This window comes from Gordonia sp. NPDC058843, assembly GCF_042743165.1.
Classification (GTDB): Bacteria; Actinomycetota; Actinomycetes; order Mycobacteriales; family Mycobacteriaceae; genus Gordonia.
This window is the reverse complement of the sequence record NZ_JBHYNC010000026.1, coordinates 1-57,671: the sequence shown is the minus strand read 5'-3', so window position 1 is coordinate 57,671 and position 57,671 is coordinate 1. Positions and strand designations below refer to the sequence as shown.

Here is a 57,671-nt window from a genome sequence, read left to right as displayed (position 1 = left end):
CCCTCACCGATCACGGTCGCGAACGCATCGATGCGGTGCTCGCCTCGGCGGTCAACGATTGGCGCGCACGACTGGCCCAATGGGACCCCGACGACATCCGGGCGCTCACCCACCTGCTGCACCGTCTCACCGAGGCCACCAACGACCCCGAGGCCCGCGAGGGTGCTCGTTGACGGGCGTCACGGCGTCGGCGATTCTTGGCCGGTGAATCAGGACGAAGGACTGCTGCCACTCGAGGGCATCACCGTGGTGGCGCTCGAGCAAGCTGTCGCGGCACCGCTGGCGACCCGGCACCTCGCCGACCTCGGCGCTCGCGTCATCAAGGTGGAACGGGTCGGTGACGGCGACTTCGCGCGGCAGTACGACGCGGCGGTGCGCGGTGGCGTCGCGACACACTTCGTGTGGCTCAACCGTGGCAAGGAATCGGTCGCGCTCGATCTCAAGAGCGAGTCCGGACGCAACGCCATCCGAACCCTCATCGCGGGGGCAGACGTCTTCGTCCAGAATCTCGCTCCCGGCGCGGCGGCCCGGCTCGGTCTGGCCGCCGACGACCTGCGCGCGGACCACCCGGAACTCGTGGTCGTCGACATGTCCGGATACGGCGACGCGGGACCCTATCGCGACCGCAAGGCCTACGACATGCTGGTGCAGGCGGAGGCCGGACTCATCTCGGTGACCGGAACCCCCGACGAGATGTCGAAGACCGGCATCCCGTCCTCGGACATCGCGGCCGGCATGTACGCACTGACCTCCGTGCTGTCGGCACTGCTGCGACGCGCCACCACCGGTGTCGGCGCGCGGGTCTCGGTGGCGATGTTCGACGCGACGGTCGAGTGGATGGGCCATCCGATGTACATGCGCCTCTACGGTGACCGGCAGATCGCCCGCGCGGGGCTCGGACATGCGGCCATCGTGCCCTACGACAGATACCCGACCCAGGACGGCGACATCCTGATCGGCGTCCAGAACGACCGCGGGTGGGACACCCTCACCCGCGTCGCGCTCGATCGCCCCGATCTCGCCGATGACCCCCGCTACCGCACCAACATCGACCGAGTCTCCCGGCGAGCCGAGGTCGACGCCGTGATCAGTGCGGAGACCAAGCGTTTCACCACCGACGAGCTGGATCGGCGCCTGGCGGCTGCGGGCATACCCGCAGCCGAGATCCGCGACCTCGAGGGCGTCGTGGCCCATCCCCAGTTGAGCGAACGGGACCGCTGGCGCGAGGTGGACACCGAGGTCGGGCCGGTCCGAGCACTTCTGCCGCCCCTGACCTTCGACGACGTGGAACTGGCGATGGGGCCTGTGCCGGCACTCGGGCAGCACACCGTGGCGGTGTTGCGGGAATTCGGGATCGACGTCCCGCCGACCCCGTCGGCGTAGGATCGTCGGAGCGGACCTGCAGCCCTCGGGTCCGATTGTTCATGCACGGATACGACGACCTCTCGGAGGCGATATGTCCGACGATTCACTGTTCACCACCCGGGATTCGGGAGCACCCGCGGGGAGTGACGAACACTCCCTGACCGTCGGCGCCGGCGGCCCGATCGTCCTGCACGATCACTACCTGATCGAGCAGATGGCGCAGTTCAACCGCGAGCGCATCCCCGAGCGCCAGCCACATGCCAAGGGCAGCGGCGCCTTCGGCACATTCGAGACCACACAAGACATTTCGGCTTACACCTGTGCGGCACTGTTTCAGCCCGGCGTGAAAACCGAGATGGTGGCCCGATTCTCGACGGTCGCAGGCGAGCGGGGCAGCCCCGACACGTGGCGCGACCCGCGCGGCTTCGCGCTGAAATTCTATACGTCCGAAGGCATCTACGACATGGTCGGCAACAACACGCCGGTCTTCTTCGTCAAGGACCCGATGAAGTTCCAGCACTTCATCCGCTCGCAGAAGCGCAGGCAGGACAACAACCTTCGCGATCACGACATGCAGTGGGACTTCTGGACACTCTCCCCGGAGTCCGCCCACCAGGTCACCTGGCTCATGGGTGATCGGGGCATCCCCAAGACCTGGCGGCACATGAACGGTTACACCTCTCACACCTATCTGTGGGTGAACGCCGAAGGCGTGAAGCATTGGGTGAAGTACCATTTCAAGTCCGACCAGGGCGTCGAGCATCTCACCCAGCACGAAGCCGACCAGTTGGCTGCCGCCGACACCGACTTCCACACTCGGGACCTGTTCGAGAACATCGCCGCCGGCAACCACCCGAGCTGGACGCTCAAGGTGCAGCTCATGCCGTTCGACGACGCGGTGAGCTACCGGTTCAACCCGTTCGACCTGACCAAGGTGTGGCCGCATGGCGACTACCCGCTGATCGAGGTCGGCAAGATGACCCTGCACACCAACCCGGTGGACCATCACACGCAGATCGAGCAGGCGGCTTTCGAGCCCAACAACGTGGTGCCGGGAATCGGCTTCAGCCCCGACCGCATGCTGCTCGCACGCGTGTTCTCCTATGCCGATGCCCACCGCCACCGGATCGGCGGCAACTACAAGCAGATCCCGGTGAACGCGCCCATCAACGAGGTCCACTCGTACAGCAAGGACGGCGCGATGCGGATCCACAACGTCCCCGATCCGGTGTACGCCCCGAACTCGAAGGGCGGACCGTCCGCGCTCTATCCCGGGCAAGGCGAGCCGCAGTGGGCGGCGAACGGGGAGATCCTCCGCAGCGCGTACGTCGATCACCCCGAGGACGACGACTGGGGCCAGGCGGGCACACTGGTCCGTGAGGTCTTCGACGACGAACAACGTGAACGCTTCGTGGACAACGTCGTCGGGCACCTCCTCAACGGCGTCTCCGAACCCATCTTGCAGCGGGCCTTCGAGTACTGGCACCGCGTCGACCCCGACATCGGCGCCCGGATCAAGTCCGGGGTGACCGAGAAAAAGGACGAGTCCGACCCGAAGGCCGACGACCAGGCCAATCCCGCCCGGTCGTCCGCACAGGAGAAGGCCAAGGCCGAGAAGGCCTGATCCTGCCGCACCCGGTGGAACGCGCCCTCTCCGGAGGGCGCGTTCTGCGTCGGAACCACTAGGCTCGATGCCGTGAGTGTGCGCGCAGGCATCGTGGTCACCGGAACCGAGGTCCTGACCGGCCGGATCGCCGACCAGAACGGGCCCTGGCTGTCCGAGGAACTCCTCGAACTCGGGGTGGACGTCGCCCACATCACGATCTGTGGCGACCGGCCCGCGGACCTCACCGCGCAGCTGCGGTTTCTTGCCGACCAGAATGTGGATCTCATCGTCACCAGCGGCGGGCTCGGTCCCACCGCCGACGATCTGACGGTCGCCACCGTCGCCGCCTTCTGCGGCCGCGAGCTGCTCCTCGAGCCCGGACTCGAGGAGCACATCGCCGCGATCATCCAGCGCTGGCGCGGGGTCGGATTCGACGTCGACTCGGGTCCGACGAGGGCCGGGATCCGCAAGCAGGCCCTCGTACCGGTGGGAGCTGCTCCGGTGCCACCCACCGGCACCGCGCCGGGTGTCGTCATTCCCGCGGCCGCCGGCGTGCCGACCATCGTCGTCCTACCCGGTCCCCCCGGTGAGCTACAGGCGATGTGGCCGACCGCGATCGCCACGGCGGCCGTCGCCGACGTCTTGTCGCGCGCCGACGACCTGCGCCAGGCCACCATTCGCGCCTATGGCCTTCTCGAGGCGGAACTCGCCGAGACGCTGCGATCGGCAGAGACCGCGATTCCCGCCTTCGGGAAACTCGAGATCACCACCTGCCTGCGGCGAGGCGAACTCGACATGGTGACCCGATTCGCCGCCTCCGACACCCCGGCCTACGACGCCCTGCTCGATCTACTCGTCGAACATCATGGGCGACAGATCTTCTCGACCGATGGTTCCACCATCGACGACCAGCTGGTCGCTGCGCTGCACGGCAAGCTCATCTCGACCGCCGAGTCGTGCACCGGCGGACTCGTCGCGGCGCGACTGACCGACCGGCCCGGCTCGTCGGCCTACGTGATGGGTGGGATCGTCTCGTACTCCAACGACGCCAAATCCGACCTGCTCGGCGTACCGGCGGAGCTGATCGACACGCATGGTGCCGTCAGCGAGGAGGTCGCCGCCGCGATGGCCGAGGGTGCGCTGGCTCGATTCGGCACCGATGTCGCGGTGTCGACCACCGGCGTCGCCGGCCCGGACGGCGGCACCGAGGCCAAACCGGTCGGGACCGTCTGCTTCGGTGTGGCACTGCGCGGCCGGACCACCCTCACCGTCACGCGCAAGTTCCCCGGTGACCGCGAGCGCGTCCGGTCCCTGACCACCACTGCCGCACTACATCTCGTCGTGCGCGCACTCAACACGGACACCGCCTGACAGAAACCGCGAAGCAGTCGCCGCCACAGAAGCGCTATCTCGAAGTGATCTGCGCTAGTTGGAAATAGCGCAAGCGACTGCAGCTAGCGCCGCTGTGCACCCCCTGAGGTGCGAGCGAGCCCCCTGCTCCCTGACGTGCGAGCGAACCCTCCCCCGCTCCCTAATCCGAAAGAACCGCATAACCCCTGGTCCCTGAGGTGCGAGGAGCGCAAGCGACGAGCCTCGAAGGGCCTGGTGAGACACGTTGCGAGACCCTTCGTGGCTCGCTTCGCTCGCACCTCAGGGAGCATGGATTTCGGACACTCACGAGTGTTCTTTCGTGGTCCACGACGGCCGCCAGGCCGCAGATACTGAGGAGCGAGGAGCGATAGCGACCACCCTTCCGCTCCCTGAGGAGCGCCCGGAGCTTGTGGAGGGCGCGTCACGAAGGGTCCTGGCGACCGAGGTTGCGAAACCTTCGTGACGCTCGCCAGCTCGCTCCTCAGGGAGCGGAGTTCTTCCGTGGTCCACGACGGCCGCCAGGCCGCTGACACTGAGGTGCGAGCGAACCCTCCCCCGCTCCCTGAGGTGCGAGCGAAGCGAGTCTCGAAGGGGTCAGAGCGGCCCGGTCGGGAGATGGCGGCGGACAAGCTTGCCGGTGGGGTTGCGCGGGAGGTCATCGACGAAGACGACGTCACGCGGAACCTTGTACCGGGCGAGGTGACCCTTGACGTGCGCCTTGATGTCCTCCGGCGTCGGATTGGCGTTCTCTGCGACAACAATGAAGGCGCGCAACCGTTTTCCGTACTCGTCGTCGTCGACGCCGATGACGGCGACGTCGTCGATGTCGGGATGCCGACCGAGGAGGTTCTCCACCTCGAGCGGGTAGACATTCTCGCCGCCGGACACGATCATGTCGTCGTCGCGACCGTCGATGTGGAGGAGTCCGTGCTCGTCGAACCGGGCCATGTCGCCGGTCGACATGTAGCCGTCGATGATCTCCTTGTTGCGACCGTCGGTGTACCCCTCGAACGGTGCGCCGTTGCGCACGAAGAGCCTTCCGCGCACGTTGGTCCCGGAGATTCGCTTGCCGTCGGCGTCGAAGAGCGCAAGCCTGCTGGTGACCGGCGGACGGCCCACCGTGCCCGGCGCCAGACGCAACTCTCCGGGCTGGGCGACCGTGGCGATCGCGACTTCGGTTGAACCGTAGAGGTTGTAGAGCACATCACCGAAGGTGTCCTGAATGGATTCGGAAAGTGTCGGCGACAGCGCGGAACCCGCGAGCACGATGATCTTCAGCGAGGAGAGGTCGTACTTGCCGATGACATCGGGTCCGAGAGCGACCATGCGGTGCAACATGGTCGGGACCGCGACCAATACTTCCGCCTTGTGTTCGGAGAGCGCGGCGAGGGTCTTCTCGGCGTCGAACCGGCGCATCACCACGGTCTTGTTACCCAGGGCGGTTCCCACGCCCCAGAGCGCGAAGCCGGTCGAGTGGAAGATCGGCGAGACGATCACCATGGAACTGCGCTGCGGCAGCGGAATACGGTCCAGGAGAAGGGCACTGGCGAAAGGAGACATCTTCGATCGCTGGGCACCCTTGGGCAGGCCGGTCGTGCCGCTGGTGAGGATGACGAGTCCGCCCCACTCGGCCGGCTCGGGCGGGGTGGACGAGTCGCCGCTGCCGACGATGTCGTCGAGGGTCCGGACACCGTCGCCGACCGGGCGGTTGCCATCGATCCATGTGACGATGCGCAGGGTGTCGGCGGGCAGGGTGTCGGCGAGGTCGGTGAACTCCTCGTCGTAGAGCATCGCGACGATCTTCTCGCGTTCGGCCACCTCGGCGAACTGCGTCTTTCCGAAGCCGGTGTTCATCATGGCCAGGCGGAATCCGGCCTTGCCCGCCGCGCTCATCGTGGTCAGCAGCCCGCGATGATCCCGGGCGATGACGCCGATGACCGATCCCGGCTTGATCCCCGAGGACAGCAGGAAATTGGCGAGTGCGTTCGCGTGTGCGTTCAGTTCACCGAAGGTCAGCTCACCGTGCTCGTCGGCGACGGCGCCGGCCTCGGGGTACTCGTCGGCCCCGTGGGCCACCGCGGCACCACACGGCCCGATGATCTTGGCCCGCTTGACCGTGGTCAGCAGTTCCTTGGGTCGCGTCGGATCGACCAGCCCCGACCGCCTCAACACCTTGAAAGCGCCGAACGCGTCCTGCGCCGATTCGACCACTGTGCCGACTGCACCGGGCACCGAGACCATGTCCACCCCACCTTTCGCGGCTGGGCCGCGTTCGTCACTCTCTCCGGGTTCGGCTGCGCGCTCGACGCATTTCTGGTCACCCTCGTCACCAGCCGTGCTACAGGTGCAGGATATTGCCGACCCCGTCGGCCGATGTCCGTTTCACCCAAATCGGTGTCGGCGCTGCGCTGTTCACGATCTCGCACCAGGGTCACCGTCGCGGCCCCGATGCGGGGCCTGCCGAGCGGCGAGCTCGTGGCGACAGGCTATCAAGTCTGACAACCCACGTCATCAGATCGGCGACGACGGGCTGGTACCGTCCGGCATCGGTGATATCTCCACGCACGACAGGCCGCCTCGCGCGATGCGCGGAGCGGCCTGCCGGGGTGATATCTGGTCAGAATGCGGTGAGGTTCTCCTTCAGGGTCGAGCCGGTGTACTCCTCACGGATGAGTCCGCGTCGGCGGAGCTCGGGCGCGAGACCATCGGAGATCATCGCGAGGTTCATACGAGTGGTCGGGAGGTAGAACAGGAACCCGTCGCCCCCCGCCTCCTCCATGATCTCCCCCATCTTGGCTGCGACAGTGGCCGGCGACCCGACGAGGCCCATGTTCTTGATCTGGAAACTCTTCGACACGACCTCGCGGAGGGTCCTGTCCTCGTGCCCTTCGAACAGCTCCTTGATCGAGGTGTATTCGCCGTTCTGCCGCGACAGATCGATCTCGCCGACCGGGGTGTCGGGGTGGATGGCCCCGAAGTCGATACGCCCGCCTGATGTGTACGACATGTTCCACAGGTTGTATTCGATCGCTTTGTCCGACGACCGCGCCGCGAGCGCCTGTTCATGGTGGGCGCGGGCCTCCTCGTCGGTCGCGGCGATCGTCGGCGTCGCGATGAAGAGGAACTTCACACTGTCGGGGTCGCGTCCGGCCGCCGTGATCCGCGCCCGCATGTCCTCGCGATACTTCTTGGCGGCAGCCCCGTCCTTGACGATGGCGATCTGCGTGTCGTCGTAGCGCGCGGCGAGGGTCCGGCCCATCTCCGAACTGCCGGCCGAGCACACCGGGACAGTGCGTTGCGGCCCGGGGATGGTGTTGAGCGGCCCCCGGCACTTGAAGTACTTGCCTACGAACTCAATCGGATTCACCTTGGTGTGGTCGGCGTACACACCGGCAACGGGGTCGGCGACGACGGCGCCGTCCTCCCACGAATTCTGTAGCGCCTTCACGACGTCGATCCATTCCATCGCCATGTCGTAGCGCTCATCGTGCTCCAGATGCCGCTCGTAGCCGAAGTTCTGCGCCACCCGGTCGGTGACGCTGGTGACCACATTCATCCCCACGCGTCCCTCGGTGAGATGGTCGAGCGTCGTGAAGGCCCGAGCCGCGAGGAACGGCGGATACTGGATCGTCGAGACCGTCGGCACGACGCCGATGTGCTTGGTGGCCTGGGTCATCAGCGGCACAAGCGGCAACGGATCGTTCTTCGGCGCCATGAACCCCCGCCGCAACGAGGTCTCGGAGGACTGGTTGTAGGAGTCCTCGACCATCGAGGTGTCCTCGATGAGGATGTAGTCGAAGCCGGCGCGTTCCAGACTCGTGGCCATGTCAACGTAGATCCCCGGCTTCATCCAGTCCGTGGCGTTGGTGCCGGTCCACGGACCGTCACCGTTCGTCGGACTCCACGGATGGATGCCGAAGCCGTCGCCGAGGAACCAACCCAGATGGAACATATTCGATCTCCTTTGTCGTATATCGGTTGTGGGGCAGAGCGAACGTCGGAGGTCAGGCAGCGGCCTCCATCGCCCGGTAGGCCCCGACGAGGGACTGTGTGTAGGCATTCGACGGCCGGTTCAGGATCGCCGCGGTCTCCCCGGACTCGACGACCTTCCCGGCGTTCATGACCAGTAGGTCGTCGGTGATGAACGCGGTGGCGGGCAACCCGTGCGAGATGAACACCAGCCCGAGAGAGTGGGTCCGCACGTAGCTCTTCAACAGGTTCAGCACAACCGCTTGCGCCGACACATCGAGTGCACTGACCGCCTCGTCGCACACCAGGATGTCGGGATGCACGACGAGCGCCCGAGCGATCGACAGGCGCTGTCGCTGGCCTCCCGACAACTGGTGGGGATACCTGTCGACGAGATCGGGGGCGATCCCCAGTTCGCCGACGATGTCCTCGACCGCGGCGTCGGCCGCAGCGGCGTCGAGTCCGCCGAGCACCTGGGCGGGGCGTCGAATGGCTTCGCGTACTCGCCGGCGCGGATCGAACGTGGTGGTGGTGTCCTGTGCCACGAGCTGCACCTTGCGCCGGTACTCCAACCGGCCCGGTCGCCGCTCGAGCAGCCGCGACAGATCGCGGCCGTCTACGAACACCTTGCCCGACGTCGGTTGCGAAAGTCCGACGATCAGTGCGCCGAGAGTCGATTTGCCGGAACCACTCTCACCGACGATCCCAGTCGCTCTACCCGCCTCGAAGGTGGTGGTCACACCGTCCAGTGCAGTCACACCGCGGCCGTAACGCTTGTGCACATCGGATACCTCGATGATGGTGCTCACGCGGCGTTCTCCTCGACCATCACCGTGTCCAGCGTCGGAAGTGTCTCCAGCTGAGCAGAACTCAGCGTCGGCATGCACTCCAGAAGCCCACGGGTGTAGGGATGTGCTGCGTGCTCGAGGTCGCGGGCGGCCACGGTCTCGACGATGTCGCCGCCGCGCATGACCAGGATCTTGTCGGCGAAGCGGCGCGCCAGCGCGATGTCGTGGGTGATGAACACCAGAGACGCGCCGCTGTCGATGGTCAGTCCGGTCATCAGCTCCATCACCGAGACCGCGAGTGATGCGTCGAGCGCACTCGTCGGCTCGTCGGCGATCAGGAGCTCGGGTGCGGACGCAAGCGCGATCGCCATCATCACACGCTGTCGCATGCCTCCGGACAGTTGTCCCGGCAGCGCCGACAGCACGCGTCGCGGATCGACGATCCCGACCTGCGCCAAGCGCTCCGCCGCAGCGGCGGTGCGTGCCGAGCGGGACTTGTACTCCGACTTCGGCAAGATCGCCGTGAGCTGGCTCCCGACCGACCAGATCGGGTCGAGCGAGCTCATCGCATCCTGGAAGATCATCGAGATCCCCTGCCTACGAGACGGAATCCGCCGCGGGCCCTCGTCGAGGAGTGCACGCCCCGTCAGCGACAGTGTCGTCGCCGACACCTCGCCGACGCCAGGCGGGATGAACCCGCCGAGAGCGTTGGCGACACTCGACTTGCCCGACCCCGATTCGCCGACGATGGCGACGCGCTCGGCTGCGCCGACGGTGAACGACGTGGGATGGACCTTTTCCACCCCGCCGTAACGAATGGTCAGGTCGACGACTTCCAGCACCGGAACTGTCATGGCCGCAACTCCGAGTAGTCGATCACGCTGTCGGTGCGGAACGCGTAGCCTTCGACGCCGTTGGCGAACGCATTCAGAGGCTGTACATATCCGATGTAGACGGTGGGCATCTGTTCTTGCAGAACGCGTTCGGCCTCATTCCATCTGGTCCACGCAGGCGCGCCCAGTGGATCACCCGCCGCGTTGCCCTCGGCCACCGCGGTGTTCATCGGCGCATAGTCGAAGTCCGGCCAGTTGATCGGCGAACCCGGCGTGTAGAACAGGGACAGGACGTAGGGCGGCGACTGGACAACCGCATAGTCACGGCCCATCGATGCCTGGAAACTCTTGTTGGCGAGCCCCTCCTGGAACACCGCCGAGTTGACCTCGTTGATCGTGATGTCGAACCCGGCCGCACGCGCGGCGGTCTGGATTTGGACAGCGGCTTCCTTGAGGTCCGGTACCGCATTGTTGACGGTGAGCTCGAAGGCCACCGGGGTCGTGATCCCGGCGTCGCGCAAGATCTGCTGTGCTCGTTGCGGATCGGTGGTGTTGCTCCGGAGTCCGGAATCGTTGTAATCCGGCAGGGTGTCGTTCAGGATCGACGAGATCGGTCCCAGTCGGCCCTTGTAGACGTCTTTCATGATCGCCTCGTAGGGAACCGCGTACGAGAACGCGCGGCGGACTTCCACATTGTCGAACGGTGCCATCGAGGTGGTCAGCGGGACGTAGACGTAGGCATTGCTCGGAACCGTGAAGATCTGCGCGGCGTTCGCGTCGCGGAGCGCGACCTGGTCGGCCGGGCGGAGCTGCGTCGCGATCGACGCATCCCCACTCCGAACGAGATTCGATCGCTGGCCGGCGTCGGCGACCACGCGCTGGACGACTCGTTTGACCCCGGGCTCGCCGAGCGCGTACCCCGGGTTCGCTTCGTAGACCATCTGCTGTCCCGGCGTGTAGCTGACCAGCTTGTACGCTCCGAACCCGAAGTCGGCGTTGGTCTTCGAGTACTCGACACCGTACGGGTCGTCAGGCGTGGCGTTGGCCTCGAGAACCTCGGAATCGTAGATGCTATAGGGCGCGTTGGACAGCAGGGACAACAGGGTGAAGCCGTACGACGGCTCGTCGATGGAGATGGTCACGGTGGCGTCGTCGACCTTCCGCACCTGCTCCGGCGAGGTGATGACCGGCGCACTGACGAAGCCGACGATGCTCGTCTCGACTCCGAACTTGCGCTTCATGGAGAAGATCACGTCGTCGGCGTCGAGGGGGTTGCCCGCGGCGCTCCGGGCATCGGTGTTCAGGTGGAAGGTGTAGACCAGGCCGTCGGAGCTGACGTCGTAGCTGCGGGCGAGGACCGGTTCGAACTCGAACAGTTCCTGATGGGCGGCAAGGCCGTCGGTCCCGGACACGTACGGATTGCGGATGAGGGTGGCACCGGTGTTGAGGAAGAACTCGGCGGACTCGTAGCCTGTCGCGCTCGTCTCGTAGCTGAAGCTCGGCGGCTGCGCGGCGGTCACGATGACCACGCCGCCGGTGGCCGACTCCGACGACGAGCCGCCACCACAGGCGCTGATCGTCAGTGCCGCGGCGACGGCGAGCGCGGTACCGCTCACCAGGGTGGATAGACGTCTCATGGAATCGGGTGCTCCGTTTCTGAATGGGGGGTCGGGTCGGGGAGGAACCGGTCTGGTCCGGGTTGTGTCACGTACGCCGGCGTCGCGACACGAAGCTGGTCACCTTGGCTGCGGCCCACACCGAGAACGCCAGGGCGAGAACAGGGAACAGCGCCGGCCACCAGCGTCCGACGGCGGCATCGGCGGCACCGTCGGCGAGCATGTTTCCCCACTCGGCGGCGGGGACCGGGATTCCGACGCCGAGGAAGCCGAGCCCGGCGCAGAAGATGATCGCCATACCGAAGATCGCCGAGGCGTTCTCGAGGACCGGCGCGCACGCGTTCGGAATGACATGGCGCAGGAGGATGCGCGACTCGGACTCGCCGCTCATACGGGCGGCGGCGACGAATCCGTCACTGCGCGTGCGCAACACCTCCGATCGCATTAGGCGGCCCTGGAACGGCATCATGACGAGTGCGAGCGCCAGCGCTATCACCACGGAATTGCGACCGAAGAACGACACGATCACCAGGCCACCGATCATCACCGGCATCGCCTGCACGAGGTCGATGGTGCGGCCCAGCGTCGCGGCTGCCGCTCCGAGGACTCCACCGCGCGCGCCGTACATCCCGGCGAGTGTTCCGATCGCGATCCCCACTCCGGTCGCCAGCACGGTGACCCCGATCGCGATGAGCACGTCCAGCCGAAACGCGGTGAGGGTTCGCGAAGCGACATCGAAACCGTTCGAGTCCGTGCCGAACCAGTGTTCCGCCGCGGGCGCTGTCGAGGGCGTCCCGACGACCATCGTCGCCGACTGTGGCGCCAGCAACGGACCGAAGACGGCCAGCAGCAACACGATCGCGAACGGGATCAGCGGCGCGTACTCGCGCAACCGTGCACCGGTTCGGCCCGCTGTCTGCGTGGGCTGTTCGACCTCGGTCGATGTGTCCGAGTGGGTTGCGGTCTCGGTGAGGGGTGCCATGACCATGTCAGATCTCCTGATCTCGGGAGTCCCGGCGGCGGGAGTCGAGGAGGCCGGTGGCCACCTCGGTGAGGAAGTAGACGATCAGGCACAGGGCCGCGATGACGACCAGGAAGGACCTGAGTGCGTAGACGTCGGACGCGCGCACCGCGTCGACGGCATACTGCCCGAGTCCGCCGAGACCGAACAGTGATTCGAGAACCACTGCCCCGCCGAGCAACAGACCGAAGATCATGCCGAGCATCGCGACCGCGGACGGGAGTGCGCGCCGGTAGATGCTCAGGACCACCACTCGTCGGGGTGCACCCGACGCGATGCGGAAACGAGTTGCCGGGTCGTCGATCTCCGTGTCGAGTCCGAGTACGAGCGACTTGAGCAGGATCGCGGTGTGTGAGACCACCATCACGGAGACCGGAAGGATGAGGTGGGAGATGTACGAGTTGGCGGCCGCAGTGTCACCGGCGATCAGGGCGTCGAGGATCGGGAAGCCGGTCACCTCCGCCGGAGGCATGAGGATCGGATCGAGTCGGCCCGACGGCGCGGGAACCCACGCCAGGGTCGCGAAGAACACGAACAGGAAGAGGATACCGACCACGTACTCGGGAATCGCGCCGGCCGAACTCGCGTAGGAGCGAAGCACTCTGGCGAACCGGTTGGTCGGATGCGTCACGATCAGGTACGACATCGGCAGGCTGATCAGACATGCGAAGAACAGGCCGGTGCCGATGAGTTCGAGCGTTGCCGGTACGCGGGTGGCCATGTCCTCGGCGACCGGGCGACCGGTCGCGATCGAGCTGCCCAGGTCGAGGCTGAACAACGACGACAGATAGGACCAGAACTGTGAGACGAGAGAACCGTTGAGTCCGTATTCTTCTCGGGCCTGCTCGAGGGCCGCCCCGGTGAGGCGGCCACCGGATGCTGAGACCAAGGGGTCACCGGGAATCAGCTGCACCAGGAAGAACGCCGCCACCACGAAGATGAGGAAGTTGACGATCGCCCGGGATGCGGCGCGGCCGATCCACGCCCATTCGGCCACTCGCGCCGTGACGGCATGGCCGCGCGACACCGGTGTGCCGGTCGTGCCGGAACCACCGTCTGCTGTTGTCAATGCGAGCCGTGTGTCGACTCGGCTTGTCTGAATGGTCACCCGATCCCTCCCACTGGGGTTCGATCTGTTGGGTCAGATCCTGTGGGTGGTTTGTTTCCAAACCGGCGTCGCGGCGTGACTGATCAATTGCGCGGGTTCACAATCATCGGGGCGTGAGAGTATGCCCACGTCAGGAGGCCATTACCCATAGACGTCACCGATTCTGCGCCGAATGTGACGCCCGCTACTTACCGGTGCGTGTATCGAGAATCCTCCTAGACTCACTGGTCATCGGCCTCTTGACCGCTGACCCAGATCGAAGGTGACCAGTCATGACCACACCGCCACCTCACCATCCCCGCTCGCGTGGGGGGTCCGCACGCGGACGGCAGGTCTCCTCGCGGCGCGTCCGCGACCTCGTACTCGCGTCGATCCGGAACGGGACAATCGACATCGACGCACAGCTGGTCGAGGAAGACCTAATGGTCATGTTCAATTCGAGCCGCGGATCGGTTCGCGCAGCGTTGAATGACCTCAGTGCAGCAGGCGTCGTGATCAGGCGACCCCGGGTCGGGACCAGGGTCAACCGCCGCGATCTCGGTGTGGCGCTGGCGGATATCTCTGACATGGGCGGTGAACAGGTCGAAATACAGGTGACCGACCAGTGCATCGTCCCGACGTTTCCCCTCATCAGATCGCGCCTCCGGATCGACGACGACGTGGTCCGCCTGGTCGAGAATTCCTTCATCGCGCGCGGCGAGATCATCGGGATGCGCAGCGCGTACTTCTCCCCACGTTTCGGTGCGGACCCCAACATGCTTGGCGGTAAACCGATCTCGATGGCCCGGACACTGGCCGAGTTCTTCGGCGTGGCACCCGGCGTCGCGACGGTGTCGATCGGAGCCGAGAGCGCCGACGAGCGCACCGCACGATTGCTCGATGTTCGGCCCGCAGAGATACTGCTCTCGCGGGAGATTCTCTACACCACAGCCGACGGCGCGCCTCTGGAGATCGTGTTCGATCGCTTCCGGGCTGATCGCATCCGATTCGAATCGACCATCGATCAGACCGATGTGACATGGTGCCCGACACCGGATACTCCTCCGCAGACGAAGGAATCGTTCGCGCACGATCCGATGGTGCAGCGTTCGACGGGCACTCCGGACGGGCCGCTCGCGCAATCTGGCTGAAATGACCGGTTGACGGTTCGGCAATGTCCCCCGAGCACGCTGCACTCGAACGCACATTCCGCGACATTCGAAGAGGAGCATCGTGATCGTTTCCGTGGTGGCAGGAAACCCGAAACCTGCATCGAGGACGTTGACTGCCGCCGGGTTGCTGGCGACGAGCCTGACGGGTAGTGCACCCGACCATGTGATTGACGTGGTGGAATTGGGTGCGGGACTGTTGAATTGGAGTAACGCGTCGGTCTCGCATGCCGTGGACACCGTCGCCGGCAGTGATCTGGTGGTCTTCGCGTCCCCGACATTCAAGGCGACCTACACGGGTCTGCTCAAACTGTTCCTCGACCACTTCTCCACCGGAGACGGTCTCCAGGACGTCACGGCAGTCCCGCTCATGCTGGGCGCTGGTCCCGCCCACTACCTCGCCCCGGAGCTCTTGCTCAAGCCCGTCCTCGTCGAGTTGGGCGCGACTGTCCCGGCAGCGGGCCTCTACATAGTGGACAAGCTGCACGACGACGCCGAAGCGTTTGCACCGTGGATCGACCGATGGGGTTCGATCGTGCTCTCCTCGGCGAGCACGCCGGTCACGGCGGGCGACTGATGAGCACCACTCTGACTCCCGCCTCCGACCTCGATCCCGCCGACCTGCGAACGGCTTTCGGTGCCTTTCCGACCGGCATCGTCGCGCTGGCCGCGGTATCCGATGCGGCACCGATCGTTCTCGTCGCGTCGTCATTCGCGGTTGGGGTATCCCAGGAGCCGCCGTTGGTGATGTTCGCCGTCCAGCGGACCTCCACGACGTGGCCGACCCTTCGCGAGCTGCCCGCGCTCGGCGTGTCGGTGCTGGGCGAGACCCACACCGACGTGATCCGACAATTGTCGGCCAAAGACAAGTCGCAGCGCTTCGCCGGCGTCTCGACGACGGTGTTGCCAAGCGGCGCACTTCTACTCGACGACGCACCGGTGCACTTCGAGTGTGCAGTCGAGAGTTCGCACGTCGCGGGCGACCACGACATCGTCGTCCTGCGCGTCACCGGTCTGGCCAATGATCACTCGAAACAACCCATCGTGTTCCACCGGTCCTCGTTCGCACGGCTGAGTGCGTGAGGTAGACCGCCACCGACCAATGAACCTCAACCCGACTGATGGACTTCGACCGAAGTCTGCCAGTCGGGTTGAGGTTCATTGGTCGGGAAGGGTCGCGCGTGGGGATCGACCGGACCAGCTACGACACACTCCCCATCAGATGTCCCAGCCGTTGCCGCTTCGCATCCAGGTAGCGGACGTTCGCCGGCATCACGCCGACGACGAGCGGTACCCGGGAGGTGACCTCGACACCGGCAGCGGCCAATCCGCGCACCTTGTCGGGATTGTTCGTCATCAGACGGGCACGCGTCACACCGAGGTCCGTGAGAATCGCTGCCGCGGCGCCGTACTCACGTGCATCCACCGGCTCGTCGAGCTCGAGGTTCGCCTCGACGGTGTCGAAACCCTGGTCCTGTAGTCGGTATGCCGCCAGCTTCTTGAGGAGCCCGATCCCCCGCCCCTCGTGGCCGCGCAGGTACACGACCACGCCTCCGTCGCGGCTGATCCGTTCGAGCGCCGCGTCGAGTTGAGGGCCGCATTCGCAGCGCTGCGACGCGAACGACTCTCCGGTCAGACATTCGGAATGAACCCGGGCCAGGACCGAACCGTCAACGGCTCCGGCTTCGCCCATGCCGTCGCTCACGAGGGCGATGTGCTCGGCACCGGTCTCGGTGTCGAGATACCCGATCGCGCGGAGCTCCCCTGTCGGAGTGGGTAAAACGGTCTCCGCGCCGCGCCGGACACGCGGCGCCGTGGTCCAGCGTCGCGCGTCATGGACACGTCGGTAGTTGGTGAGCTCCTCGATGGTCAGCACCGGCAGTCCCATGCGTGAACCCATGTCCGCCACTTGCGGATACCGCATCATCGAGCCGTCGTCGGCGACGAGTTCGGCGATGACCCCGACGGGCGCGATGTCGGCGAGCGCACACAGATCGACCGCAGCCTCGGTGTGGCCGGGGCGTTCGAGCACGCCCCCGGGCCGGGCTCGGAGGGGCAGGATGTGTCCCGGGCGGGTGAGATCACGTGGCCCGGTCGCCGCGGCCGCCAGTGTCCGCAGGGTCCGCGCGCGATCGGCGGCTGAGATCCCCGTCGAGACACCCTGCGCCGCATCGACGCTCACCGCGTATGCGGTGGCTTTCGGATCCTCGTTGTGGGTCACCATCGGCGGCAGTTCCAGCATGTCTGCTCGCTCGGAGGTCATCGGCGCGCACAGCAGCCCCGAGGTGTTGCGGACCGTCCACGCGGTCCACTCTGTGGTGACACGGTCGGCGGCCAGGATGACATCACCCTCGTTCTCGCGATCGGCGGCGTCCGTCACCAGGACCGGTCGTCCGGCGCGCAGGGCATCAACCGCGTTCTCGATGGCGTTCATCAGATCTCCTCCACGTGTGGCGATTACTGCACGCAATTCGACACCGTCGTCGTGTCGCCACGGAGACCCGCTCGTAGCACGCGAATTTCGCCGCTCGCCGACCCGACGTCCGCAGGTCAGCGAGTACGAGTCCGATGAATGCGCCGGACCGACACCGCTCCGCGGGCGATCACGGAGTCGTCACGCGTCCGGTCACCGCCCGCGCGACCGCGTCGACATGCACCTCGGTGTCCTGGAAGAGAAGCTGATCGGTCTTGGCCCTGCGGAAGTGGTGGTGCAACGGGTGCTCAAAGGTGAAGCCGATCCCGCCGTGGATCTGGATGGCCTCTTCCGCAGCGAACATCGCGGCACGCGAGGCCAGCACGCGAGCCGACGCGGCACGCTCCGCGAGTTCGGCATCGTCGAAGCGATCCGCGTCCGCCGCGGCGAGAACAGTGGCCTCGGCCAGCTCGGTGGCCACCAGCATGTCGACCAGACGGTGTTTGAGCGCTTGGAACGATCCGATCGTGCGGCCGAACTGCTGACGCGTCTTCGCGTAGTCGACCGTCATCTCGAGACATTGGCGGGCGATACCGACCTGTTCGGCGGCCAGCGCGATCATCAGCAGCGACCTCACCCGGCCCAGACGATCCTCGAGTCGAGAGTCCGACACGCGGACCGCCTCGGCACCGGCGAATTCCACCGACGCGAATTCTCTTGTGAGATCGAGGCTTTCCCGTACCTCGCGGCTGACGCCGGCAGCACCGCTGTCCACGACACCGAGTTCCACACCCGATGCGGTGTGCGCCACGACCACGAGCACATCAGCCGACGCGGCGTCGAGGACGACGTTCTGACGTCCATTCAGCAGGAGCGTGCCCGCCTCGGTGAGCTCGGCGTCGATCGACGATGATCCGATTGCGGAACCGCAGACGAGTGCCGCTCGCCGATCCCCGGACACGATGGCCGGGAGGTGGGCTCGCCGCCCCTCCTCGTCGGCGGCATGGAGGAGGGTGAGGCCGGCCATGATCACCGATGAGAGATACGGGGACGCACCGAGGCAGCGCCCATGGGCGACCATCACGACCGACGCGTCCTTCAACCCGTACCCGGCACCGCCCAGCTCCTCCGGAAACGGGATCTCGGTCAGCCCGAGTTCCCGGATCGACGGCCAGAGATCATGGGCGGGAGCATGATCCGACCACGCGTCGGTGAGAGCGGCCTGCAGATCGCGCTGCTCCACGGTGAGTTCGATGGGCATGTATGACTCCTAGCGGGGTTCGCGCGGCAGTCCGAGGCCGCGTTCGCCGATGATGTTCCGTTGGATTTCGTCCGAGCCGCCGGCAATGCGGTATCCGGGTGCGCCCAGCAGATGCTCTGACCATGCAAAGGTGTCGGATTCGCCGGTGTCGGCGATGATCCGGTCGCCGAGGAACGATGCGGCGGCGTCGCCTACTCGCTTCAGGTTCTGCGTCCACACGAGCTTGCCGATCGAACCCTCGACCCCCGGGACCGCGCCGGCGCGCTCACGTTCTGCGTACCGCGCCACCATGAGCGCCGCCGCGCGCTCGTAGATCGCAGCCTCGCCGAGACGTTGCCGGACCAGCGGATCGTCGGACAGTCCGAGACGGTCGACGAGGCGTGCGAGGTCGACGCTGTTGCCGCCGGCACTGACGATCCCGGCACTGGAGTTCCGCTCGAATCCGAGGGTGGTCAGTGCGACTTTCCACCCGTCGCCCTCTGCCCCGACCCGAAGGGAATCCGGTAGTTCGACGTCGGAGAGGAAGACCTCGTTGAACGTCGATCCGCCGGACATCTGCCGAATCGGCCGGACGTCGACGCCCGGTGCGTCCATCGGCACCATGAAGGCGGTCATGCCCTTGTGCTTCGGCGCCGAGCGGTCGGACCGCGCGATGAGCAGCCCCCACTCGGAGAATTGCGCACCGGAACTCCACACCTTCTGGCCGTTGATCTGCCAGGTGTCGCCGCTCCGAACGGCTTTCGTCGACAGTCCGGCCAGGTCCGACCCCGCCCCGGGTTCGGAGAACAGTTGGCAGCACAGCTCGTCGGCGCGCAGGAACGGACGGACGAACCGTTGCCGCTGCTCGTCGCTGCCCAGCGCATGGAGGGTAGGTGCAACCAATTCCACTGTCACCAGCACGTTCTCGTGCCGTTCGGGGGTCTGATAGCCGCGTTCGAGGTTCACGTAGACGCGCTCGTGACCTGCTGTCAGGCCCGGCCCACCCCACTCCGGACCCCAGGTGATCGCGCCGAAGCCCGCATCGACACGCCTTGCCTGCCACGCGCGTGCCTCGTCGATCAGCGCGCGTTCCTCGTCGTGCGTCCGATTGTGGAAGATGGCGTAGTTCGGCTCGTGCTCGTGAGCAGCGCGCGCCGGCAGCTCGGCGTCGAGCCAGGCCCGAGCCTGTTCCTCGTAGTCATCGAGCGTGGTCTCGCTCGGTACCGTGGTCGTCATCGTCGTTGTCCCTGTCCTGCTTGGTGTTGCTGTCCCACTCGGTGTCCCCGTCGTGCTGGGTGTTGCCGTCGTGCTGGGTGTTGCCATGAGGCTGGATGTTGCTGTCGTGCTGCGGTTGTCATCTCTCGTGCGAGGAGGAGATGGTCACGGCCTGCATCTGCGGCGGTGTGGTCGTGCGATCGCGCGTCCAGTCGCGGAGTGCGAACTTCTGGATCTTCCCGCTCGCCGTCTTCGGTAGGGTGTCGACGACGAAGATGCTCTCGGGGACCTTCTGCGTCGCAATCCCGCGCGCGGAGAGAAACTCTCGGACTTCCTCGAGGGTGAGGTCGACCGCGTCACGCGTGACGACGAATGCGCACCCGCGCTCGCCGGTACGCGGATCCGGCCCTGCGACGACCGCGATCTCGGCCACCGCGGGATGCTCACTCAGCTCGTTCTCGACGTCGTGGGTGCTGATCTTCTCGCCGGAGCGGTTGATGATGTCCTTGATCCGACCCACGATGTGGATCCCGCCCTCGGCGTCGAAGTAGGCGAGATCCCCGCTGCGGAAGAATCCCTCGGCGGTGAACGCCTCGTCGTTCAGCGACGCGTCGAGGTAGCCGAGGCAGGTGTCGGGTCCGCGCCACAACACCTCGCCGACGACGCCCACCGCGGCGCGGCTCCCGGCTCCGTCGGTCACGACGACCTCGGTCGGGGCCAGCACGCGCCCGTCGGTGCCGGTGCGCAGATACGGGTCGTCGGACCGGTTCGCCGACGTCACCGACGGCCCCTCGGTGGCTCCGTACATTCGGGTGACGGTGCCCAGGACCTCGGTCGCCCGGGTCACCAGTGAGTCCGGGATGTCGGCGCCCCCGCAGATGATGTATCGCACCGACGGTGTGCGCACGTTCCGTGCGGTGGCGGCCTCGAGCAGGCCCCGCAGGAACGGGGTCGCGAAGATCATGAAGCTGGCTTTCTCCTCGAGCACGCTGGCCAACGCGATCTCGGGGTCCCACACATCCTGCAACACCACCGGGGCGCCGAGCAGGAACGGCAGGGTCAGGGCGCAGTTCACCCCGGTCACATGCGTCACCGGCGACGGGTTGAACACGACGTCACGCTCGGTGAGTCCGAAGGTGTCGATCATCGAGCTGTTCTCGAAGACCAGGGTGTTGTGACTGTGCAACGCACCCTTGGGGTCCGCGGTCGTTCCCGAGGTGTAGAGCAGCAGACAGACGTCATCGGGATCGGCCGGAGGTAACGCGCGTACCGCCTCGATCATCTCCGGTGTCGTGGAGGCGACGAGGGACGCGAGATCGACGGCCCCGTCGCCGGGCGCCGCGGATCCGGTCGTGACCACGAGATCCAGGTCCGGAAGCCGCCGGCGCAGAGCCGCGAACATGGCCGCGTGGTCGAACCCCCGGTGTTGTCCGGGGACGATGGCGACCTTGGTGCGCGCCTGGCCGAGAATGAACCCGACCTCGCGCTCGCGGTAGATCGGCACGATCGGGTTCGCGACACCGCGGACGCGATGGATGGCGTGGAACACGATGACCGCATCGGCCGAGTTCGGCAGCTGGAACGACACCACGTCACCCGGGCGCACGCCACGGTCGTACAGAGCTGCGGCCAGACGCAGGGACTCGCGATCGACGTCGGCGAAGGTCAGCCGGCGCTCACCGTCGACGACCGCGACGGCGTCCGGGTACAGCTCGGCGGCGCGCTCGACGAAGTGGTCGACCGTCCGGTCGCGCCAGTGCCCCGCCGCCCGGTACTGCAGGGCGAGATCGGGATGTGGAGAGTGCGTGGGACGCATGGTGATTCCTCTGGAACTCTTGCCGATTGCTCGTGACGCGTTCTACAGTAACCCACGTCTCACTAAATATGTACATATTAGTGCTCACTTGGCACATCCTCAGAAAGAGACTTCATGGCAACCCAGGATCAACGGAGCCGGCGAGCGGTTGTCGCCGCCGGTGTCGGAACGGTCGTCGAGTACTACGACCTGACGGTGTACGCATACCTCGCGGTGGTGGTCAGCCCGCTGTTCTTCCCCAGCGACGACCCGACAGCGTCTCTCCTGTCGAGCCTCGCGGTGTTCGCGTCGGCGTACCTCATGCGCCCGATCGGCGGCATCTTCTTCGGGCGCCTCGGTGATCGTTTCGGACGCAAACGCGCCCTGCTGGTGTCGGTGATCCTGATGGGTGTCGGCACCACGCTCATGGCGCTGCTGCCCACGTACGCCGCGGTCGGAGTCCTCGCACCGATCCTGCTCGTCGTCGCCCGCTTGCTCCAGGGATTCTCGGCCGGCGGCGAACTCGGCGGTGCCCTGACCTACGTCTACGAGGTCGTCGGGCCGAAGCGCCGCGGCCTGGGCGGGTCGATCGTGGCGCTGGGATCCAACAGCGGGTTCGCGCTTGCCGCGATCGTCGTCGCGACGACGTCCGCGCTGACCTCGGAGGCCCAGATGGACAGTTGGGGTTGGCGAATCCCGTTCGTCGCCGGACTTCCCCTGCTCCTGCTCTGCCTCTGGTTGCGGACCCGCATCGAGGATTCTCCCGAGTTCACCAAGACCGCTGAGCGCCAGGAGCTTCCGAAAGCGCCGCTGCGAGAACTGTTGCGCAGCCATCCTGTTCAGGTCCTGCAGGTTCTCGGTCTGGGGATCGCGCAGAACGCGACCGGTTACATGGTGCTGACCTACATCGGCATCCACCTCGTCCGCGAGGGCGGCTACAGCCAGACGGCAGTGACCTGGACCGCCGCCGGCGTCATCGTGTTCGTCGCATCGTGTATGCCGGTCGCGGGACTGTTGGTGGACCGCTTCGGAAGCCGGCCCGTCCTGATCGCCGGCCTGCTGACGGCGGCCACTCTCGCCTACCCCGCCATGGCACTGATGACCGGACACGGCCTGGCGATCGCCGCCATCGCCTTCGCGGTCTTCGCACTGTGCACCCCGTTGATCCAGGTCGCCACCGCACCGCTGTTCCCGTCGCTGTTCGACACGAAGGTCCGTCTCACCGGTGTGGCGCTCGGCTTCAACCTGTCGACGGTGCTGGCCGGCGGCACCGCCGCTTACATCGCCACCTGGCTGATCGACCGCACGGGCAACTCGCTCGCACCCGCCTACTTCCTCATCGTGTCGAGCGCCATCGGCCTCCTCACGCTGATGACGATCCGGCGGAAGGTGCGCGGTCTCGGGAACTCCGACGACACCGCCGACGACGCGCTGGCCGCCCCCGTCCGTTCCTGAACCCTCCGCGCGGCGTCATCCGTCGCGCCACAACCGAATCCGGCGAAACGGACGTGGGCACCACCGCACTCGGTGGTCCGCGTCCGTTTCGGCATACTGTTCGAGAACTCACTTCCTCGAACCCCGGAGGTTCCCGTGGCCAGTGGTCTCGTCGCATTGCTCGATGACATCGTGACCCTCACTCGCGCCGCTGCCGCCTCTCTCGACGACATCGGGGCCGCAGCCGGCAAGGCCAGCGTCAAAGCGGCGGGCGTGGTGGTCGACGACACCGCCGTCACACCGCGCTACGTCCACGGATTCACCCCGGACCGCGAGCTCCCGATCGTGCGGAAGATCGCCATCGGATCGATCCGCAACAAGCTGCTCATCATCCTGCCCGTCGCCATGCTCCTGAGTCAGTTCCTTCCCGGAGCCCTCCCCTACCTGCTGATCGCCGGCGGTCTCTTCCTCTGCTTCGAGGGCGCCGAGAAGGTATGGGAGGCGGTCGGCGGCGGCCATCACGCGGAGGAACAGACAGCCGGTGAAGCCGGTCCCGAGTTCGAGAAGACCATGGTCAGCGGCGCGATCCGCACCGATCTGATCCTGTCCGCCGAGATCATGGTCATCTCGCTGTCGTCGGTCGAGTCCGAGCCCTTCTGGACCCGGCTCGCGGTGCTCGTGGTCGTCGCCTTCTTCATCACGGCACTCGTCTACGGGGTGGTGGCCGTCATCGTGAAGATGGACGACATCGGCCTATCGCTCGCCCAGCGTGAGTCGACCCTGCTGCAGAAGACCGGCCGCGGCCTGGTGCGCGCCATGCCCAAGATCATGTCGACACTGACGGTGGTCGGTATCGCGGCCATGCTCTGGGTGGGCGGCCACATCCTGATCGTCAACATCGGCGAAGCCGGCTTCCACTGGCCGGCGGACCGGCTCCACGACGTCGAGCACTGGTTCGGAGAACTCGTCCACGGCGGCTTCGGCAGCGTTCTCTCCTGGACGGCAGGCACCGTGCTCTCCGCCGTCGTCGGACTCTTGGTCGGCGCGGTCATCGTGGCGATCCTGCACGTCATCCCGCGTCGTAAGAAAGACGCCGCCCCCGCGCACTGATCCCACCTTCCCGTCGACCGGGCACCGAATCCCGTCGACCGTGCACCGAATCCCGTCGACCGTGCGCGGTCTACCGTCGACCGGGCACCGAATCCCGTCGACCGTGCGCCGTCTCCCGTCGACTGTGCGCCATTCCCTGCCGCTTGAGCCCGTTCTTCCGCCGGTTGAGCCCGTTCTTCTGCTGGTTGAGCCCCGTCGAAACCACCCCGGTGAAGCCGCCGCACTTCGCGGCGGGCACCCTCGGAGACTGTGACCACCTGGGAGCTAGTCGCGGTACTCGTCGCCGGCGTCGGGGCGGGAGCGATCAACGCGCTGGTCGGCAGCGGCACACTGATCACGTTCCCGACCCTTGTCGCATTCGGCGTTCCACCGGTGACCGCGACGATGTCCAACGCGATCGGCTTGGTGGCCGGCGGGGTATCCGGCACGTGGGGATACCGGCGCGAGCTCCAGGGACAGTGGCCGCGCCTTCGTTGGCAGATACCGGCGTCGTTCGTCGGCGCGATCGTCGGTTGCTGGCTTCTGCTCCACCTACCGGAGACAGTGTTCGAGACGGTGGTCCCCGTCTTGCTCGTCGCGGCGCTGATCCTGGTCGTCGCCCAGCCGTACATCCAGAAATGGGTCGGCCATCGCACTACATCCGACGGCGACCTCAGCCCGCAGCACCTCGGTCCGGGGCGGCTCGTCGCGATGACCGTCGGGACGTTCGCGGTCGGCGTCTACGGCGGCTACTTCACCGCCGCTCAGGGCATCCTGCTGATGGGAATTCTCGGGGTCGTCGTGCCCGACCATCTGCAACGGATGAACGCGGCAAAGAACCTTCTCTCCCTTGTCGTCAACGTCGTCGCGGCGGTCACCTACACGCTCGTCGCGTTCGACCGCATCGATTGGAGGGCGGCCGCAGCCATCGCGGTCGGCTCGCTCGTCGGCGGTTTCCTCGGCGCCCGGTACGGACGTCGCCTCTCACCGCGCGCTCTCCGCGCGGTGATCGTCGTCGTCGGGTTGATCGGCCTGTGGCGACTGCTCGCCTGATCGCGGGACATCTCGGATCCGACGACGCTTCCTGCGACCCCACGAGGTCAGTTGATGCGGTCTCCGCTGGACGGATCGAACAGGTGGACCGCACTGTCGGACTGGCGCAGGCGGATACCTTCCCCGCGCTTCGCCGGTGCGCGCTCGGCCGACCGCGCGACCATCACCATCGGATCGCCATCGAGGCTACGGACCGTGTCGTCGGCGAGGTTGGCGTAGATGTACGTTTCGCTACCGAGTTCCTCGAGGAGCGCGACGTCGGCGTTGAGTCCGACGCCGTCGTCGGACAGCGTCAGGTGCTCCGGGCGGATACCCACGACGACCGAGTCGAGCCCGGAACGCCGCAGGGCCGCCTGGGCTTCGGCGTCGATGTCCACGGCGGCACCCGACACGGTGACCACACCGTCGACAACCGGGGCGATGAACAGATTCATACCCGGTGAGCCGATGAAGCCGGCGACGAAGGAGTTGACGGGTCGGTCATACAGTTCCGTCGGTGTGGAGAACTGCTGCAGGACCCCGTTTTTCAGCACTGCGACGCGGTCACCCATCGTCATTGCTTCAACCTGGTCGTGCGTGACGTAAACCGTTGTCGTGCCGAGCCGCCGCTGGAGGGCGGCGATCTGGGTGCGGGTCTGTACGCGGAGTTTGGCGTCGAGGTTCGACAGCGGTTCGTCCATGCAGAAGACCTGGGGTTCGCGAACTATGGCGCGGCCCATTGCAACGCGCTGCCGTTGTCCGCCCGACAGTTTGGCGGGCTTGCGATCCAGGAAGTCGGTCAGATCCAGCAGCCGAGCCGCCTCGGCGACCTTCTGCTTGCGCTCCTCGGCCGGTACGCCGCGCATCTTGAGCGCGAAACCCATGTTCTCGCCGACGGTCTTGTTCGGGTACAGCGCGTAGTTCTGGAACACCATCGCGATGTCCCGGTCCTTCGGGGCGACGCCGACCATGTTGTCCCCGCCGATCCGGATCTGACCGGAATCGATCTCTTCGAGGCCGGCGAGCATCCGCAGGGCCGTCGACTTCCCGGACCCGGACGGGCCGACGAGGACCACGAATTCACCGTCGGCGATGTCCAGATCCAGTGAGTCGACGGCGAGCTTGTCCGCGCCGGGGTAGACGCAGCAGGCTTTGTCGTAGGTGATGGAAGCCATGATGTTTCTCCGGTCTCTCTCAGATGGTTTCGAGTCGATTGGGGTGGCCGGCGGTCACTTGATCGCGCCGCGCTGGGACCGATGCCGCGGTGCTCGACCGTGCGGTCACTTGATCGCGCCGCGCTGGGACCGATGCCGCGGCGCTCGACCGTGCGGTCACTTGATCGCGCCGAACGACAGGCCGCGGACGAGTTTGTTCTGGGCGATCCAGCCGCAGATGACGACGGGTAGCGCGGCTAGCACGGATGCCGCGGACAGCTGCGCCCAGTACAGCCCCTGCCCGGACATGAAGCCGGTCAGGAACACCGGCATCGTCTGCGCGTTGACTGCGGTCATGTTGACGGCGAAGAAGAACTCGTTCCACGAGAAGATCACGCAGATCAGCGCTGTCGCAGCGATTCCCGGCGAGATCAGCGGCAGGATCACCTCTCGCACCGACGTCCACAGACTCGCGCCGTCGATACTCGCGGCCTCCAGGAGTTCGCCGGGTACCTCGAGGAAGAACGAGCGCATCATCCACACTGCGATCGGCAGGTTCATCGCCGTGTAGAGGATGACGAGGGTCCAGATGTTGTCCAGCATCCCGATCTCGCCGACGATCACGTAGAGCGGGATGATCGCGGCGACGATCGGCAGCATCTTGGTGCTGATGAAGAAGAACAGCGCGTCTTTGGTCTTTCGCACCGGTCGCAGCGACAGCGCGAACGCGGCAGGCACGCCGAGCAGCAACACCAGGATCGTCGACACGATCGTCGCGAACACGGAGTTCAACAGTGGGGTGGCGATTCCCGCGTCGAAGACGTCACGGAACTGCTGCAGCGTCGGCTCGAAGAAGAAGGTCGGCGGATTGGTTGCCGCGTCGCTCTCCTGCTTGAACGCCGTGAGCACCATCCAGAGCACCGGGAAGAAGAACCCGATGGCCAGAATCCAGGTGAAGACGGTGAGTGCCGCCTGGCGTGGTTGTCGCCGACGACGGATCGCGCTGTCGGGCTTGTCGTCTGCGCTGCCCGCCGAAGTACGGTCGGAGCGAGTGTCGGTGGTCATCAGGCCGGCTCCTCTGTTCCGGAGAATGATTTGAAGATCAGTCGCAGGGCGAGGGTGGCGACGACGATCGTGCCGACCACGGTCACCACGCCCATCGCCGCGGCTTGGCCGATGTCGAAGCCGAGGAATGCGCGCTGGTAGATGTAGTAGGACAGGTTCGAGCTCGAGACACCCGGACCGCCGGCGGTCATCATGTACACCGCGTCGAACGTGTTCACGAGGTAGATGGCTCCGAGGACCGCGCCGAGTTCGATGAACCGGCGGAGGTGCGGCAGCGTCAGTTCCCGGAAGAGCCGGAAGCTGGTGGCGCCGTCGACGCGCGCCGCCTCTTGGATGTCACGGGGCATCGACTGCAGACCCGCGAGGATCAGCAGCATCATGAAAGGCGTCCACTGCCAGACGAGTTCGGCCATCACACTCATCAGCGGGAACTCCGACAGCCAGTCGGTCTCGATGCCGAACGGACTCAGGGCCCAGTTGACGAGGCCGTTGGTCGGCGACAGGAGGCTCGTCTTCCACAGCAACGCGGCCGCCACCGGGGTCACCAGGAACGGAGTGATGAGCAGGGTCCGCACCACCCCGCGGCCGAGGAACTTCCGGTCGAGCAGCAGCGCGAACATCAAACCGAGGAGCACCGAGATGAGGACGGTGCCCACGATCAAGAGGATCGTGTTGACCGTCACCCGCCAGAACTGGCTGTCGCCGAAGACGGCGATGTAGTTGTCGAGGCCGACGAACGCTCGCGAGTCCGGGCGTACCAGGTTCCACGACTGTGTGGAGTAGTACAGCGTGAACACGAACGGGATCTGTGTGACCACGATAAGGAAGATCAGCGCAGGGAGAAGCGGACCGCGACGGCGCCAACCCTCAGCACGCGTGATGTGATCACGCGAGGACATCAGCGGCGCCTTCGGCGCGGTGTCGGGTGGCGGGGTGGAGACTGCGGTGGCCATGATCACTGCTCCCTCTGATAGGACTTGCCGACGACCTGGGCGTACTCCTGCGCCTGCGCCAGAGCGTCGTCGACGCTGATCTGGCCGGCGATCGCCGCCGAGATCTGCTGACTCACCCGGGTTCCGAGATCCTGGAACTCCGGGATCGCGAGGAACTGCACACCGGTGTAGGGCACCGGTTCGAGGGTCGGCTTCAGTTGATTCGCGGCACGCATCGCGCTCAGCGTCTGCTCGGCGAACGGCGCGGCAAGCTCTTCGTACGCAGGCAGTTCATAGGTGGAGAGACGACTGCCGGGTGGAACATGACTGGGACCCAACGTCTCCGACACGTACTCGATATAGCTCTTGCTGGTCATCCATCGGATGAACTTCCACGCTTCGTCCTGGTGCTTGCTGCTGGTAGGGATGCCCAGCGCCCAGGTGTAGAGCCAGCCGTTGTCTCCTTTGGCCATACTCGGGGCGGGCAGATAGCCGACGTCACCCGCGATCGACGAGGTGTCCGGGCTCTCCAACACCGACACCGCGGATGTCGCGTCGTACCACATCGCGACCTGGCCCTGCGACAACAGATTTCCGCACTCCTGGAAACCAGATGACGCGGCACCTGCCTCGCCGTGGTTCCGGACGGTGTCGACGTAGAACTTCACCGCGGCGGCCACCTCGGGGCTGTCCAACTGCGCGTTCCAGTCCTCGTCGTACCAGCGTCCGCCGAAGGCGTTGATCACCGTGTTCAGCGGGGCGAGTACCTCTCCCCAGCCGGGCTTGCCGCGCAAGCAGATCCCCGCCGTACGCTCGTTGTCGAGTTTCGCCGCTGCTTCCGCGACCTGGGGCCACGTCGGTTGGGGCGGCAACGTCACCCCGGCCTCTGCGAAGAGCTTCTTGTTGTACATCAGGAACGACGACTCGCCGTAGAACGGCGCCGAGTACATCGACCCATCGTGCGACAGTGCGGTCTTCAGCGTCGGGATGAAGTCGTCGGCGTCGTACTCGGGATCGGCATCCATGTACGGGGTCAGGTTGACGAGCCATCCGTACTCGCCCCACATCGGGGTCTCGTAGTTGCTGATCATCACGACGTCGAACTCGCCGCCGCCGGTGGCCACCGATGCGGTGATCTTGGCGCGCGCCTCGTTCTCGGAGAGGGTCACGAACCGCACCGTGACCCCGGGATTCTGCTCCTCGAACTGCGTGGAGAGCTTCACCGCGTCCTGCATCTGCGAGTTGGAGACCATCGCAACGGTGATCTCGCGACCTCCGCCGCCGGTGAGCGAACCCGCGCCGGAGCAGCCGGTGAGCACCAGCGCCACGGTCGCGATCATCGCACCCAACGCCCATCGCACTCGGTGTCGAGAGAACGTCATTGTTCGCCTTTCTCTTGCATCACAAGCCATTCGGCGGTCTCCATGTCGGTGACGAGAATGGTGGCGTAACCACCACGCAGCGCACCGAGGATGGATTCGCGACGGTGTGCCCCACCGGACACGAGAATCGAAGTCGGGCAGGCCCGAACCGCGTCGAGCGACACCGAGACGGTGCGCTCGACGAGGCTGGAGGGCACCACGGCGCCGTTCGCGTCGTAGAAGCGTCCACCGATCTCCCCGACCGCGCCGAGGTCGAGCAGCTCGTCGAGGACGACCGCGTCGATGAACGAGCCCTCGAACAGGGTCGTCGATGTCGACACCGATCCGACGCCGAACAACATCACCTGCGCACCGCGAGCCGCCGAGAGCGCCTGCGAGAGAATCGAATCGCGGTTGACGGCAGTGACCGTCTCCGGGTCGACATAGAGGGGTGCGACCAGCCGCAGCGGTCGGGCATGGAGCCGTTCGGAGAAGCGAGAGAGCGCGTGGTCGACGCCGGTGTGGTACTCGACGGATGTCATCGAGCCGTCCATCTGTACGACCTGCTGACACGAGGTGGATGCAGCCATGGCGTCGGCAACGGCGACTTGTTCCGGCCCCCAGGTGAATCCGAAGGTGTCGGCCGGTTGAATCCGTCGGGTCAGGACCGACGCCCCCGCTCGACCGAGCGCAGCGTTGCCGGTGGTGGTGCCGTCGGCGACCTCGTCGATGACGAGCACCTCGTCGAGTCCGAGGGTCTCCTCGACTGCACGCTCCAGATCGGTGTGGATCGACGCCGACAGATGCGCCGGGGCTGATACCGACACCTGCACGAGACCTTGTGCCCGGGCGCGGGCGACGAGTCGTCCGGCCGTCGGGCGCGACACCCCCAAACGGCCCGCGATCTCGGCTTGGGTGAGTCCCTCGAGGTGATACATGGTCGCGGCTCGAACGAGCAGTCGCAGGTCCTGGCCGGAGTCGGTACCGCCGCGTGGCGCGGCCGCACGTGCCGGCACGACGGGCGTGTCGCCCTCCGCGCCGATCGCGGACTTTCGAGGTGCCATCCGAGCGTGCCCCTTCGCGTCATCGCCTTCGCTGCCATGCGTAGCGGTGAGCATCTGCTCACTGGCGGTCAATGTGCTCAATAAGCTAGCATCCGGGTGTGACCCACGCAACAACCGATCTCCGCATACCGCGTGTTCCGGACGCCATGCGCGCCGGCGTCCTGCATCCCGATCTGACCGTGACCACGGAAACCCGGAGGTCACCGGAGCCGGGGGCGGGTGACGTGACGGTGGCCGTCCGCGCGGTGGGCGTATGCGGCTCGGACACCCACTACCTCCGCCACGGGCGGATCGGTGAGTACGTGGTCCGAGATCCGATCGTCCTCGGCCATGAGGCAGCCGGGGTCATCGTCGCCGTCGGAGACGGCGTCGACCGGGCCCGGATCGGCGAGCGGGTGTCGATCGAGCCCCAGCGTCCCGACCCGACCACGCCGGAGAGCAAGCGCGGTGACTACCACCTGTGCCCCCGGATGCGGTTCTACGCGACGCCCCCCGTCGACGGCGCATTCGCCGAATTCGTCACCATCGGAGCCGATTTCGCGCACCCAGTGCCGCCCGAAATCTCCGACGACGCCGCCGCGCTGTTCGAACCCCTCTCGGTGGGCATCGCCGCCATGCGCAAGGCCGAGGTCGCAGCCGGTGGCTCCGTGCTGATCGCCGGCGCCGGACCGATCGGCCTGATGGTCGCCCAGGTCGCGCGGGCTTCCGGCCTCACACGCATCGTCGTGAGCGAGCCTGACGAGCAACGCCGCCTCCGCGCACGGGATTTCGGCGCCACGACGGTGATCACACCCGGCACAGAGATCGAACGGGTGGATGCGTTCGTGGACGCGAGCGGAGTCGCCGGCGCGGTCCGGGAGGGCTTGTCGCGGGTCCGCCCCGGCGGACGTGTGATCCTGGTCGGCATGGGCGCCGACACCATGGAACTCCCGATCTCGCTCATCCAGAATCGCGAGTTGGTCGTGACCGGGGTGTTCCGCTACGCCAACACGTGGCCGACCGCACTGGCCCTGGCCCGGACCGGAGCGGTGGATCTCGATGCCATGGTGACCGCGCGGTTCGGCCTCGACGAACTGACGGACGCACTCAACGCCGATCGCCTTCCCGGCAACATCAAAGCGGTGGTCTACCCGGCCATCTCGCGCTACGAGGGGGACACCGCCGTCGAGACCTCCACAACCCGTACGGAAGGAACCCGTCGATGAGCACCCCGCTGAACAACGAGACGCTGCCCCACCTCGTCGGGGTCGAGTTGCCCGGGTACGACCGCACCGTCATCACCCCCGGAATCGTGCATTTCGGCGTCGGCGCGTTCCATCGCGCGCACCAGGCGATGTACCTCGACCGCCTTCTCGCCGCCGACCCCTCGGCGAACGACTGGGGCATCTGCGGGGTCGGTGTCCGCACCGGCGACGCCGCGATGCGGGACGCCCTCGTGCCGCAGGACGGATTGTTCACGCTCACCCTCAAACACCCCGACGGCGCCGTGGAGACCGCGGTCATCGGCTCCATCGTCGAATACCTCTACGCTCCAGATGATTCCGAAGCAGTGCTCGAGCGACTGAGCGACCCCGCCACGCGGATCGTCTCGCTGACGGTGACCGAGGGCGGGTACAACTTCGCACCGTCGACCGGCGAGTTCGACGCCGCGAACCCGGACATCGTCGCCGACCTCGAGGCCAGTGCGCCGCCGCGCACCGTCTTCGGACTGGTGACCGAAGCGCTGGCTCGGCGCCGCGAACGCGGGACACCGTCGTTCACCGTGATGTCCTGCGACAACATCGAGGGCAACGGCCACATGGCCCGGTCGACCTTTCTCGCCTACGCCCGGTTGCGCGACCCGGAACTCGCGGCGTGGATCGAGGCCAACACACGCTTCCCGAACTCGATGGTCGATCGGATCACCCCGGCGACGCCGCCCGATCTGGCCGACGAGGTCGTGGACCGCACCGGCATCGTCGACAACTGGCCGGTGGTCGCCGAACCGTTCACCCAATGGGTACTCGAGGACGACTTCGCGATGGGGCGGCCGGCGCTGGAGAAGGTGGGGGTCCAGGTCGTCGACGACGTGACCCCCTACGAGCTGATGAAACTGCGCCTGCTCAACGCCGGCCACCAGGCGCTGTGCTACTTCGGTTATCTGCTCGGATACCGCTACGTCCACGACGCCGCATCCGACCCCGACATCCGTACTCTGCTGCGTCGCTACATGACCGAAGAGGGAGCGACCACACTCCGTCCCCTCCCCGGCGTGGACGTCGACACCTACATCGACACCCTGCTCGAGCGATTCGCGAACCCCGCGATCGCCGACACCATCGCCCGCCTCTGCCAGGACTCGTCCGACCGCATCCCGAAGTGGCTGGTGCCGGTCATCCGCGAGCGCCTCGAGCAGGATCAGCGAAGCGACCTGGCGGCCGCGGTCGTGGCGAGCTGGACCCGGTACGCCGAGGGCATCGACGAGGCAGGCGACCCGATCGACGTCGTCGATCCCCTCGCGGCCGACCTCGTTGCGCGAGCGCAGCGCTCACGGACCGATCCCCTGGCCTTCGTCGCCGATCCCGAACTGTTCGGCACTCTCGCGGAGGAGCCGTTGTTCACGGAACCGTACCTGTCCGCACTGGAGTCTCTGCGCAGCAAGGGCGCTCGTGCCACACTCGCCGGTCTGCTCGCATGACGACGCTGGTGGCCGGGATCGATTCCTCGACCCAGTCGTGCAAGGTCGTCGTATGCGACGCCACCACCGGACGGGTGGTGCGCACCGGACAGGCACCACATCCGCCCGGGACCGAGGTACACCCGGATCACTGGTGGGACGCACTGTGCTCGGCGGCGACCGCAGCCGGCGGGCTCGAGGACGTCGCGGCGGTGTCGGTGGCGGGCCAGCAACACGGCATGGTGTGTCTGGACGAGGGGGGCCACGTCGTCCGAGACGCGTTGCTGTGGAACGACACCCGCTCCGCGCCGAGCGCGACTGCCCTCGTCGCCGAACTCGGCGGCCCGCAATCCTGGGCACACTCGGTCGGTGTGGTGCCGGTGGCATCGATCACCGCGACCAAGCTCCGCTGGCTGGCGGACCACGAGCCCGAGCACGCCGACGCCACCGCGGCGGTCTGCCTGCCCCATGACTGGCTCACCTGGCGCCTGCGCGCGAGCACCGACATCGGTGAACTGATCACCGACCGAAGTGACGCCTCGGGAACCGGTTACTTCAGCGCAGCGGCTGGTGAGTACCGAGTCGATCTGCTGGAGAAAGCGTTTCGGGGTCGACGGCCGCTGCTCCCTCGCGTACTCGGCCCCGCAGAGCGGGCCGGGACCACCCCGTCGGGGGCCGTCGTGGGCGCGGGGGCCGGTGACAACGCCTCGGCCGCACTGGGATTGCATGCCGGACCCGGAGATGCTGTCGTGTCCCTCGGGACGTCGGGCGTGGTCAGTGCCGTCGGCGACGTGGCACCGAATGACCCGTCAGGTCTGGTGGCCGGGTTCGCTGACGCGACGGGCCGTCACCTGCCCCTTGTCTGCACGCTGAACGGCGCCCCTGTGCTGTCGGCGACCGCGACGATGCTCGGCGTGGACCTGGCCGAGTTCGCGCGACTGGCGATGTCGGCCGAGCCAGGCGCGGGTGGCGTCACGATGGTGCCGTACCTCGCCGGTGAGCGGTCACCGAACCTGCCGGAGGCGACCGGTACCCTGACGGGCCTGACAGCCACCAACTTCACGCCGGCCTCGATCGCCCGGGCCGCTGTGGAAGGGCTCGTGTCCTCGCTGGTCTACTGCCGCAATCAAATCGAGGGGCAGGGTATCAACGTCGACCGGGTATTGCTCACCGGCGGTGGAGCGAATTCTGCCGCGGTCCGCACGATCGCTCCGTGCTTGTTCGGTGGCGCGGTCGTCGTACCCGCCGACGGCGAACACGTTGCGCTCGGCGCGGCACGGCAAGCGGCCTGGGCGCTGACCGGCGAGCTCCCCGTCTGGGAGATCCCGACCCACACCCTCACCGGATCTCCCACCCCCGAGGTGTACGACCAGTATCGGGTCGCCTCGCTGATGATCGAATCCACGCAAATACGACCTGACTCGTCCGGCTGATACGCCGAAGTCGCGCGATGTGCGCTCACGCCGGGGACAATGACCGGAGGTCGGACAACCGAGGAGTACGCAATGGTCGATTGGGACGGCGAGCGGTACGCGGACGTGAGCGCTCTGCAGCGCATGGTCGCCGAGGAGTCGATCGGCGACCTGGAACTCGCCGGCACCGAACGTCTGCTCGACATCGGCTGCGGCGACGGATTCATCACGATGCTGCTGGCCGACCGGCTCCCGTCGGGCTCGGTTGTCGGCGTTGATGCCTCGCGGCGGATGATCGAACGCGCGCTGCTCCGGGTCCCGCCGGACGTGCTGCGCGTTCAGTTCCACGTCGACGACGTACTGGCCCTGCCCTTCGACGCCGACTTCGACATCGCGGTGTCGTTCAACGCCTTGCACTGGGTGCACGACCAGGGCGCGGCGCTGCGCGGAGTCGCCCGGAGTCTCGTCGACGGCGGCCGGGCAGTGTTGCAGATGGTCTGCGCCACCGAGAGACCGAGCATCGAGGACGTGGCGATGGAGGTCTCGGCGGAGCGGGGATGGCAGAGCTGGTTCGACGGCTTCACCGCACCGTTCGTCCACGTCCAACCGATCCGCTTCGGTGAGCTGGCAACCGACGCCGGATTCGTCGTCGACGATCTGTCGGTCAAGGACCTGCGGTGGCAGTTCGACTCGGTTGCCGACTTCCGGGCCTGGTTCGCGGTCGGGGCATCGGATTGGACGAGCCGGCTACCAGAGAGCGCGGTCGACGACTTCGTCGGCGCCGTCATCGACAGGTACGCCGACGTCGTCGGCGAGCCCGGACTGTTCCGGTTCAGCCAGTTACGTGCCTCGTTGTCGAAACCTGCTCGCCGCGAACCACTTCCGTGACCTGATGTCCCAGCTGGCGACGCCACCCACCCCTAATCCGAATCATCCGCATAACCCCTTGTCCCTGAGGTGCGAGAAGCAAAGCGACGACTGCTCTGCCCCCTAATCCGAAAGAACCGCATAACCCCTGCTCCCTGAGGTGCGAGGAGCGCAAGCGACGACTGTTCTGCCCCCTGAGGTGCGAGGAGCGTTAGCGACGAGCCTCGAAGGGCCTGGTGAGACACGTTGCGAGACCCTTCGTGGCTCGCTTCGCTCGCACCTCAGGGAGCAGGGGGGGTCTTTCGTGGTCCACGACGGCCGCTAGGCCGCAGATACTGAGGTGCGACAAGCAAAGCGACGACTGCTCAGCCCCCTGAGGTGCGAGGAGCGTTAGCGGCGCCCCATTGCTCCCTGAGGTGCGAGGAGCGTTAGCGACGAGCCTCGAAGGGCTACGCGAGGTATCTCACCAGGCCCTTCGAGGCTCGCTTCGCTCGCACCTCAGGGAGCAAGGGAGGTCGCCGCTCGCACCTCAGGGAGCAAGGGAGGTCGCCGCTCGCACCTCAGGGAGCAATGGGGCGCCGCTCGCACCTCAGGGAGCAAGGGAGGTCGCCGCTCGCACCTCAGGGAGCAAGAGGCACCGTCCGCACCACCAGGGAGCAGGAGGCACCGCCGCACTCAGGCTGCACGAGCCGCACGAAACGACCCGCACAGTCGACGGAAAACGGTGCACAGTCGACGGGGCGTCAGATCACTCCGGGATGTAGTTGAACGTGTCCGGGTCGGGGCCGATTCGTTCGTCGGAGTTCAAACGGTCGATCTGGGCGACCTCGGCGTCGGTGAGTTCGAAGTCGAACAGGGCGAAGTTCTCCTCGACGCGAGCGCGGGTGACCGACTTCGGGAAGACGATGTCACCGCGCTGGATGTGCCACCGCAGGGTGACCTGCGCCGGCGAACGATCCTTGGCCCGAGCGATCTCGGTGATGACCGGATCATCGGTCACCTTGCCCTGCGCGATCGGCGACCAGGCCTCGGTCGCGATACCGTGCTCGGAGTTGAACGCGCGCAACGGATTCTGCGACAGGTACGGATGCACCTCGATCTGGTTGACGGCCGGCACGACCTCGGTCTCGTCGAAGAGTCGCTGCAGATGCGCCTGCTGGAAGTTCGACACGCCGATCGCGCGCGTCTTGCCGTCGGCATGGGCTTTCTCGAGGGCCTTCCAGGTCTGGACGTAGTCGCCCACCTCGGGTAGCGGCCAGTGGATCAGGAAGAGGTCGATCTGCTCGACGCCCAGGTCGGACAGGGTTCCGTCGAGAGCCTTCAGCGCGTCGTCGTAGTCGTGGAAGCCGTTGTTCAGCTTGCTGGTGATGAAGATGTCCTCGCGCGGAATGCCCGAATCCCGGACCGCCTCGCCGACGCCCTTCTCGTTGCCGTACATCTCAGCGGTGTCGATATGGCGATACCCGACCTCGAACGCAGTGAGAGTTGCTTCGCGCGTTTCCTCCGGCGGAATCTGGAAAACTCCGAATCCCAACTGCGGGATCGTGATTCCGTTGTTGAGCGTGATCGTGGGGACTGTCATGAGCGCTTGTCCTTTCTGCAGGGGTCTCCGACGTCGACCGCGCAGCTGCCCGGGTCGACCTCCGGAGACCGACCGTTTCGGGGCCGGCTGTCGGCGGCCATGTTCACGTTCAAGTCGATCCGACGGTCCCGGTATTCCCGGCGACTCATCGGCGAAAGGGTCCGCCGCCGAGCACGCGATCGAGAAACGCCGGTGGCATCGACGCCGAGACGATGCGCTCACCTGCACGAACGCTCTTCTCGACAGCTTCGACGAGCCGGCCGAACTCGTCACCCCCATCCAGCGGATATCGGACCAGTCCGGCCGCAGCACACTGCTCCAGCACCGACAGGGTTCGATCATGCGCCTCGCCGGGACGTCCCGCCGCCGACAGACACACAGCGAGCAGTCGTTGCGCCCTCAGCAACGCTCGCCGCCGTCCGGTCCCGGTCAGGCTGTCCACCCACCACTGCGCCCGCCGACACGCCACTGCGGCCGTATCGGTGTCACCGTCGGAGTCCAGCATGAGCCGGATCGAGGTCTCGGCATCGAGTTGCGCGACGATCGCGGCGATACCCGCGCTCGGCACTTCCCGGTCGGCGTCGACGCGCGGCGCGACCTTCCGACGAGCCGGCAGCCGCCGCGTGACCTGCTCGTTCTCGGCGAGAGCGCGGAGTCGCGGGGTTCCGAGCCGGTCGGCGACGTCCACGGCTTCGTCGAGATACCCCGCCGCGGCCTCCGGATCGCCGTGGCACAACGCCACTCGCGCCCCGATGAGGTGCCGTGCCGCGATCATGTCGACGATCCCCTCTGCGGCGCCGATGAGGAAGCTCTCGTCGAGCAGGCGTTCGGTCTCGGCCAACTCACCCCGCTCGTAGAGGATCTCGGCGAGGAGAGCGCACGCGAGCCGGGCGCCCTGCGACCGCGTCGAGGAGCCGCGTTCACGCGACAACCGCAGTCCCGTGCGGAAACACGCCTCGGCGCGGTCGAGATCCAGCTGTTCCAGATAGGCGAGACCGTCCAATCCGTAGCCGTACATCACCGCGTACGGTCCGGTGTTGCGCTGGTGGGCCGGGATCGCGCGTTGCTGCCAGCGATGCGCCTCGTCGAAGTCGAATCTCATGGTGGCACCGAGGGTTCCGACGTTGTGGATGGACGACACGAGGAAGGGGGACAAGCCGTCGAGATTCTCCGCCAGGCGCGCCACGAGTTCGTCGAGCCCGTCCGATCGGTCGGAGATGGCGCGCACGCAGGCGTCGGCGATATCGGCTTCGCGACGAATCCTCGCGGTCGCGTCGGACTGCGGCAGTCGGTCGAGGGCGATCCGGACCCGCTCGAGGGACGAGTCGGCGAGCGCCGAACGGTGCAGGAGGAGATTCGCCCACGCGAGCTGTAACTGCAGGATCGGGTTGGCCGCGACCGTCACCGGTGGCAGCTTCTCCATCAGCGTGAGCAGGGTGGTCATTCGCGAATGCTCGATCAGTGACCGGCCGTCGGTCTCGACGAGTTCGACGGCTCGATCGGCATCGCCGGCGGCGAGAGCATGGTCGACGGCCTCACTGAGCATGCCGTGCCCGGCGAACCACTCTGAGGACTGGCGGTGCAATGACGTGATCAGTTGTGGCTCATCACGTTCGAGTCTACGGCGGAGAAACTCGGCGAAGAGCGAGTGAAATCGGAACCACTCGCCGGCCTGATCCACCCGGGTGAGGAAGAGGTCTCGCGCCTCGATCTCCTCGAGCATGGCCTGCCCACGTGTCTCACCGCTCAACACGGTGGCGAGGTCCGCGCAGATCCGCTCCGGCAGAGACACTTTGAGCAGGACCTGCAGGACTTTCGGTTCCAGGACGCCCAGGACGTTCTCGGCCAGGAAGTCCCCGATGGCCTGATGGCGGCCCGAGATGTCACCGATCAGTTCGGACGGCTCACCGGATCTGCGCAGCGACACGCACGCGAGTTGGAGCGCCGCGACCCAACCGTCGGTGGACGACCAGAGTTCGGTGATCTGCTCGCGTCCCAGGTCCAGCCCCGCGACGTCGCGGAGAAAACTCGCGGCTTCGGTGACGTCGAAACACAGAGCAGCCATGTCGATCTCGATGATCTCATCGTGTACCTGCAGACGACTGACCGGAAGGCCGCCACGGGTGCGGCTGGTCACGATCACCTGCAGATGGTGACAACCGTGCTCGAGCAGGTGTCCCATCGCACCGATGACCGCCGGGTCGGCGACCTGGTGCCAGTCGTCGACGATGAGCACGATGCGTCGACCTCGTGCATGGACTTCGTTGATCACCGACGTCAGCACGTATTCCTCGGCACGATCCCCGTGTTCCTCGACCACCGACGCGAGTTCGCCGACGGCGTCCGAACCTGCCCGGCCGAGCGACTCGACGAGGTCGGCGAGGAATCGGGCCACGTCGTTGTCACTGCCGTCGACCGTCAGCCAGGCCACCGGCACGCCATCGTTCGCGAGCTTCTCGGCCCACTGTGCCGCCACGGTGGTCTTCCCGTAGCCGGTGGGCGCGTGGATGAGCGTGAGACGGCGCAGCTTCCCGTCGCGCAGCGTCTGGAGGAGGCGCGCTCTGGTGACCTGTGCCCGCGGTCGTACGGGTGGCCGGAACTTGGTCGACGGCATCGGCAGGTTCATCGTCGTGCGGCGCCGCGGGGTCGTCGAAGTCGGGCTCGGGGTCGAGGGACTCGTCGCCCCGGCAGGTAGCGCCATCTCGTCGAGGGGGACCCCGAGGCGCCGTTGTGCGTCTCGCAACTCCTCGCCCATCGCCGACGCCGACGAGGGACGGTCGGCAGGCTCGCGCGCCATCGCGTGTTCGATGCAGCCGGACACCTCGTCCGGAAAACCGGCGGCCGCGAGATCAGGGACGCCTTCGCTCGCCACCCGGAGAAAATGTGCGACCACCTGTTCGCCGCTGCGCCGCTCGAAAGCAGCGTGGCCGGTCAGCGCACAGAACAGGGTGGCACCGAGCCCGTAGAGGTCGGAGGTGACCGACGGCGCCGCGCCGACGAGCAGTTCGGGGGCGGTGAACGCGGGCGATCCGGTGACCAGATCGGCGCCGGTTTCAAAGCCACCGGAGATTCGCGCTATCCCGAAGTCGGTGAGCTGCGCTTCGCCGTACTCGGTGAGCAGGATGTTCCCGGGCTTGATGTCGCGGTGCAGTATGCCCGCCCGGTGGGCCGTCTCGAGGGCGCCGGCCACCCTGATGCCGAGCCGCAGTATCTCTCGCCAGGCGAGAGGCCCATCCGTGCGGATGCGTACGTCGAGCGACGCGTGGGGGTGATATTGCATCACGATGAACGGAAAGCCTTCGGGCGTGGATCCGACCTCGAGGATGTTGACGATGTTCGGGTGCCCGGACAGCCGCCCCATTGCCCGCTGTTCCCGTACGAACCGCTCGAGGTTCTCCTCGTCGAGGTGATCGGTGAGGACCTTGACCGCGACGTCTCGGTCCAGCGCGGGCTGCCGGCAGCGGTACACCGCACCGTAACCACCGCGGCCGATCTCGACCGGATCGGCGAAACCTGCCCCCACGAGTTCACCGGCGACGTCGTGAACGGCATCGCGCTGTGTGGTCAACGGATCGTTGTCGGCCATGACTTGCCTCGATCGCGTGTCGATCGCCTGCTGCCCTGTCCAGACTACTCAGGCATCCCTCGGGGGCGGGATTTCGTTCCAGAATTCGGGTACCCGAGCACCCCCGGCGTCACACCAATTGTCCCCTGCGTTTCCCAACGGTCGACATCTGTGACAGAGTTGATGCCGCAGCCATCGGTCTTGGTGGTTGCGCTCACTGAAGAAAGAAGTACAGCAGTATGGCACAGGGAACCGTCAAGTGGTTCAACGGCGAAAAGGGCTTCGGCTTCATCGCTCCCGACGACCAGGGCGCAGACGTCTTCGTCCACTACTCCTCGATCACCGGTAGCGGCTTCCGCAACCTCGAGGAGAATCAGCGTGTCGAATTCGACGTGGAGCAGGGTGCCAAGGGCCCCCAGGCTACCAACGTCAGCGCGCTCTGAGGTCCTGACTTTCGCGAAACGCCCCACTCGGCCTCACGGTCGGACGGGGCGTTTCGTCGTCTCCGGAGCCTCTTCCGATATCTGATAACGTTCGTGGTCAGATATCGGGATCGCCGAACGGGAGACGCGCGTGCCACTCGACGAGAACTCGCTGCTGTGGCGCTACGTGGGCGATCGCCGATTCGTGATGTCCGTCTGTCGGGCCACCTCGCTACAGATGCTGCATCCGGCGATCGCGTCGGCCACGCATGAGTTCTCGGTCGTCCAGAGTCGCGTGTTCGTCCACAAGCGTCGAACGACTCCCTGCGTCATCCGCTCGGCGTACGAAGAAGACTTCGACGCTGTGCGCCGAATTCGGTACAGCCACGACCACTTTCACGGCCGACGCCCTGATGGCCGGCGCTACCACGCCCTGAACCCGGAGGTCTTCCTCTTCGAGCACGCGACCTACGTCGACGCGCTCTTCGCCTGTGTCGACACCTTCTTCGGAGGGCTCGAGCCCGACGATCGCGAACGCCTGTACGCCGAGACCTGCGAGTGGTACGGCCGATACGGCATCTCCGCTCGCTCATTGCCGACCACGCTGCGCGACTTCCACGAGTACTTCGACGACGCTCTCGCCACCGAACTCGATCCCGATCCGGGTCTCGGACTCTACCGAGAACAGCTGCTGCGGCCCGATTACTGGTACTTTCGCGCACTTCCGACCCCCGCCGTTCGCGCGATCCAACACCCCGTGGCCGCCGGACACCTGGGCCTGACGCCGTCGAGGTCCGACCGGCGCAGTCTGGCGCGCACCGCGTCGATGCTGCGGGCCGTCGACGCGGTCGCCCCGGGGCGCAACATCTGGCCGTACGAGGTCCGCGCGAAGGTCCTGGCGGCGCGCCGGCCGTCCTGACGAAAACCCGCCCTCCCCGGTGTAGTCCACGTCACAATGAGGCGTGGTGCGGCCCGAGGAGACGTGAGGGTGATGCAGGTGAACGATCCGGTGGTGGTGCTGACCAAGGCCCGCACGTCGTGCGAGATGCGCGCGGTGCGCGAGTGGACGTCGGCCAACTACCCGGACGCCACGATCTGCCGTTCGGCGGAGATCGACTTCGACGGCATGGCGCCGGAGACACTTCTCGTGCCCGTCCGGGCGGTCTGGCTACCAGCGGTCCGGCAGGGCGAGCGCCGGGTCACACTGGGCGACGTGCTGGTGCTGTCGAACCCACGGCGTCCACTCGGCGCGGTCCAGCCCCTGATCCGCAGACGACGACCCGACAGTCTCCGCGTCGTCGCCGGTGCACCCGCCACGATCGAAGAACTGCGCGCTCGATACACCCATCACCAGGCACAGGGCGAACCGTTCGCCCAGTTCGTGGTGTTCCAGGCGTCGATGTCGGCCGAGCGAGCCGAACGTCAGATCGTCGGCGACCGCTACAAGGTTCCCCGGCTGGTCGCCGAGCAGATCAGCAGTTCGTCACGATTCCAGACGTCGGCGGCCAAGCTCGCGGCCGAATTGGGACGGCCCACCGATGCGGTGGTCGCCGAGGCCACCGACAAACTCTCGACCTTCGTCGCCACGCAGAGCCGCCTCATGGACGACGTGTTCTCGGCAACCTTCAACCGCCTCCATGAGCGGGCCTGGAACGTCACGGTCGACGTCGAGAATCTCAACACCCTGCGCACCCTCAACAAATCCACCGGCCTGATCTTCCTGCCCTCCCACCGGTCCTACGTCGATCCGCTCGTCCTTGCCAAAGTGTTGCGCACCAACAATTTTCCACCCAATCTCGTCCTGGGCGGCAACAACCTCTCCTTCTGGCCCGTGGGTCCGGTCGCACGCCGCGCCGGCATGATCTTCATCCGACGGAAGTTCGGCACGGACCCGATCTACAAGTTCGCCATGCGTTCCTACCTCGCCTACATCGTGGAGAAGCGGTTCAACCTGGAGTGGTACATCGAGGGCGGTCGCAGCCGGACCGGCAAGCTGCGGAAGCCCAAACTCGGCCTGCTCACCTATGTCGTCGATGCCGTGGGCCAGCTCGAGGAGGCCGACGTGACGATCGTGCCGACGTCGATCGTGTACGACCAGCTCCAGGAGATCGGCGCGATGGCTGCCGAGGATGCCGGTGGCACGAAGAAACCAGAGGGAGTCGGGTGGTTGTTGCGTTATGCGAAGGCGCAGCGCGACTATCTGGGCGAGGCGCGGGTTCGATTCGGCACGCCCATCTCGCTGCGGACCGCTCTCGACGACGCCGGCGAGGGACGCGCCCGACTGGAGAAGGTCGCTTTCCGGGTGATGGACGAGATCAATTCCGCCACACCGATCTCGGCGACCTCGCTGGCCGGTTTCGCGCTTCTCGGCGCGCAGGATCGCGCGTACACCCTCACCGAGATCGAGGACATCCTGGCGCCGCTGCTCGACTACATACTCCGGCGCGAATTGCCGGGCCCGGATCCGACGCTGTGTCGCGGGGTCGGCCTGACCCAGACCCTGCGGGTCCTCGCCGGCAACGGCGTGGTGAGCTGCTTCGAGGGTGGGTCCGAGCCGGTGTGGTCCATCGTGCCCGACAACCATGCGGTCGCCGCCTACTACCGCAACGGCGCGCTGCACCATTTCGTCGACCGGGCGATCGTCGAGGTCGCCATGCTCGCCGTGGCCGATGGGGAGGTCCGGGCCGACGGGGTCCCGCCCGACGAGACCCCGGCCGGATACGACGAGACCGCCGACGGTCCGATCGCCGACCAGGGACTGCTGGCCGCATCGCAACGTGAGGCCCTGCGGATCCGCGACCTGCTCAAGTTCGAGTTCTTCTTCCCACCCAAAACCGAGTTCCTGCATCGCCTCGGCCTCGAACTCGACCTGCTCGCCCCGGGATGGCGTGCCGTCACCCCGACCCAGGAGTGGACCTACGAGGTACTGCACGGCCACACCGGCGGCCTCCTCGCCCGGCGCACACTGCAGCCGTTCTTCGACGCCCAGCTCGTCTTCGCGACCAAGCTCGTGGAACTCGGCACGATGTCCCGCGACAAGGACGACCTGATCACCGACTGTCTGGGCCTCGGCCGTCAGTTGTCGCTGCAAGGTGTTGTGCGCAGCAAGGACTCGGTGTCCAAGGACCTCTACGACGGTTGCTATCAGCTCGCCGACAACCGCAACCTGATCAACGGCGAGGACATCGCGGACCTCGCGGCCGCCAGACGCGACTGGCTCGACGAGGTCGAATCGATGCGCGAGCGGCTGGCACGGATCGCCTCCATCGAGGACATCCAACCCGCCGTCTGGTCGGAGGCCGCGCCGTGAGTGCCTTCACCGACCGCATGCGGGCCATCCGGTCCGCGCCCACCGGCAAGAAGGTCGCCGCGCTCTTCGACTACGACGGCACCTTGATCGAGGGGTTCTCCGCAGCCGCCATCATGCGGGCGCGGTTGCGCAGCATGGAGTTCGGGTTCGGCGAACTCGCCGACTTCCTGCTGATCGGGCTGCGCGGCGTCGTGTCCGAGCAGGACTACGCGGAGGTACTCGACGCCACGCGACCCACCTTCGCGGGCAAGACGTACGCCGAGTTGATCGAGTTCGGCGAACACCTCTTCAAGTACGAGACGGCAGCCAAGTTGCGGCCGCAGATGTGGCAGATCCTGCGCGCGCACCGGGAGATGGGGCACACCATCGTCATCGCGTCGTCGGCGACACGCTTTCAGATCGAGCCCATCGCACGGGAGATCGAGGCCGACTTCGCGCTCGCCACCGACGTCGAGGTCGTCGACGGGGTGGTCACCGGCAACATCTGGGGACGTCCGCTCTGGGGGCCGGGAAAGGCCGCCGCCGTACGGAGCCTCGCACGCGAGCACGACATCGATCTCGCGGCCTCGTTCGCCTACAGCGACGGCAACGAGGACATCCCTTACCTCGAGTCGGTGGGCAACCCGGCGGCGGTGTCGCCGCGTCGAATCCTCCGGTCAGAGGCCGAGTCCCGCGGCTGGCCGATCATCGACCTGAAGAATCCGACGTACAACCGGCTCGGGATGCTGGCCCGGACCGGCGCCTTCTACAGCTCCTTTCTCGCATCCGCGGCGGTGGGGATCACCACCGGGCTCGTCCGACGCGACCCTCAAGCGCTCGTCGAGGCCCTGCCGACCGGCACCGACGTCGGGTTGTCGCTGGCCGGTATCCATGTGCAGGTCCTCGAGGGCGGCGAGTACCTCACGTCCTCACGTCCGTGCGTGTTCCTCTTCAATCACCAGTCCAAACTCGACCTGCCGGTGATGATCAACCTGGTCCGGTCCGAGGCCACCGGGGTGGCCAAGAAGGAGGTGCAGCGGGTCCCGGTGGTCGGGCAGATCCTGCAGCAGGCGGGGCTGGTGTTCATCGACCGTGCCGACCCGGGCCGCGCGATCGAACAGCTGGCCCCGGCCGTCAAAGCGCTTCGAGATGAGGGGATGTCGCTGGTGGTGGCCCCCGAGGGCACCCGCTCGCCCACTCCGCGAATCGGCCGGTTCAAGAAGGGGCCATTTCACATCGCCATGCAGGCAGGCGTTCCCGTCGTGCCCGTGGTCCTCCGCAACACCGGTGAATTGATGTGGCGTGGTGCGCAACTCATCCGTCCGGGCACCGTCGAGGTGATGGTCCTACCACCGGTGGACACCAGCGACTGGTTGCCCGAGGAGATCGGTGACCGCGCGGAGGAGGTTCGGCAGATGTACGTCAGCGCCCTCGCCGACTGGCCGCTCGACTTCTTCGCCGACGACGGGGCCCGGCCACCGGTCGAGGTTCCCGAAGAGAGGCAGCTGTGAGCGACGAGACGGACCTGACCGACGGCGTGGACCGGCCCCTGGACTGGGCGAACGAGCCGCACATGAGCTCGGTGGACACCATCATGTGGCGCGGCGACACCGACCGCCGCATGCGCGGGACCATCTGCATGCTGGAGGTGTACGACTGCGCCCCGGACTGGGACCGCCTCGTGGCCGCGCACGAATGGGGAAGCCGGATGGCCCCGCGGTTCCGGCAGCGGGTCGTCGACTCGCCGTTCGGCACCGGAACACCCAGCTGGGCGGTCGATCCGGACTTCGACCTGCATTACCATCTGCGCCGAATCCGCCTGGGCGGCACCGGCAGCATGCGTGAACTACTCGTGACCTGCGAGCAGCTCGCGATGACCGCCCTCGATGCGGCGAGGCCACCATGGGAGGGCACGCTGATCGAAGGCCTGCCCGACGGGAGGGCGGCGTACTTCCTCAAGGCCCATCATGCGCTCACCGACGGCATGGGTGCCATCATCGGACTCGCCCAGCTGCATTCACCCACCCGAGAACACAATCCGGGTAAGCCACAACCGCCGAGCCCCGACCCGGTGAACATCACTGCCCTCGACCTGCTCCGCCGGCAGGTGGGCGAGGAGATCCGGCGGATCCCGCATCGCGTCGACACGACCTTTCGCGGCGTCCGCGCCCTGGCGCATCCCCGGCAGGCGCTGAGTTCTGTTCTGCGATACGGACGATCGGTGCCCCGGGTGGCGGGCCTGGTCAGTCCGCCGGGTTCTCCGCTGCTCGCACACCGGAGCCTGTCGTGGCGCTTCAGCGCTTTCGAGGTCCCGTTCTCCGACCTCAAGGCGGCGGCGTCGGCGACCCGCGCATCGATCAACGACATCTACCTCGCCGGGCTCGTCGGCGGCTTCCGTCTCTACCACGAGAAGATGGGGGCGCCGATCGAGTTGATGCCCGTCGCGATCCCGATTTCGGTACGACGCCCCGAGGACCCGGCCGGCGGAAACCGGATCGCGGTGGGGCGTCTGGCCGGACCGGTCGGGATCGCCGACCCCTTCGAGCGGGTGCTCACCATCCGCGAACAGGTACGCGTCGCCCGGCACGAGCCGGCCGTCGACATCTTCAACACCCTCGGCTCGGTGATGGCCTGGCTACCGGGCACCGTCCTCATGCAGTTCAGCGGTACAACCAGTCAGAACGACCTCCAGGCCAGTAACGTGCCGGGGATCCCGTGGGACACCTACGTGGCCGGCGCCAAGGTCGAGCGGATGTTCCCCTTCGGCCCGCTTCCCGGCTGCGCGATGATGGCGACGATGATCACCCACAACGGGACAGCTTGTCTCGGAATCAATTCCGACGGTGCCGCGGTCACCGACCTCGAGCTGTTCGCGGACTGTCTCGTCGCCGGTTTCGGAGAAGTGCTCGCGCTTGCCGCCGAGGACGAGGCAGTGCCGGGGGTCCTGCGGCGGGTGGTGTAGTCGTCGCTCAGATCTGCCACTGCACGGGTCGGGAGATGATGTCGCGGAGCCGCCGGCGGTAGTACCGCGCGGACTCCTGGTTGAAGACGTCCATGGCGGCCGCGGTGGCCTCGACGTCGCGGGCGCGCATCGCGTCGAGGATGTCCTGCTGGAGTTCGAAGGCGGCGAGCCGCGTGGCGATGGGATGCTCCACCGGCTCGGCGTCGCGGACCAGCAGCCACAGGGTCTCCATCACCACCCGGAGTGCGGGGTTACCCGCCGCCTCGTACACCCCACGCTGGAACGCGGCGTTGTTCTCCTGGAAGTTGGCGTGGTCCTCGGGATGATCACGCATCCGGTCCAGTGCCAGTTGCATCGACTCGATCTGCTCGTCGGTGACGTTCTGCGCGGCGGCCCGCGCGACCATCGGTTCCAGCATCAACCGGACGTCGATGACATCGCTGATGTTCGCACCGTTGATCTGCAGGAAGAGCTTCATGATGTTGCCGAGCGAATCGAGTTCTGGCCGTTTGGCTATGGGCCCGCCACCGATGCCCGCCTTGATCGTCACGAGGTCGCGACTCTCGAGGAGTCGCAGCGCCTCGCGCACCGTCGTCCGCGCCACGCCGTACTCGCTGACCATCTCCTTCTCCGTCGGAAGGCGCTGACCCTCGACGATGCCACCGCCGAGGATCTGGTCGGCCACCATGTTGGCCACCCGCGCGGACATCTTCTGCCCGCGCGGCTGCCGGGTGGCGGGCTCGTCGGCGACGGTCATTCGGCTCCCGTGGTCGGCTGTTCGGTCGGTGCCGACACCTTACCCGCCCGGACCTGCCGTCGAACTCGGATCGGGACTCCGATCGCCTCGTCGAACGGGTTGCCGCGGGAGGCGTGACATAACTCTGTACATATTTACCCACCTCGATTACCGTGAGAACCGTTCGAACCCCTGCGCGCCGCGGTTCTCCGCCCAGACGGCGCGGTCCTCGACAGTTAGGCACCCATGAAGACCACATCCCCTGCGTCCGGGAGCCTCTCGGTCACCTTGCAGCAACCGGGCATCGCACTCGTGGAACTGTCGCGGGGCAAGGTCAATGCCATCGACGGGCAGATGTACGAGGACATCGCCGCGACGTTCGAGGCGTTGTCCGATGACCAGGAGGTCCGGGTCATCGTGCTGACCGGCCGCGGCCGCATCTTCAGCGCGGGCAACGACATCAACGAGTTCCGCACCATGTCCACCGTCAGCGGCGACATCGCGATGCGACGGGCCAGGCGAGCGCTGTTCAGCGTGCGCGAATGTCATCTCCCAGTGGTTGCCGCGGTCAACGGACCCGCGCTCGGCAGCGGATTCGGACTCGTCGCTCTGGCCGACCTCGTGGTCGCGTCCGAACGCGCAACCTTCGGACTCCCCGAGATGAACGTCGGGGTCCTCGGCGGTGGCCGGTTCACCGCCCGGATGCTGCCCGAACAGGCGATGCGTCGCATGTTCCTCACCGCGGAGCCGGTCGATGCGTCGACCCTGGAGCGGTGGGGAGCGCCCGTCGAGGTCGTCGCACACGACGATCTCCTGGAGATCGCCACCGCACGCGCGCGCACCATCGCGGAGAAGAGCCGGCACGCGATCGTGCTCGCCAAGCAGTCCTTGAACGGCTGTGAGGATCTCGACATCCGCCGCGGCTACGAGCTCGAACAGTCTTTCACCGTGCGACTGTCCGAACACCCCGATTCCAAGACGGCGGTGGAGGCGCAGGTCGCCGACCTGGCCCGCAAGTGACCACATCGGGTCCGAGCCAAGGATGCCCGGACCCGATGCGCGGCGTCACTCCGTCGTGATCGTCATCAACAGATCCCCACCGTCGACCTCGGCCGATCCGGACACCGCCACACGCTGCACGGTCCCGGAACACGGCGCGGAGATCGCGGCCTCCATCTTCATCGCCTCGATCGTGCCGACCGGTTCTCCTCGCCGGACTTCGTCGCCTTCCTTCACCGACAGCGTCACCACACCGGAGAACGGTGCGGCGAGCTGTCCCGGCACTGCGGGGTCGGCCCGCTCCGCGCTGCGTGCGGTCGACTCCACCGCTCGGTCGCGCACCCGAACCGGCCGCAGCTGCCCGTTCAGGATGCACAGCACGTTGCGCATCCCGGAGTCATCCGGATCGGAGATCGCCTCGAGCCCGATGAGCAGCTCGACGCCCTTCTCCAGCTCCACGCGATGCTCTTCCTCCTGACGCAGACCGTAGAGGAACTGGTTGGTCGACAGCCGCGACGTGTCGCCGTAGGTCTCACGATGCTCGCGGAACTCGCGATTCGGCCCGGGGAACAGCAGGCGGTTCAACGCATCACGGCGCTCCGACGAGGTGCCGGTGAGCGCCGCGAGGTCGCCCTCGGTCAGTGCGGCCGGCGGGCGAGGTTCCGTGCGTCCTTCGAGTGCGCGCGTGCGGAGCGGCTCCGGCCAGCCGCCGGCCGGTTCACCCAGGTCACCGCGCAGGAACTCCACCACCGAGTCCGGGATGTCGTAGGCGGTCGGATCGTCGGCGAACTCGGCGGCGCTCGCACCGGCCCCGACGAGTGCAAGTGCGAGGTCGCCGACCACCTTCGACGAGGGCGTCACCTTGATCAGCCGTCCGAGCACGTTGTCGGCGCCCGCGTACGCCGCCTCGATGTCCTCGAAGCGGTCCGCCAGCCCCAATGCGAGGGCCTGCTGCCGCAGGTTCGACAGCTGGCCGCCCGGGATCTCGTGCGCATGGACCCGGCCGGTGGGCGCGGGCAGGCCGGTGTCGAACGGGGAGTACGCCGCCCGGACCGCCTCCCAGTAGGGTTCGAGCGCGCAACAGGATGCAAGGTCGATCCCGGTGTCGCGGTCGGTGTTGGCGGTCGCGGCGACGATCGCCGACAGCGGCGGCTGACTCGTCGTTCCGGCCAGGGGTGCGCTCGCCCCGTCCACCGCATCCACTCCGGCCTCCCAGGCGGCGAGGTAGGTGGCGAGCTGGCCACCGGCCGTGTCGTGGGTGTGCAGATGCACGGGCAGGTCGAAGCGGGACCGTAGGGCACGGACCAAGGTCGACGCCGCGGCGGGGCGCAGCAAGCCCGCCATGTCCTTGATCGCCAGTACGTGTGCGCCCGCATCGACGATTTGTTCGGCCAGCTTCAGGTAGTAGTCCAGGGTGTACAGGGTCTCACCCGGATCGGACAGGTCGCCGGTGTAGGACATGGCCACCTCCGCCACCGACGTCCCGGTCTCCCGCACCGCGTCGATGGCCGGTCGCATCGCGTCGATGTTGTTCAGCGCGTCGAAGATCCGGAAGATGTCGACGCCGGTGGACGCCGCCTCGCGGACGAATGCGTCGCTCACCTCCACCGGGTACGGCGTGTAGCCGACGGTGTTCTTGCCGCGCAACAGCATCTGCAGGCAGACGTTGGGCATCGCCGCGCGCAGGGCGACGAGACGCTCCCACGGATCCTCCTTGAGGAACCGCAGCGCGACGTCATAGGTCGCGCCGCCCCACGCCTCGACCGACCACAGTTGCGGGGTCATCCGCGCGACGTGCGGCGCCACCGTCACCAGGTCCCGGCTGCGCACGCGGGTGGCCAAGAGGGACTGATGCGCGTCGCGGAAGGTGGTGTCGGTGACCGCGAGTGCGGCCGACGCGCGGAGCTCGGCGGCGAAACCGTCGGGGCCCAGCTCCCGAAGCCGGTCACGGGAACCGGCCGGCGGCGGGGACGCGAGGTCGATCGCCGGCAGCTTGTCGATTGGGTACACCGCCGACGGTCGCTCGCCGTGCGGTCGGTTCACGGTGATGTCGGCGAGGTACCGCAGGATTCGAGTACCGCGGTCAGCGGAGGCGTGTTGGTCCAACAGATCCGGGCGCGACTCGATGAAGGAGGTCGTGACCCGCCACGCGCCGAAGTCCTCGTCGGCCAGGACCGCCTGTAGGAACGGGATGTTCGTGGCGACGCCGCGCACCCGGAACTCGGCGATCGCGCGGCGCGCCCGCGCCCGCGCGGTCTCGAGGTCCCGTCCGCGACAAGTCAGCTTCACCAGCATGGAGTCGAAGTGGGAGCCGATCTCGGACCCCAGTCCGACGCTCCCGTCCAGGCGGACGCCGGAGCCGCCGGGTGTGCGGTAGGCGGTGATCCGGCCGGTGTCGGGACGGAAGCCGTCCGACACGTCCTCGGTCGTGATCCGGCATTGCACTGCCGCACCGCGGATCTCGATGACGTCCTGGGTCAACCCCAGCTCCCGCAGGGTCGCTCCCGATGCGATCTGCAGCTGTGCGGCGACCAGGTCGACGTCGGTGATCTCCTCGGTGATCGTATGTTCCACCTGGATACGCGGATTCATCTCGATGAACACATGGCGCCCGTCGGAGCCGAGCAGGAACTCGACCGTCCCCGCACACGAGTATCCGATGTGTCTGGCGAAAGCCACTGCATCCGAGCAGATCCGGTCGCGAACCGCGGGATCGAGTGCGGGCGCCGGGGCCACTTCGACGACCTTCTGGTGACGACGCTGCAACGAGCAGTCACGTTCGTACAGGTGGATGACCTCGCCGGTGGCGTCGGCGAGGATCTGCACTTCGATGTGCCGGGCGTCGACCACCGCCCGCTCGAGGAAGACCGTGCCGTCACCGAACGCCGTGGTCGCCTCCCGCGATGCGGCCTCGATCGCCCCACGCAGACGCGACGGTTCGTCGACGCGACGCATACCGCGCCCGCCGCCACCGGCGACCGCCTTGACGAAGAGCGGGAACCCGATGCCTTCGGCTGCGGCGACGAGCTCGTCGATGTTGCTCGACGGGATCGACGAGGTCAGCACCGGCAGTCCGGCCTCGGCCGCGGCGGCCACAGCCCGGGACTTGTCGCCGGCGAGCTCGAGCACCTCGGCGGACGGGCCGACGAACGTGATCTGCTCGGCCGCGCACGCGCGCGCCAGCTCTGGATTCTCCGAGAGGAACCCATAACCCGGGTACACGGCATCCGCTCCGGACCTCACCGCGATGCGGACGATCTCGTCGACCGACAGGTACGCGCGGACCGGGTGGCCGCGCTCGCCGATCTCGTACGACTCGAACGCCTTCGTCCGATGCGCCGAGTTGCGGTCCTCGTGGGGATAGACGGCCACCGTGCTCGCGCCGAGCTCGACCGAGGCTCGAAACGCCCGTACCGCGATCTCGCCTCTGTTCGCGACCAGCACCTTGTCGAACATGGGTTTCCTTTCGTCAGTCGGATGCGCCTGGAGAAGCCACGCGAGGAGCGGGCGGCGCCGGGGGGATGTGACCCACATCTCCGGGTCTCTAGTCACATTACTAGACACTAAGTAAAGTTACTCATCGACGACGCGGACCGTGATCATCCCGCTCAAACTGCTGAGAAATATCTCTGTACATGTTTTCATTGTCCGCAGGTTTCTATAGTGTGACTTGACATACAGCCTGTCACCTCGATGAGGAGGAACACATGAGTGACGAGCAGTCCGCGGGGGCGATCGACATCGATCGATGGATCACCGACTGGGAGTTCAGCAGCCGATACCCCGTGTACACGCGTGCCAACGCCGGCGAAGTGCTGCCCGACCCGTCGAGTCCGCTGAACGTCACGATGGTCTGGAACAAGGGCCTCAATCTCGGATGGCGCGAAGGCTACGTCGAACACCTGGGTACGCACCTCGCCGAGGAGATCGACGAGGTGATGCCCCAGATCATCGGCAACTTCGGCGGCTACCACTACACCAACTTCTCGATGACCGAGCTCAACGGCGCCCGACTCCCGGGCTTGACCGTGCCCGTGTGGAACAGCCTGTGGGTGGGCGACCATCCCGACATCCCCGAGTACGTGCCGAAGCCGGGTGACGAGAACGCCGAACTGACCGCAGGTCTCGCGGAGAAGACCGCCTGGGCGCTGACGACCGACACCTTCCCGGAAGCCGAGGAAGCCAAACGGCGCGCCGACCGGGCACGCGACCAGCGACCGGAACTCACCGCGATGAGCGACGCCGAACTCGTCGACCACGCCCGCTCGCTGCTCCCCGATCTGATCTACTGCTACGCCTATCACCCCGTCACCACCACGCTGTCGACGATGGGCCCGGCCGTTGCCGGCCAGCTACTCGAAAGCATCGGCGAGGCAAGCAAACTCGGCGACCTCCTCAGCGGATTGGGTGGGGTGGACTCGGCTGCACCGTCGTATGCGATGTGGAAGCTGGGGCGCCTGGTCGCCGCTTCACCGGAGCTGACCGAGATCTTCGACCATGGGCTCGCCTCCGCCCTCGAGACCATCACGTCCAGCGACTCCGCCGACGCCGCGAGGTTCTGCGAGGAGTTCGACGACTTCCTCTACCGCTACGGCTCACGCGCACCGAACGAGTGGGACATCCGCTCGGACAGCTGGGAGACCAAACCCGTACTGGCGCTGATGGCGATCAACGGCATGCGGAACAGCCCACCGGAGGCGGATCCCGAACTGATCCTGCGGCGCAACCAGGACAAACGAATCGCGCTCACCGAAGAACTCGCCGCCGGGATGCCCGACGCGGAATCGGCGACCGCCTTCCGCAATGCGGCGAAGTCGATCACCAAGTTCATGCCGTGGCGAGAGCGCACGAAGACCGCGTGCGTGAAGATCATGGGCGAGATGCGTGCCGCCCTCTACGAACTCGGCCACCGGATGGTCGAGCGCGGCATCATGGACGACCACCACGACATCACGATGCTCGTCGACGACGAGCTCGATCGCTTCGTCGCCGATCCGCAGTCGTTCGCGGCCACCATCTCCGAACGCCGTGAGCAGTACCTCGCGCTGTTCGATCTGCAACCGCCGTTCTTCCTCTTCGAACCGCTCCCCCTCTCGCAGTGGCCCCGCCGCACCGGGCAGCGTGTCGACCCCGCGGTGCCCGGCGACGTCCTCTCCGGAGTCGGCGGCGCCCCGGGCGTCGCACGGGGACGCGCCCGAATCCTGCACGACCCGTACGAGGCCGAGCAGCTGGAAGAGGGCGACATCCTCGTCGCGCCACAGACCGACCCGGCCTGGACCCCGCTGTTCGTCTTCGCCGGCGGCGTCGTCGTGAACGTGGGTGCGACGATCACCCACTCCTCGATCGTGTGTCGCGAACTCGGAATCCCCTGCGCCGTCTCGGTCCGCGACGCGACCGCACGCATCCCCGACGGCGCGATGATCGAGGTCGACGGCAACACCGGGTCGGTGACGATCCTCTGATGGCACCGACATCCGGGGCCGGTGGTCCGACGATCGGACTCGCGCTCCCCCAACTCGGCGAGCATGTCGATGCCGCCGCGGTCCGCGACTTCGCGGTGTCCGCCGAAGAACTCGGCTTCGCCGGGCTGTGGGCGCAGGAGCATCTCTTCTACTCCGAACAGAATGCGTCAATCTACGGCGGCCGACACACCACTGCTGTGCACCCTGCCTACCGTTCGGTGCTCGGGGCGACCGAGCTCATGGCGTTCGTCGCCTCCTGCACCCGCCGGCCCCTCATCGGGAGCAGCATCCTCGTCGCCGGTTACCACCGTCCGGTCGAACTCGCGCAGCGCCTGGCCACCCTCGATCTCCTCTCCGGCGGACGTCTCGTCGCCGGTCTGGGAGTCGGCTGGTCCGATGAGGAACACCGGCTCATGGACGTCGACCCCCGCACCAGGGGGCGTCGGATGGACGAACTCGTCCGAGCCGTCCAGGCGTGCTGGGGTCCCGACCCCGTCGAGTTCGACGGGGACTTCTTCACCATCCCGACGTCGACCGTGCGGCCGAAACCGGTACAGACACCGCACCCGCCCTTGCTGTCCGGCTTGCGGTCCGAACGTGGCCTCGCCCGCACCGCGGCGCTGTTCGACATCTGGAATCCCAGCAGCGGGACCGTCGAGTCGCTACAGGAACAGCTCGACAGCATGGCCGCACAGCGGCCCGCCGACCTCGCTCCGGTGCGGCTGTTCCTGCGGTCCTACCTCCAACGCCCCACCGACCCGGTGGGTTCGGGCGGACAGGGACTCGACGGCGTGGCGGCCGATATCGGCACCGCCAAGGCGGTCGGTGCGGAACACTTCATCATCGAATGCAATTTCTCCGACGACGTCCGGTCGTCGGAGGACTGGGCGAGGATGCCCGAGCGGCTGGCGCCGCTGATCCAGCTCGCGCGTGACGACAGCTCCGCGGAGTCCGACCCGTCCGGGGTGGGCGCCGCCCGGCCTGAGAAGGAGAACGCATCATGAAAGCTGCTGTCTGGGAGGGCGGTACACCGAAACTCGCGGTCGAGGAGATCCCGCGGCCGACGCCCCGTCGCGGCGAGATCCTGCTCAAGGTCACCGCCTGCGGCGTCTGCCACACCGACCTGCACGTGCTGAAATCCGAGGTCAACTTCCCCTCGCCCGCGGTCCTCGGCCACGAGGTGTCCGGCGTTGTCGAAGAGCTCGGCGACGGCGTCGACACGCTCGCGGTGGGTGATCGGGTCGTCTGCAGCTTCATCATGCCGTGCGGCGACTGCCGCCACTGCGCGCGTGGACTCGACGACCTGTGCGAGAAGTTCTTCGCTCACAACCGACTCAAGGGCACGCTCTATGACGGCGAGACCCGTCTGGCCCGGTCGGACGGCAGCCCGCTGGCGATGTACTCGATGGGCGGACTCGCCGAATACTGTGTCGTTCCCGCCTCGGACGCGTTCGTCGTCCCCGACGGGGTCGGGCTCGGTGAGGTGTCGATCCTCGGCTGCAGTTCGTTCACCGCGCTCGGCGCCGTCAACAATGCCGAACTCCGGCTGGCCGACCGCGTCGCCGTCGTGGCCGCCGGTGGTGTCGGGTCGTCGATCGTCCAGTTCGCCGCCGCGGCCGGGGTCGCCCAGATCATCGCGATCGACGTGAACGACGACAAGCTCAAGGCGGTGGCCGACCTCGGCGCCACCCATACGATCAACTCCCGCGACACCGACGTCGTCGCCGAGGTGCGCGCGCTGACCGACGGCCATGGCGTCGACGTCGCCTTCGAGGCCCTCGGGAACCCGAGCACGTTCGCCACCGCGCTGGACATCCTCGACGATGGCGGTCGCGCCGTGGTCGTCGGGATCGCTCCCGCGGGCACGCCCGGCGAGCTCGATCTGGCCCGCCTCGTGCGGCGCAGCCTGCAGATCCGTGGCTCCTACGGCGCGAAGGCCCGGCGGGACATGCCGGCCCTGCTGCGCATGGTCGCCGGGGGGATCGTCGAGCCGGAACGTGTGATCACCCGCCGTTACCGGCTCGAGGACGTCGACGATGCCTACCAGGCGCTCGCCCGAGGTGAGATCGTCGGCCGGGCCATCATCGAGATGGATACCGAGTGACCGAACCCGCGTCGGGCACCGTCGCGATCGTGACCGGTGCCGGGTCGGGCATCGGCCGTGCGGTGACCGAGCTCCTGGTCGAACGCGGCGGTTCGGTTGTCGCGGTGGACAACTCATCTGCGATTCGCGACGAGTTCGCGGGCCGGCCGCGGATCGTCCCGCTCGTCGGCGACGTGACGTCGGCCGACGACAACCGGCTCGCGGTACAGACGGCCGAACAGCGGTTCGGCCGGCTCGACGCACTGATCCTCAACGCCGGGATCCCGGCTTCGGGGTCCATCGAAACGCTCGACCTCGAGGTCTTCGACCACTCCCTCGACGTGAATCTCCGCTCGGTGGTTCTCGGTGTGCGCGAAGCCATCCCCGCTCTCCGGCGGGCCGGGGGCGGTTCGGTGGTCGTGACGGCGTCGGCGACGGCGCTGGGCGGCGAGCCGAACCGCTGGCCATATGCCGCGGCGAAGGCCGGCGTGGTCAATCTCGCGAGGTCCCTGGCCATCGACCTGGCCGTCGACCGCATCCGGGTCAACTCCGTCTGCCCCGGCCCCATCGAGACCGGCATGACGCGACGGATCGCGGTCAACACCCCGGACCGGTACGAGTCGCTGCGCCGGATGGTGCCGCTGCAACGCTGGGGCACAGCCGGCGAGGTCGCCGAGGTGATCGCGTTCCTCGCCTCACCGCTGGCGTCGTTCGTCACCGGCGCTACGATCCCGGTCGACGGTGGAGCCACCTGCGGCAGCGGCCAGACGGTACCGCCAGGCGCGTTGGCGGACAATGCTGTTCGCTGAGTGGACCCAAATTCTGAGGGCGAGGAGCGACAACAGCGGCCCTCCGCTCCCTGAGGTGCGAGGAGCGCAAGCGACCACCCCTTCCGCTCCCTAATCCGAAAGAACCGCATAATCCCTGCTCCCTGAGGTGCGAGGAGCGCAAGCGACGAGCCTCGAAGGGCCTGGTGAGACACGTTGCGAGACCCTTCGAGGCTCGCTACGCTCGCAC

44 protein-coding genes (1 of these 44 running past the window's edge) are annotated in these 57,671 nt (G+C 66.9%); 24 read left to right on the top strand and 20 right to left on the bottom strand.

What is annotated here, in order from left to right; translation table 11 throughout:
* The 4 genes from ACFW3F_RS16845 to ACFW3F_RS16830 all read left to right on the top strand — a co-directional run.
* Positions 1-173: the end of a MarR family winged helix-turn-helix transcriptional regulator gene (locus ACFW3F_RS16845; protein ID WP_388059309.1), read on the top strand. The gene continues 352 nt to the left of window position 1, outside the view; only the last 173 of its 525 coding nucleotides appear in the window; its start codon lies beyond the left edge, outside the window; the stop codon is at positions 171-173.
* Between the two features lie 31 nt (positions 174-204).
* The gene (locus ACFW3F_RS16840) at positions 205-1,383 is read left to right on the top strand and encodes a CaiB/BaiF CoA transferase family protein (RefSeq protein WP_388059307.1); all 1,179 of its coding nucleotides are present in this window, start codon (positions 205-207) and stop codon (positions 1,381-1,383) included.
* A gap of 73 nt (positions 1,384-1,456) precedes the next feature.
* Positions 1,457-2,989, top strand: a complete 1,533-nt coding sequence (locus ACFW3F_RS16835; protein WP_388059305.1) for a catalase — start codon at positions 1,457-1,459, stop codon at positions 2,987-2,989.
* 72 nt (positions 2,990-3,061) lie between these two features.
* Positions 3,062-4,342 (top strand): competence/damage-inducible protein A, encoded by a 1,281-nt coding sequence (locus tag ACFW3F_RS16830; protein ID WP_388059303.1) that lies wholly within the window; start codon positions 3,062-3,064, stop codon positions 4,340-4,342.
* A gap of 594 nt (positions 4,343-4,936) precedes the next feature.
* Here the strand turns inward: ACFW3F_RS16830 and ACFW3F_RS16825 are convergent.
* The 7 genes from ACFW3F_RS16825 to ACFW3F_RS16795 form a co-directional block, all read right to left on the bottom strand.
* A complete protein-coding gene (locus ACFW3F_RS16825) occupies positions 4,937-6,583 on the bottom strand; it encodes an acyl-CoA synthetase (protein WP_388059301.1) in 1,647 nt (548 codons plus the stop codon).
* A gap of 376 nt (positions 6,584-6,959) precedes the next feature.
* Complete coding sequence (locus tag ACFW3F_RS16820; RefSeq protein WP_388059299.1) at positions 6,960-8,294, bottom strand: NtaA/DmoA family FMN-dependent monooxygenase; 1,335 nt, start codon at positions 8,292-8,294, stop codon at positions 6,960-6,962.
* Between the two features lie 52 nt (positions 8,295-8,346).
* Positions 8,347-9,120 (bottom strand): ABC transporter ATP-binding protein, encoded by a 774-nt coding sequence (locus ACFW3F_RS16815; RefSeq protein WP_388059297.1) that lies wholly within the window; start codon positions 9,118-9,120, stop codon positions 8,347-8,349.
* Positions 9,117-9,953, bottom strand: coding sequence for an ATP-binding cassette domain-containing protein (locus tag ACFW3F_RS16810; protein ID WP_388059295.1), 837 nt, complete (start codon positions 9,951-9,953; stop codon positions 9,117-9,119). The genes ACFW3F_RS16815 and ACFW3F_RS16810 overlap by 4 nt, the downstream gene beginning before the upstream one ends.
* The gene (locus ACFW3F_RS16805) at positions 9,950-11,569 is read right to left on the bottom strand and encodes an ABC transporter substrate-binding protein (RefSeq protein ID WP_388059293.1); all 1,620 of its coding nucleotides are present in this window, start codon (positions 11,567-11,569) and stop codon (positions 9,950-9,952) included. Before ACFW3F_RS16805 ends, ACFW3F_RS16810 begins: the two co-directional genes overlap by 4 nt.
* A gap of 67 nt (positions 11,570-11,636) precedes the next feature.
* Entirely contained in the window at positions 11,637-12,536 is a 900-nt protein-coding gene (locus ACFW3F_RS16800) for an ABC transporter permease (RefSeq protein ID WP_388059291.1), read from the bottom strand.
* Position 12,537: 1 nt separating this feature from the next.
* Complete coding sequence (locus tag ACFW3F_RS16795; RefSeq protein WP_388059289.1) at positions 12,538-13,677, bottom strand: ABC transporter permease; 1,140 nt, start codon at positions 13,675-13,677, stop codon at positions 12,538-12,540.
* Positions 13,678-13,949: 272 nt separating this feature from the next.
* Between ACFW3F_RS16795 and ACFW3F_RS16790 the strand changes: the two genes are divergently transcribed.
* The 3 genes from ACFW3F_RS16790 to ACFW3F_RS16780 all read left to right on the top strand — a co-directional run bounded on the left by ACFW3F_RS16790 (position 13,950) and on the right by ACFW3F_RS16780 (position 15,908).
* Positions 13,950-14,807 (top strand): GntR family transcriptional regulator, encoded by an 858-nt coding sequence (locus tag ACFW3F_RS16790; protein WP_388059287.1) that lies wholly within the window; start codon positions 13,950-13,952, stop codon positions 14,805-14,807.
* Between the two features lie 82 nt (positions 14,808-14,889).
* Positions 14,890-15,402, top strand: a complete 513-nt coding sequence (locus ACFW3F_RS16785; protein ID WP_388059285.1) for an NADPH-dependent FMN reductase — start codon at positions 14,890-14,892, stop codon at positions 15,400-15,402.
* Entirely contained in the window at positions 15,402-15,908 is a 507-nt protein-coding gene (locus tag ACFW3F_RS16780) for a flavin reductase family protein (protein WP_388059284.1), read from the top strand. Before ACFW3F_RS16785 ends, ACFW3F_RS16780 begins: the two co-directional genes overlap by 1 nt.
* 118 nt (positions 15,909-16,026) lie before the next feature.
* On the opposite strand, the gene ribB is transcribed toward ACFW3F_RS16780, so the two are convergent.
* From ribB to ACFW3F_RS16760, 4 genes are all read right to left on the bottom strand, one after another.
* Complete coding sequence (ribB, locus tag ACFW3F_RS16775; RefSeq protein WP_388059282.1) at positions 16,027-17,259, bottom strand: 3,4-dihydroxy-2-butanone-4-phosphate synthase; 1,233 nt, start codon at positions 17,257-17,259, stop codon at positions 16,027-16,029.
* 169 nt (positions 17,260-17,428) lie between these two features.
* Entirely contained in the window at positions 17,429-18,499 is a 1,071-nt protein-coding gene (locus tag ACFW3F_RS16770) for an acyl-CoA dehydrogenase family protein (RefSeq protein ID WP_388059280.1), read from the bottom strand.
* 9 nt (positions 18,500-18,508) lie between these two features.
* Positions 18,509-19,714: an acyl-CoA dehydrogenase family protein gene (locus ACFW3F_RS16765; protein ID WP_388059278.1), complete on the bottom strand. Its 1,206-nt coding sequence runs from the start codon at positions 19,712-19,714 to the stop codon at positions 18,509-18,511.
* Between the two features lie 118 nt (positions 19,715-19,832).
* A complete protein-coding gene (locus ACFW3F_RS16760; RefSeq protein ID WP_388059276.1) occupies positions 19,833-21,509 on the bottom strand; it encodes an AMP-binding protein in 1,677 nt (558 codons plus the stop codon).
* Positions 21,510-21,623: 114 nt separating this feature from the next.
* Here ACFW3F_RS16760 and ACFW3F_RS16755 point away from each other — a divergent pair, with 114 nt between their 5' ends.
* From ACFW3F_RS16755 to ACFW3F_RS16745, 3 genes are all read left to right on the top strand, one after another.
* Complete coding sequence (locus ACFW3F_RS16755) at positions 21,624-22,943, top strand: MFS transporter (RefSeq protein WP_388059274.1); 1,320 nt, start codon at positions 21,624-21,626, stop codon at positions 22,941-22,943.
* Positions 22,944-23,078: 135 nt separating this feature from the next.
* Entirely contained in the window at positions 23,079-24,032 is a 954-nt protein-coding gene (locus tag ACFW3F_RS16750) for a DUF808 domain-containing protein (protein ID WP_388059272.1), read from the top strand.
* A gap of 249 nt (positions 24,033-24,281) precedes the next feature.
* Entirely contained in the window at positions 24,282-25,064 is a 783-nt protein-coding gene (locus tag ACFW3F_RS16745) for a sulfite exporter TauE/SafE family protein (protein WP_388059270.1), read from the top strand.
* A gap of 47 nt (positions 25,065-25,111) precedes the next feature.
* Here ACFW3F_RS16745 and ACFW3F_RS16740 read toward each other — a convergent pair whose 3' ends face one another.
* From ACFW3F_RS16740 to ACFW3F_RS16720, 5 genes are all read right to left on the bottom strand, one after another.
* Entirely contained in the window at positions 25,112-26,218 is a 1,107-nt protein-coding gene (locus ACFW3F_RS16740) for an ABC transporter ATP-binding protein (RefSeq protein WP_388059268.1), read from the bottom strand.
* A gap of 156 nt (positions 26,219-26,374) precedes the next feature.
* On the bottom strand, positions 26,375-27,262 hold the full coding sequence (locus ACFW3F_RS16735; protein ID WP_388059266.1) for a carbohydrate ABC transporter permease: 888 nt from the start codon (positions 27,260-27,262) through the stop codon (positions 26,375-26,377).
* Complete coding sequence (locus tag ACFW3F_RS16730; RefSeq protein ID WP_388059264.1) at positions 27,262-28,215, bottom strand: carbohydrate ABC transporter permease; 954 nt, start codon at positions 28,213-28,215, stop codon at positions 27,262-27,264. Before ACFW3F_RS16730 ends, ACFW3F_RS16735 begins: the two co-directional genes overlap by 1 nt.
* 2 nt (positions 28,216-28,217) lie before the next feature.
* Complete coding sequence (locus ACFW3F_RS16725; protein WP_388059262.1) at positions 28,218-29,576, bottom strand: ABC transporter substrate-binding protein; 1,359 nt, start codon at positions 29,574-29,576, stop codon at positions 28,218-28,220.
* On the bottom strand, positions 29,573-30,619 hold the full coding sequence (locus ACFW3F_RS16720; protein WP_388059345.1) for a sugar-binding transcriptional regulator: 1,047 nt from the start codon (positions 30,617-30,619) through the stop codon (positions 29,573-29,575). Before ACFW3F_RS16720 ends, ACFW3F_RS16725 begins: the two co-directional genes overlap by 4 nt.
* A gap of 146 nt (positions 30,620-30,765) precedes the next feature.
* On the opposite strand from ACFW3F_RS16720, the gene ACFW3F_RS16715 reads away from it, so the two are divergent.
* From ACFW3F_RS16715 to ACFW3F_RS16700, 4 genes are all read left to right on the top strand, one after another.
* The gene (locus tag ACFW3F_RS16715) at positions 30,766-31,824 is read left to right on the top strand and encodes an NAD(P)-dependent alcohol dehydrogenase (protein WP_388059343.1); all 1,059 of its coding nucleotides are present in this window, start codon (positions 30,766-30,768) and stop codon (positions 31,822-31,824) included.
* Positions 31,821-33,296, top strand: a complete 1,476-nt coding sequence (locus ACFW3F_RS16710; protein WP_388059260.1) for a mannitol dehydrogenase family protein — start codon at positions 31,821-31,823, stop codon at positions 33,294-33,296. Before ACFW3F_RS16715 ends, ACFW3F_RS16710 begins: the two co-directional genes overlap by 4 nt.
* Positions 33,293-34,708 (top strand): xylulokinase, encoded by a 1,416-nt coding sequence (gene xylB / locus ACFW3F_RS16705; RefSeq protein WP_388059258.1) that lies wholly within the window; start codon positions 33,293-33,295, stop codon positions 34,706-34,708. Before ACFW3F_RS16710 ends, xylB begins: the two co-directional genes overlap by 4 nt.
* Before the next feature lie 72 nt (positions 34,709-34,780).
* On the top strand, positions 34,781-35,575 hold the full coding sequence (locus tag ACFW3F_RS16700) for a class I SAM-dependent methyltransferase (RefSeq protein WP_388059256.1): 795 nt from the start codon (positions 34,781-34,783) through the stop codon (positions 35,573-35,575).
* Positions 35,576-36,302: 727 nt separating this feature from the next.
* On the opposite strand, the gene ACFW3F_RS16695 is transcribed toward ACFW3F_RS16700, so the two are convergent.
* Together ACFW3F_RS16695 and ACFW3F_RS16690 are read right to left on the bottom strand one after the other, a co-directional pair.
* A complete protein-coding gene (locus tag ACFW3F_RS16695; protein ID WP_388059254.1) occupies positions 36,303-37,136 on the bottom strand; it encodes an aldo/keto reductase in 834 nt (277 codons plus the stop codon).
* Between the two features lie 145 nt (positions 37,137-37,281).
* Positions 37,282-40,722 carry a protein kinase gene (locus ACFW3F_RS16690; protein WP_388059252.1) on the bottom strand — a complete coding sequence of 1,147 codons (3,441 nt, stop codon included), beginning with the start codon at positions 40,720-40,722 and terminating at the stop codon, positions 37,282-37,284.
* A gap of 218 nt (positions 40,723-40,940) precedes the next feature.
* Here ACFW3F_RS16690 and ACFW3F_RS16685 point away from each other — a divergent pair, with 218 nt between their 5' ends.
* The 5 genes from ACFW3F_RS16685 to ACFW3F_RS16665 all read left to right on the top strand — a co-directional run bounded on the left by ACFW3F_RS16685 (position 40,941) and on the right by ACFW3F_RS16665 (position 47,374).
* Positions 40,941-41,144 carry a cold-shock protein gene (locus ACFW3F_RS16685; RefSeq protein WP_004020476.1) on the top strand — a complete coding sequence of 68 codons (204 nt, stop codon included), beginning with the start codon at positions 40,941-40,943 and terminating at the stop codon, positions 41,142-41,144.
* Between the two features lie 130 nt (positions 41,145-41,274).
* Positions 41,275-42,042, top strand: a complete 768-nt coding sequence (locus tag ACFW3F_RS16680) for an oxygenase MpaB family protein (protein WP_388059250.1) — start codon at positions 41,275-41,277, stop codon at positions 42,040-42,042.
* Positions 42,043-42,114: 72 nt separating this feature from the next.
* Positions 42,115-44,433: a glycerol-3-phosphate 1-O-acyltransferase gene (locus ACFW3F_RS16675; RefSeq protein ID WP_388059341.1), complete on the top strand. Its 2,319-nt coding sequence runs from the start codon at positions 42,115-42,117 to the stop codon at positions 44,431-44,433.
* Positions 44,430-45,923 (top strand): HAD-IB family hydrolase, encoded by a 1,494-nt coding sequence (locus tag ACFW3F_RS16670; protein WP_388059248.1) that lies wholly within the window; start codon positions 44,430-44,432, stop codon positions 45,921-45,923. The genes ACFW3F_RS16675 and ACFW3F_RS16670 overlap by 4 nt, the downstream gene beginning before the upstream one ends.
* On the top strand, positions 45,920-47,374 hold the full coding sequence (locus tag ACFW3F_RS16665; RefSeq protein ID WP_388059246.1) for a wax ester/triacylglycerol synthase domain-containing protein: 1,455 nt from the start codon (positions 45,920-45,922) through the stop codon (positions 47,372-47,374). The genes ACFW3F_RS16670 and ACFW3F_RS16665 overlap by 4 nt, the downstream gene beginning before the upstream one ends.
* 7 nt (positions 47,375-47,381) lie before the next feature.
* On the opposite strand, the gene ACFW3F_RS16660 is transcribed toward ACFW3F_RS16665, so the two are convergent.
* Positions 47,382-48,131 carry a FadR/GntR family transcriptional regulator gene (locus ACFW3F_RS16660; RefSeq protein ID WP_388059244.1) on the bottom strand — a complete coding sequence of 250 codons (750 nt, stop codon included), beginning with the start codon at positions 48,129-48,131 and terminating at the stop codon, positions 47,382-47,384.
* 225 nt (positions 48,132-48,356) lie between these two features.
* Here ACFW3F_RS16660 and ACFW3F_RS16655 point away from each other — a divergent pair, with 225 nt between their 5' ends.
* A complete protein-coding gene (locus tag ACFW3F_RS16655) occupies positions 48,357-49,130 on the top strand; it encodes an enoyl-CoA hydratase-related protein (RefSeq protein ID WP_388059242.1) in 774 nt (257 codons plus the stop codon).
* A gap of 45 nt (positions 49,131-49,175) precedes the next feature.
* Here ACFW3F_RS16655 and ACFW3F_RS16650 read toward each other — a convergent pair whose 3' ends face one another.
* Entirely contained in the window at positions 49,176-52,565 is a 3,390-nt protein-coding gene (locus ACFW3F_RS16650) for a pyruvate carboxylase (protein WP_388059240.1), read from the bottom strand.
* Between the two features lie 251 nt (positions 52,566-52,816).
* Here ACFW3F_RS16650 and ACFW3F_RS16645 point away from each other — a divergent pair, with 251 nt between their 5' ends.
* Genes ACFW3F_RS16645 through ACFW3F_RS16630 form a run of 4 tightly spaced genes read left to right on the top strand, consistent with a single transcriptional unit; the run spans position 52,817 to position 57,463 of the window.
* Entirely contained in the window at positions 52,817-54,571 is a 1,755-nt protein-coding gene (locus ACFW3F_RS16645; RefSeq protein ID WP_388059238.1) for a PEP-utilizing enzyme, read from the top strand.
* Positions 54,571-55,575, top strand: a complete 1,005-nt coding sequence (locus tag ACFW3F_RS16640; protein WP_388059237.1) for a TIGR03619 family F420-dependent LLM class oxidoreductase — start codon at positions 54,571-54,573, stop codon at positions 55,573-55,575. Before ACFW3F_RS16645 ends, ACFW3F_RS16640 begins: the two co-directional genes overlap by 1 nt.
* On the top strand, positions 55,572-56,675 hold the full coding sequence (locus tag ACFW3F_RS16635; RefSeq protein ID WP_388059235.1) for a zinc-binding dehydrogenase: 1,104 nt from the start codon (positions 55,572-55,574) through the stop codon (positions 56,673-56,675). The genes ACFW3F_RS16640 and ACFW3F_RS16635 overlap by 4 nt, the downstream gene beginning before the upstream one ends.
* Entirely contained in the window at positions 56,672-57,463 is a 792-nt protein-coding gene (locus tag ACFW3F_RS16630; RefSeq protein ID WP_388059233.1) for an SDR family NAD(P)-dependent oxidoreductase, read from the top strand. Before ACFW3F_RS16635 ends, ACFW3F_RS16630 begins: the two co-directional genes overlap by 4 nt.
* Positions 57,464-57,671: the final 208 nt, after the last annotated feature.

Excerpts from the sequence above, each read along its gene's own strand:
- ribB (WP_388059282.1), bottom strand. The coding sequence starts at position 17,259 with ATGAACGCCATCGAGAACGCGGTTGATGCCCTGCGCGCCGGACGACCG.
- ACFW3F_RS16715 (WP_388059343.1), top strand. The coding sequence starts at position 30,766 with ATGCGCGCCGGCGTCCTGCATCCCGATCTGACCGTGACCACGGAAACC.
- ACFW3F_RS16755 (WP_388059274.1), top strand. The coding sequence starts at position 21,624 with ATGGCAACCCAGGATCAACGGAGCCGGCGAGCGGTTGTCGCCGCCGGT.
- ACFW3F_RS16675 (WP_388059341.1), top strand. The coding sequence starts at position 42,115 with ATGCAGGTGAACGATCCGGTGGTGGTGCTGACCAAGGCCCGCACGTCG.
- ACFW3F_RS16770 (WP_388059280.1), bottom strand. The coding sequence starts at position 18,499 with ATGCCCATCGAACTCACCGTGGAGCAGCGCGATCTGCAGGCCGCTCTC.
- ACFW3F_RS16740 (WP_388059268.1), bottom strand. The coding sequence starts at position 26,218 with ATGGCTTCCATCACCTACGACAAAGCCTGCTGCGTCTACCCCGGCGCG.
- ACFW3F_RS16760 (WP_388059276.1), bottom strand. The coding sequence starts at position 21,509 with ATGCGTCCCACGCACTCTCCACATCCCGATCTCGCCCTGCAGTACCGG.
- ACFW3F_RS16650 (WP_388059240.1), bottom strand. The coding sequence starts at position 52,565 with ATGTTCGACAAGGTGCTGGTCGCGAACAGAGGCGAGATCGCGGTACGG.
- ACFW3F_RS16825 (WP_388059301.1), bottom strand. The coding sequence starts at position 6,583 with ATGGTCTCGGTGCCCGGTGCAGTCGGCACAGTGGTCGAATCGGCGCAG.
- xylB (WP_388059258.1), top strand. The coding sequence starts at position 33,293 with ATGACGACGCTGGTGGCCGGGATCGATTCCTCGACCCAGTCGTGCAAG.
- ACFW3F_RS16655 (WP_388059242.1), top strand. The coding sequence starts at position 48,357 with ATGAAGACCACATCCCCTGCGTCCGGGAGCCTCTCGGTCACCTTGCAG.
- ACFW3F_RS16685 (WP_004020476.1), top strand. The coding sequence starts at position 40,941 with ATGGCACAGGGAACCGTCAAGTGGTTCAACGGCGAAAAGGGCTTCGGC.
- ACFW3F_RS16735 (WP_388059266.1), bottom strand. The coding sequence starts at position 27,262 with ATGACCACCGACACTCGCTCCGACCGTACTTCGGCGGGCAGCGCAGAC.
- ACFW3F_RS16645 (WP_388059238.1), top strand. The coding sequence starts at position 52,817 with ATGAGTGACGAGCAGTCCGCGGGGGCGATCGACATCGATCGATGGATC.
- ACFW3F_RS16640 (WP_388059237.1), top strand. The coding sequence starts at position 54,571 with ATGGCACCGACATCCGGGGCCGGTGGTCCGACGATCGGACTCGCGCTC.
- ACFW3F_RS16820 (WP_388059299.1), bottom strand. The coding sequence starts at position 8,294 with ATGTTCCATCTGGGTTGGTTCCTCGGCGACGGCTTCGGCATCCATCCG.
- ACFW3F_RS16695 (WP_388059254.1), bottom strand. The coding sequence starts at position 37,136 with ATGACAGTCCCCACGATCACGCTCAACAACGGAATCACGATCCCGCAG.
- ACFW3F_RS16800 (WP_388059291.1), bottom strand. The coding sequence starts at position 12,536 with ATGGTCATGGCACCCCTCACCGAGACCGCAACCCACTCGGACACATCG.
- ACFW3F_RS16810 (WP_388059295.1), bottom strand. The coding sequence starts at position 9,953 with ATGACAGTTCCGGTGCTGGAAGTCGTCGACCTGACCATTCGTTACGGC.
- ACFW3F_RS16700 (WP_388059256.1), top strand. The coding sequence starts at position 34,781 with ATGGTCGATTGGGACGGCGAGCGGTACGCGGACGTGAGCGCTCTGCAG.
- ACFW3F_RS16805 (WP_388059293.1), bottom strand. The coding sequence starts at position 11,569 with ATGAGACGTCTATCCACCCTGGTGAGCGGTACCGCGCTCGCCGTCGCC.
- ACFW3F_RS16790 (WP_388059287.1), top strand. The coding sequence starts at position 13,950 with ATGACCACACCGCCACCTCACCATCCCCGCTCGCGTGGGGGGTCCGCA.
- ACFW3F_RS16635 (WP_388059235.1), top strand. The coding sequence starts at position 55,572 with ATGAAAGCTGCTGTCTGGGAGGGCGGTACACCGAAACTCGCGGTCGAG.
- ACFW3F_RS16660 (WP_388059244.1), bottom strand. The coding sequence starts at position 48,131 with ATGACCGTCGCCGACGAGCCCGCCACCCGGCAGCCGCGCGGGCAGAAG.
- ACFW3F_RS16730 (WP_388059264.1), bottom strand. The coding sequence starts at position 28,215 with ATGGCCACCGCAGTCTCCACCCCGCCACCCGACACCGCGCCGAAGGCG.
- ACFW3F_RS16690 (WP_388059252.1), bottom strand. The coding sequence starts at position 40,722 with ATGGCCGACAACGATCCGTTGACCACACAGCGCGATGCCGTTCACGAC.
- ACFW3F_RS16725 (WP_388059262.1), bottom strand. The coding sequence starts at position 29,576 with ATGACGTTCTCTCGACACCGAGTGCGATGGGCGTTGGGTGCGATGATC.
- ACFW3F_RS16765 (WP_388059278.1), bottom strand. The coding sequence starts at position 19,714 with ATGACGACCACGGTACCGAGCGAGACCACGCTCGATGACTACGAGGAA.
- ACFW3F_RS16720 (WP_388059345.1), bottom strand. The coding sequence starts at position 30,619 with ATGGCACCTCGAAAGTCCGCGATCGGCGCGGAGGGCGACACGCCCGTC.
- ACFW3F_RS16710 (WP_388059260.1), top strand. The coding sequence starts at position 31,821 with ATGAGCACCCCGCTGAACAACGAGACGCTGCCCCACCTCGTCGGGGTC.
- ACFW3F_RS16835 (WP_388059305.1), top strand. The coding sequence starts at position 1,457 with ATGTCCGACGATTCACTGTTCACCACCCGGGATTCGGGAGCACCCGCG.
- ACFW3F_RS16780 (WP_388059284.1), top strand. The coding sequence starts at position 15,402 with ATGAGCACCACTCTGACTCCCGCCTCCGACCTCGATCCCGCCGACCTG.